Here is a 54803-nt window from a genome sequence, read left to right as displayed (position 1 = left end):
CCGGCCCTCACGCCGCCGATCGGCGGCGGCGCCCAGGACTCCCTCCCCCGCCGGGTGCGGCAGGCCAGCCTGGCGCCGCAGCTCAAGGAGGAGCGGGGCGACCTGTACTCCTCCTTCCGCGCGGGCTGGCAACGCGGTCAGGAGGACTCGTGACCGCGCACGAGGACGGACCGCTGCTGCGCCCCTACACGCTCACCCGTGGCCGCACCCGGCCGAGCGGGCCCGACTTCGACCTGATGACCGTCATCAGGACGGCTCCCGCGGCCTACAGCGGGGTCTCCGGGCTGGCCCCCGAGCACTGGCGGATCCTGCAGCTGTGCCGGGTTCCGCTGTCCGTGGCCGACCTGGCCTCGGAGCTCGGCCTGTCGCTGAACGTCGTACGCATCCTGCTGGGCGACCTGCGGGACCAGGGGCTGATCACCGCGCGGCCGCAGGCGACGGTCGCCCAGTTGCCCGAGGAGCGCATCCTCCGCGAGGTGATCCAGGGACTCCAGGCGCTGTGAGGCGTCAGGAGTCCTCCCCGCAGGACTCGATCAGCCGCTGCACGTGCCAGCGGGCCGGTGTCGTCAGCTCGTCGGCGTAGCGGTCCAGCAGGGCCGCGCACGCCACCGCGTCGGCGGTCTCGACCGGCGGCAGGACGAGGATCTCCTCCTCGCCGTCCAGAACGAGGCCGCCCCGCACGCCGAACGTCCCCTCACCGACCGCGACGGCGGTCTCGAACACGAGGTCGTGCCCCGGGAGCGCCAGCGCGGCGCCGAGCCGTACGGCGGGCCCGGCCAGGTCGGAGACGGGCTCGGCGCGGACGTGGGGGAAGAAGTCGCGGGAGACGGACCGCCCCATCTCGCTGAACCGCGCCGCCGTTCGCATCAACGCGTTCAGAAGTTCGGCGGCGGCCTGACTGTTGGCGTCCACTCCCGCAGGGTAGATCACGGAAAATTGCGGTTTGGCCAAATTATTAGGTTGGACCGGAGATCTGGCCGGAAAGGGCGGCCTCAGCGGAAGGCGTAGCACTCCACCTCGGCCCGGCGGCGGGTCAGCCCTCCGCTCACCGACTCCTCGACGCAGGCGCGCTGCGGGGCGCTGAGTTCGAGCACGCCGCAGACGCTGACCCCGGAGTAGGTGCGGCAGTCGAGGGCCGGGTTGAACTCGCCCACCGTGTATTGCTCACGCGCCTGCGTGCGGCAGCGCTGCCGGTCCTCCTTCGTCTTCGCGTAGCGACACTGGCCGATGAGGATGTCGTACTGCTCCTGGCTCACCTCCTGGCGCTGCACACCCCCTTTGGGCGGTGCGGGCGCCTTCGGTGCACTCCCGGCCCACTGGCCGGTCTCCGGGTGGCCGCCGGTTTCGGTGGCCACCGACGCGACTGCGGCGACCGTGCCGAGCATGGTCATCGCAGCGAGCACGGCGACAGCGACGATCTTTCTCATGGCGATCCTCCCGGTCAGGAACGTACCCACGGGCGAACGGCCGCTCCCCGCGCCGCGCGGTGCCTCACATGCACGGTCGTGACCGGGCGTCTCGCCGTAGCGACGCCAGCACTACGCACGGTAAATAAATCATTGCCAAGTGTGACAGAAGACGATCAAGGGTAGGTGTGGTCACGGAACCGACGGGGACGGCGATCACGCCATTCACACCCGATTCCTGGTTCGAAATCCGGTCATTTCCGATAAGACGGAGCTTTTACGTGCGATTTGTTCACGCAATCACGACAGGTGCGCTGGTTCTCACCGGGCTCACGGTCACCGGCGCGGGCGCGCTGGCCGACGACGGCCCGCAGACCACGTCACCGACGGTCGTCGACGGCTATCAGATCGTGACGTTGCCCAACGCGAACGTGCCGAACTTCACCCGGCGCACCGTCTACTGCCCTCCGGGCAAGCGCGCCGTGGGCGGCGGCGGCGAGGCGCAGGGCGGCGACGCGATTCTCGTGGGCAGCTTCCCCACCCCGGACGGCACCGGATGGACCGCACTCGGCCGGCAGAACCACTACGACACCGTCGGCATCAGCGTCTACGCCATCTGCGCCGACGCCTGATCCATCAAGAAGCACTCAGGCGCGACGGCGCCGGGCTCGCGGCCGGCCCGGTCGAACAGCTCACACCACGCAGGCCGGGCAGAGCCCCCGCCCACGTCGCCGAGCGCCGGGGAAAACGGAGATGACCGTGGAAGCCCGCACCGCCCCCGGCCGGCCCCTCTGATCACGGCCGTCACACCGATGCCGTACGGCTCCTCAGCCGTCTGCGAGGGCGCGCAGGGCCGGGCGGAGCGTCTCGGCGATCCGTTCCGGGGACGCGTCACGCAGGGCCGTGAGGCCGAGCAGCTGGTGAGCGATCGTCACGCCCAGCATCATGCTGACCATCAGCGCCGCCCGCAGCTCGGCGTCGCCGGCGTCGAGCGCGCCCGCCAGTTGCGCCACCTGCGCGTCGAGCCTGCCGCGCACATCCTCGGCGGCGTCGGGATGGGTGAGCATGGAGCGCATCATCGCCACCGTCGCCTGCGGCAGCGGCCCCGTCTTCATGCCGATCCTGCCCAGCAGCTCCTCGACCGGCTCCAGCTCGCCGTCGAGCGGCGGGATCGACGGGATCCGCACGGCCTGCTCGAACAGCTCCTGCTTCGATCCGAAGTACTGCATGACCAGGGCCGGATCGACCTCGGCGGCGGCCGCCACGGCCCGGATCGTCGTGCGCTGGAAGCCGCGCTCGGCGAAGATCGCGCGCGCGGCGGACATGATGCGCTCCTCGGTGCGGCGCCGGCGCTCTGCCCGGCTCGTCGGCGTCCCCTCCACGCGTCGACTCTACCGGTGTTGACCCGATCGGCCCGTTCGCTCTACAGTCGTTGAGTCAACAACTGTTGAGCGAAACGCTCGAATGATCGGAGTGAACCGATGCCACTCACCGCACGCGAGGTCCTGGCCCGCTATCACCGGGCGATGGCCGACAGGTCGGCCGACGACCTCGCCGACCTCTACGCCGCCGACGCCCTGCACACGTTCCCGTTCCGGACGCCGCTGTTCCCCGCCCGCCTGGAGGGGCGGGAGGCGGTCCGCGCCCTCTATCGGGCGGCGTGGGGCGCGACCCCCGTACGGATCGCCGAGATCCACGACGTCGTCGTCCACGAGGCGGCCGACCCCGAGGTCGTCATCGGGGAGTGGGAGGGCACCGGCACGATCGAGCCGGACGGCCGGCCGTTCCGGGCCACGGGCCTGCTGACCCTGCGCGTACGGAACGGCGAGATCGTGGATGCACGCGACTACATGGACGTGTTCGGCACCTATCACGCGATGGGCCGGCTGAAGGACGTCGTGGCCGCCGCGGAGAGCGCCACCGCCACGGCCTGATCGGGGTCACCCGCCCGCGAGCGCGGCCACAATGGTGCCCATGACGATCTCGGGGACCGTGGTCCGCCGGGCGGAAGCGGCGGACGCCGCGGCCCTCGTCCGCCTGCGCGCCGTGATGCTGGAGGACATGGGGGCGGACGTCGGAGACGAGAGCGCGCCCTGGCGGGCGGCGGCCGAGGCGTGGTTCGTCCGGCGGCTGGGCGATCCGGGGGACTTCGCCGCGTTCGTGGTGGACGACCCGGAGCTCGGCGTGGTGAGCTGCGCGGCGGGCACCTGTGACTCCCACGCGCCGGGGCCGACGAACCCGAGCGGCCTGCAGGGCCACGTCTTCAACATCTGCACCGACCGGCGCCGCCGCCGGCTCGGCCTCGCCCGCGCCTGCCTCGACGCGCTGCTCGCCTGGTATCGCACCGAGACCGAGGTCCGGACGATCGACCTCAACGCCACGCCGTACGGGATCGAGCTGTACCAGTCGCTCGGGTTCGACGCGCCCCGCTATCCGGCCCTCCAACTGCGGCTGGGCCCGCCGCTCGGCCGCGGTTTCGCCGCTCGCTAGAGGTCGGGGCGGTAGCGCACGGTGCGGTGCGCCGGCACATAGCCGAACGCGTCCTTGATGGCCCGCATGTGCGCGTCGCCGTCGGCGGTGCCGGCGAGCAGCCCGCCGAGGTCCGGGTGGCGTCCTCGCCCACCTCGGCCGGACCCCCGCCCCTGCTCACGATCACGGGAGCGGCAGGCCCCGGTAGAGGGCCTACGGCAGGAGCAGGGCGCCGCCGCCCGGCGCGCGGCCCCTGTAGATCCGGATGTTCGCCCTCCCCGCCGACGAGTCCTGAGAAGCTCACACGGCTCCTGAGCCCCTGAGCTCACACGGCCCAGCGCGTGAGCTGGGTTATCGTGAAAATGCCACCAATAGACATCAATGTCCGCATTCGTAGTGCCGATCGCGGCGCACGCATCAACGGCCGCTCTCGACAGGGGGAAGGGAACGTCCGATGTCCGAAGTGCTCCTGGCCGTGGACAGGCTGAGGCAGGCCACCAACCGTCATGACCTCGACGCCTTGGCGCAGTGCTTCGACGAGCGGGCCGTTCTGGTGTCCCCCGACGGCATCGCCGAGAGCCGGGAGGAGATCACCTCCTATTACCGCCAGTGGCTGGAGGCGTACCCCAACATGGTGATCACTCCGCAGTCGGTGACCATGTTCGGCGACACCGTGGCGGCGGAGTTCACGATCACCGGCACCCACAAGGGACCGCTTCTCTTCCCCGGCGGGGAGGTTCTCGAACCGACCGGGCGGTCCGTCCTCCTGCGCTCGTGCAGCTTCTCCACTGTGGAGGACGGGCTGATCGTCAGCCACCGGCTCTTCTACGACCAGTTGGAGGTGGCGGCCCAGCTCGGCGGCCATCTCTGTCTCGACGGCAACTCCCCGTAGTGCTCCGTCACGACGCGGCGGCGTGTGCCCGCCCGGCGCCGGCCACCCGCGTACGGACCCGCCGGGCGCGGGCCGGGGGCGCGAGCGCGAGCAGCAGCAGGAGCGCGCAGGCCCAGGCGAACCAGTCGCCGAACCTCGTGTAGAGCGTGCCGGCCGAGCGGGCGGGCAGCGTCGCGATGACGGACACGACCGGCGCGTCGGCGCTGTGCGCCTCGGCCAGGATCCGGCCGTTGGGGTCGCTCACGACCAGGTCGCCGTCGCGCGCCGCGCGGGCCACCGTGAGCCCGTTCTCGACGCCCCGGGTGACCGCCATCCTCCCGTGCAGCCACCGGTCGCGGTCGAAGTCCCAGGCGGGCACGAACATCGTCGTGGCGCCGCTCCTGCGGTAGTCGCGCACCAGGCCGGGCAGGTCCAGATCGAAGCAGATCGCGATCCCCCAGCGGGAGCCCGAACCGGGCACGAAGGCATCTCGGTCCCCGGGCCGGAAGTCGCTTTCCAGCCCCGGGATGAGGTGGCGCTTGAAATACTCCACCGGCCGGCTCCCGTCGGCGGGCACGTCGACGGCCACGTTGCGCAGGCCGCCCGCCCCCGTGAGGACCAGCCCGGCGATGATGTCGACATGGTGGTCGGCGGCGAGCCGCGCCAGCGGCTCCACCAGCTCGGGCAGCGTCGCCTCGTCGGCGGCGAAGACCTTCTCCGGCATGACCACGACCCGTGCGCCGCGTTCGGCGAGTTCCGGGATCCGCGCCGTGTACGTCCCGAGCAGGGCGCGTCCCTCCGCCGAGTCGACCGCGACCCAGCCGCCCCGGTCGGCGGCGAGCAGCGCCACCTTCTCCGCGCCCGGCCCGTCCCCGCCCGGGCCGTCCTCGTACGGCGTGCGCAGCCGCCAGGCGCCGTACCCCGCCGCAAGGGCCAGGACGACCACGGCGGTCGCCCCGATCCGCAGCCGCCCGGCCGCCCCCGGGGCGAGCAACACGGCGACGGCCGCGGGAGCCCCGAGGACCAGGAAGGTGATCCCCCATGGTCCGGTGACCGAGACGGTCTGCAACACCGGCAGGACGTCGGCCTGGGTGTAGGCCAGGCTCCACCACGCCCCGTTCGGCGACAGCACCGAGACCGCCCACTCGACGACGACCCAGGCCGCCGGCACGACGGCGGCGGCCGACAGCGGACGGCCCCGCAGCATCAGCGCCCGTGACAGCAGGACGACCAGCCCGAACAGCAGCGCCGACCCGACGAGCATCGACACGACCATCGGCGGCGGAATCCGCACCGTGCCGAGGAAGTAGCCCCACATCGCCGTCTCACCGCCGAGCCACGCGGCCGACGCCGCGACGAACGCGGTGCGGGCGCCGGCGCGATGAGCGAGGACGAGCACCGGCAGCGGTGCGAGCCAGGTGACCCAGGGCACCGGCGTGAGCCCGGTGCCGAAATGGAACAGCGTCGCGGACAGCGCCGTGGCGGCGAGCGCCACCACCGGACGCCGAATCGGTGGATTCATCGAGCGGCCTCCTTCTCCAGCCGCCCCGACCCTCCGGCATCCGGCCTCGGCGCACATCACCGGCGAGAGCGAACCGGGTGCCGGTCGCGAGGACCGGAACCGCTCGGAGCCTGGTGGCATCGCGTCTCACTCGAAGGAGTGAGACGGTCATCGCCCGGGCGGTGGAGGCGGCCGCGGGCGTGGCCCGAATACCCTTGCCGGGTTCCCTCCGACAACCTCCGGAGCCGGTCAATGCGGGCGAGCATCCTCAGCCATTCGAGGGCCGACGTCGCGATCGCCGTCGTCGTCACCGTGATGACGGTGACGCCCGTGCTCGTCCCCCATCGGCAGCCGTGGTGGGCCGTGGCGCTCGCCGTGCTGATGTCGGTGCCCGTGCTGTGGCGGCGCCGCGCCGTCCTGTCCGCCGGGGCGGTCGTGGGCTGCGCCACGACGGCCTTGTCGATCGCGATGAAGTCGCTGCCGCACTCCGGGGCTCTGATGCTGCTGCTGCCGTACGGCGTGCTGGTGTGCACCTACACGTTCGCGGCGGCGGATCTGTCCCGGGTGCGGCGCGCCGTGGGCATCGCGGGTCTCGCCGCCGGGGTCGCCGTGTCGCTCGTCGTCCCGCACGAGAACCTGGAGACCTACCGGTATCTCCTCACCGCCATCGTCGCCGCGTACGCCCTCGGCGTGGGCGCACGCGCCCGGCGGGCCGGCCGGGACGCCGAACGGGAGCGCGAGGCCCGCATCCGCGAGGAACGCGCCGCCGCCGTCGCACGCGAACGCACCCGGATCGCCCGCGACATGCACGACATCGTGACCCATTCGGTCGGTCTCATGGTGATCCAGGCGGAGACCGGCCCGCTGGTCGTGCGCGATCACCCGGAGAAGGCCGAGGCGGTCTTCGAGGCGATCGCGGCGGCCGGGCGCGACGCGATCGGCCAGCTCCGCCTGATCCTCGGCGCGCTGCGCGCGGGCGAGACACCCGGCGGCCCGGCTCTTGCCCGGGGGCCGCAGCCGGGGCTCGACGCTCTGCCCGGCCTGCTGGACAACGCCCGCCGGGCGGGCCTGGAGGTCTCCGCCGACGTACGCGGCGAGCCGCGCCGCCTGCCCTCCGACGTGGACATCGCCGCATATCGGATCATCCAGGAGGCGCTGACCAACACGATCCGGCACGCCGGAGCGAGCGCCGTCCGGGTGGGGCTCCGCTGGTCCGGTGACACCCTGGACGTCGAGGTCGCCGACAACGGGCGGGGCACGCGGGAGCCGCGGGAGGGACACGGCATGATCGGGATGCGGGAGCGGGTCGCGGCGTGCGGCGGCCGCCTGGCCGTACGGGCCGGAAACCCGGGTCTCACCGTCACCGCGACCCTGCCGATCGGCTGACGGCATGCTGCGCGTGCTCGTCGCCGACGACCAGGACCTGTTCCGCGGCGGCTTCGCGATGATCCTCGACGCCCACGACGACATCACAGTGGTCGGCGAGGCGGCCGACGGCGCGGAGGCCGTCGCGAAGGCGGTCGAGCTGGAGCCCGACGTGGTGCTCATGGACATCCGCATGCCCGGCATGGACGGCGTCGAGGCCACCGGCGAGGTGTGCCGCAGGACCGGCGCGAAGGTGCTGGTCCTGACGATGTACGACGTCGACGAGTACGTCTGCGACGCCCTGCGCGCCGGGGCCAGCGGCTTCCTGCTCAAGGACGTGCGCCGCGACGACCTCGCGCGCGCCGTCCGCCTGGTCGCGGGCGGGGAGTCGCTGCTGGCCCCGGCGATCACCCGGCGCCTGATCGCCGAGTTCGTCGGCCGTGGCCGCGCCCGCCCCCGGCTGCGGCAGCGACTCGGCGAGCTGACCGACCGGGAGATGGACACGCTGCGCCTGCTCGCCCGCGGCCGGTCGAACGCCGAGATCGCCGCGGAGCTGGTGGTCACCGAGCACACGGTCAAAAGTCACGTGAGCAACCTGCTGACGAAACTCGACCTGCGCGACCGCGCCCAGGCCGTCGTCTTCGCGTACGAATCCGGCCTGGTGGTCGCCGGTGATCAGGAAATGCCGTGAACCGCGCGCGTGTGATCACGCCGTGAATATTTCACCGGATCCGGCGACGAGCGGCGGGCCTCGGGCCGAGTTTTCCGAGGTGCCGCGCGATCCCGGCTGATTCGTCCGGAACGGGATATTTCCGCTTCGGCGAATCGTGTACACGAGCCGGGCCATTGCCGAGTCTGGGGAGCGTCGGCCCCCATGCGCGAACCCATGCTCGCGAACCCGGGCGCGAAACCCGTGTTCGCGGACCCGTGCTCACGAGCCCGGGCGCGAAACCCGTGTTCGCGGACCCGGGCTCACGAACCCCGGGCTCACGAACCCGGGCGCGCGCCGGAACGGGCGCCGGCACGCCAGAGCCGGTCACCGCACCCCTGGAGACGACCCCATGCCCTTCGGCCACCAACGGTTCGCCCGCAGGATCCTGACGGCCGCCGCGGCGGCCCTCCCCATCGCGGCGGCGGCCGTGGCGACACCGGTGCTGGGCGCCGCGTCCGCCGACGCCGCCGTCACCTGCCAGGTGACCTACACGAGCACCCAGTGGGGCACGAACTCGGGCGGCTTCACGGCCGGGGTCGAGGTCAGGAACACCGGCGAAGCCCTGACCGGCTGGAAGCTGACGTTCACCTTCCCCGGCTCGCAGAAGCTCACGCAGGGCTGGTCGGCCCGGTGGACCCAGTCCGGCAACCGCGTCGTCGCCGACAACGAGCCGTGGAACGGCGCGGTGACGTCCGGCGGGACGTTGTACCTCGGGTTCAACGGCTCCTGGACAGGGAGCAACCCGCCGCCGACGGACTTCGCCTTCAACGGCGTGCCCTGCGAGGTCGTCGTGCCGGGCACGTCGCCCAGCCCGAGCCCGTCCCCCAGCCCGAGCCCCAGCCCGAGCCCCAGTCCGAGCCCCAGTCCGAGCGGGGACGTGCCGGTGGACAACCCGTTCCTCGGCGTCCAGGGGTACGTCGACCCCGATTGGGCGGCCGATGTGGAATCCTCCGCCACGCGGGTGGACGACGCGACCGCGCGGAAGATGCGCGGCCTGGAGCAGACGCCCACGGCGATCTGGCTGAACCGCATCGCGGACGTCATCGGTGGCTCCGGAGTCACCCGTACGCTGAAGGACCATCTCGACACCGCCGTCGAGCAGGGGGCCGGCTACATCACGCTCGTCCTCCACGACCTGCCCGACCGCGACTGCCGGTCGCTGGTCTCCAACGCCGAGCTGCACACTCAGGAGGACGGCCTCAACCGCTACAAGGCGGAGTTCGTGGACCCCATCGCCGCCCTCCTGGCCAGGCCCGAATATCGCGACCTGCGCGTCGCCGCCGTCATCGAGCCGCGCGCCCTGATCGATCTCATCGTTGGGCAATACAGCATCTATCCATGCGACCAGGCGGCGGCGTCGGGCGTCTACGTGACGGGCATCCGCTACGCCCTCGACAAGCTCGCGCCCCTGCCCAACGTCTACACCTACCTCGACGCGGGCAGCGCGGGATGGGGCGGCTGGGACGAGAACTTCAACGCGCTCACGAACCTGATCACCGACACCGTGCGCGGCACGGCGGCCGGCCTGAACAGCCTGGACGGCATCGCCACGAACGTCGCCGACTACGTCCCCCTCGTGGAGCCCTTCCTGACCGACGCGAACCAGACCGTGGCCGGTCAGCCGATCAAGCTGAGCAGGTTCATCGACTGGAACCCCTACCTGAACGAACGGGACTACGCCGTCGCGATGCGGACCGCCCTGATCGCCAAGGGCTTCTCCGCCGCGCTCGGCGTGGTCGTCGACACCTCCCGCAACGGCTGGGGCGGGCCCGACCGGCCCACCGCGGTGAGCACCTCGCTCGACGTCAACACCTTCGTCGATCAGAGCCGCATCGACAGGCGTCCGTCGCGGGCCGCGATGTGCAACCAGAAGGGCGCGGGACTGGGAACGCGGCCGGTCGCCGCTCCCGCCCCCGGCGTCGACGCCTACCTGTGGATCAAGCGGCCCGGCGAGTCGGACGGCGCGGGCGGGCCGATCCTGCCCGAGGGTTCCGACCGGCTGCTCGACAGCACGTGCGACCCCAACGGCTCCCTCGGGCCCGTGTCGGACTCGATCCGGCCGACCGGCGCCCTCCCCAACGCGCCGCTGCCGGGCGACTGGCACCACGAGCAGTTCGTGATGCTGGTCGACAACGCCTACCCGGCGCTGTGAGCACGCGGCGCGTTCTCACCTGTCCACCCGGCCCAGGAGCACCTGCGCGTCGGCGCTGATCGGCGCCTGGGCCGAGGTGTCCACCTGCGAGGTGATGTCGATGCCGTTCCCGAACTGACTCCACAGGCCGAGAATGGCCGCCGCCCGCGCGACGATGAGCGCGATCCCGCTGCCCGCCGCACCGAGCCGGTAGACGACGGCCGCCGGAGTCAGCCGCGACGCGAGACCGCCCGGGCGGGTCTGGGGGTCCGCGCGTCCATGGGGACGGCCATGACGGTCAGCACCCATGACGGTCAGCACCAGGAACAGCAGCAGCACCCGCACGACCGACCACCCGTACGCGATCGCTCCCGAAGGGTGAGTCGCGCGGAAGGCCGCATAGGTTACGGATCTCCGCCTGCCGGCCTCGTCAGGGACCGGTCAGGCGGCGCTCGCCCTTGGGTGTGATCACGTAGACCTGCCAGGTGTAGTAGGCGTAGTAGTTCCTGATGTCCCGCTTCATCTGGCGCGCGTGCAGCAGGACCGCGTCCACGTATGCGTTGGAGTGGTTGTAGGCGTACAGCGCGCGCCGGTAGTCGCCGGGCGCGCCCGACGCGTGGAGGTAGTTGGCCGCCGCGAGGAGAGCATCGCCGGTGTCGTTGATGTCGCCGCCCATGCCGTACGCCTTCCAGGTGCCCGGCATGAACTGCATCGGGCCCTTCGCGCCCACGTAGCTCGGCGAGCGCACCCGCCCGAACTTGGTCTCCACGAGCATCACCGCCGCCAGCACCTCCCAGTCGACGCCGAACCGCCGTTCGGCGCGCCGGAAGGCGGCGAGCAGAGCGTCGGCGGGCTCCGCCGGTCTGACCTTGATCTTGATGGGCCCGCTGACGGGGTGGGCGAGGGAGAGCAGGTCGCGGATGGCCGTCACGTTGTCGCGCGCCCGCGCGGCCGTGTCCTTCGGCAGCTTCGCGTACGTGCGGGACGCGACCCCGGGATTGCGGGCCAGATAGCGGTAGACGCGCTGCTCGTACAGGGACAGCAGGACCACCGGCTCGGGCGCCTCGCCCTTCGCGGGGTCGCCCGTGCGTCGCCAGTCGTCGATCGCGTCACGCAGCCGCTCCACCGTACGGGTAAGGGCGTCGGCCAGCCGCTTGGGGTCCTTGGGAATCGCCGCGTCCGGCGCGGGCAGGCTCGGTGTCTTCCCGGGGCCGGCTGAGGACCGTTCCGGCGCGGCCGGGGTCGCGCGCTCGCGGGGAGCGACCGAGGCGGCCTCGCCCGCCGCGCCCGCGCATCCCGAGAGCGGGACGACGACGGCGGCGAGCGCGGCGGCCAGCACCGCACGGCGCGGCGGCAGCGGGTTCACGGCAGGCTGATCGTTCATCGTCACCAACGTATTCCCAGCGGTGACGATCCATGCCCTCTTCACCAGGCTGCGAGGGAACGTTTTACGGCCGACCCGATTTTCCCCGCCGCGGAAATCGCTGTTGACTCGCGCACTTATCGCCCACTAATCGTCGTCACGTGCGACTCCCTCGCGTGAAATTCGAACACCGTCCGCACCGTTACGAGGACGGCACCATTCGCATCGGCGGCGAGATTTACGGGATCGCCGCCGAAATCGCGGACCCGGACGGCTGGGTGTGGACGGCCCTCACGCTGATGGACGGCACCCGTTCCCGCGAGGAGATCGCCGAACGGCTGCGCCTGGCCCATCCGGAGCTGCCGGACGCGACGTCGATCGTCGAGGAACTGACGGCCACCCGATATGTGGAGGACGCCGCGGCGGTGCCGCCCGCCGGGCTGAGCGAGCGCGAACTCGACCGTTACAGCAGGAACCACGCGTTCTTCCGCGCCGTCGACGCCGTCCCGCGCGCCCACGGCTGGGAGGCCCAGGTCCGGCTGAAGGCCGCGCGGGTCGTAGTGCTCGGCCTGGGCGGCACCGGCTGCCACGCGGCCTGGGCGCTCGCCGCCGTCGGAGTCGGCACGATCCACTGCGTCGATCCCGACCTGGTGGAGCTGTCCAACCTCAACCGCCAGGTGCTCTACGGCGAGGCCGACGTGGGGCGGCCGAAGGCGGAGGCGGCCGTCGACCGGCTCCGGAGCGTCAACTCCGACATCACGGTCACCGGCGAACGCCGGAGCATCGGCAGCAGGCGCGAGCTGGACGAGCTGATCACGGGCTACGACGCGCTCGCCCTCTGCGCGGACCGGCCCACGGGGCACAGCCTCAGGGTGTGGGCCAACCGTGCCTGCGCCGCCGCGAACATCCCCTGGGCCGGCGGCGGATACAGCGGACCACTGGTCACCGTCGGATGCTTCGCCCCCAGGGAAGGCACCTGCTACGAGTGCCTGAGCAGCGGCGAGGAGGCGCGGCGCCGTCCCGGCACGCCGGTGAACCTCGGCGGCCCCGGCGTGATCGCCACCTCGGCGGGCGTGTCCGGCCAGCTCGTCGCCCACGCGCTGCTCGGGCTGCTGACCGGGGTGCCCGTGCCGCCGGTCGGCACCATCCAGGGCCTCAACCTGATCGCCGCGGACCACCACGTGTGGGTCCGGCACCCGCCGCGCCCCGGCTGCCCCGTGTGCGGCACCCGAGCGCCGGCGCGCAATTCGCCGCGAGGAACGACCGAAAAAGACGCCGGCCGAATAAACAGACAGCGGTCTTGACCGTTCCCGTCAACAAGACGAATCGTGAACGGGTTTTCGCGAGAGCATCCATCTCTCCTGCCCGGATTCTTCCGCCGCATCGGGACCTTCCGCCTCCGACACCGGCCGTACGCCGTGGCACCGGTCAGGACCCCGCGTACGAGCCGGTGGTCAGCTCCTCGATCAGCCCGGGGCCCGCGGGGGACCAGCCGTACAGGCGGCGGGCGCGGGAGGCGTCCAGCGGCGACGAACGGGTGAGCGTGGCGGCGAGCGGCCCCATCGCGGCGGTCCCCTGCTCCAGCGTGAGCGACACGGCCTGGGCGCCGGTCAGGGCGGCGGCTGCCTCGGCGATCCGTCGCATCGGGGTGCGCTCGGCCGAGGCGGCGTTGACGACGGCGCCCGGCCCGCCGTGCTCAAGCACGGCGACGTACAACGCCGCGAGGTCGTCGACGTGCACCGACGACCACTCGTTGGCGCCGTCGCCGATGTAGGGCACCATCCCGTTCTGCCTGCCCGCGCCGATGAGCCCCTGGAGCAGGCCCGACCCGCCGCGCCCGTAGACCAGCGCGGCCCGGATAACCGTACCCGCCACGTGGCCGGCGTCGAGGACCTGCCGCTCGCCGAGGACCTTGTAGGGCTGGGGCGACGTCTCGGGGGCGACGGGGTGGTCCTCGTCCACGGTCGCGCCCTGCCGGTCGGGGTAGACCAGGCCCGTGCTGGTGTAGACGAACCGGCCGCCCTCGTTCAGGCCGTCCAGCAGCGCCGCGAGGGCGGCGCGCTCGATGTCGCCCATCTCGGGATCGGTGTAGTCGACGGCGGTCTGCACGACGGCTTCGGCCGATGCGGCGGCGCCGCGCAGGACGTCGAGGTCTCGCAGGCTTCCGGACACCGCCTTGGCGCCCAGCGCTTCGACCCGCTCGCGGGCCCGGTCGGACCGGGCCAGGGCGACCACCTCGTGCCCGGCCCTGACGAGGTGCTCGGCCACGACGCCGCCGACGTAGCCGCTCGCGCCCGTGATGAGAACTCGCATGATCACATGCCTTCCGTGAGGTCGGTGACCGGCGGCGCGTCACACCGCCACCGGTCGATGCCATCCCCACGGTCGCCCGGGCCGTCGCGCACAACCAGGGACCACGAGTCCGTGGCTGCGGGGTACGCATGGCCGATTTCCGACGTACCGTCGCAGGTATGGACAAGCACGGCCTGGCGAAGTTCCTGCGCGGCAAGCGTGAGCAGGTCAGCCCTGCCGACGTCGGCCTGCCCGAGGGACGCCGCCGCCGTACGCCCGGCCTGCGGCGCGAGGAGGTCGCCCAGCTCGCGTACATCTCGGTGGACCACTACACGCGGCTGGAGCAGGCGCGAGGGCGGCACCCGTCGCGGCGCGTGCTCGACGGGATCGCCCGCGCCCTGCGCCTGTCGGACCAGGAGCGGGCCCACCTGTTCGACCTGGCCGGGGAGCGGGAGGAGAGCCGATCGCCCGAGCCCGCACGCGAGGTGCGGCCGAGCACGCGGCAACTGATCGACCGGCTGACCGACGCCGCCGCGATCGTCGTGGACGACACCTGCCGGGTGCTGGCCTGGAACCCGCTGGCGGCGGCCCTGTTCGAGGACTTCTCCGCGCTGGCGGGCGAGGAGCGCAACGTCATCCGGCGCTACTTCCTGCATCCCGACCCCGAGCGGCGGCACTACGGCATGGGCATCTCGGAGCGGTTCGTCGTCACGGCCGTCAGCTACCTGCGCGTCGCCCTCACCCGCTATCCCGGCAGCCGTGAGCTGAGGAGCCTGGTCGAGGAGCTGCTGGCCGGGAGCGCCGACTTCGCCCGCCTGTGGAACTCCCAGCGGTTCCACATCGAACGGCACCTGCACCACACCGTGCGGCACCCGCGCGCCGGGCGGATCGAGCTGGACTACGACGTGCTGACCGTGCCCGACCAGGAGCAGCAGGTGGTCATCTTCACCGCCGAGCCCGGGTCTCCGGCGTACGAGTCCCTGCAGTTCCTCAAGGTCATCGGCGCCGAACAGGTGGGCGCCGAGCAGGTGGCCGCCGGCGCCTGACGCCTCCCGCGTTGCCGCTGCGCGCGGTGCCGCGCGATGCGATGTAAAAAGTTCTATACATCACGTCAAAAACAGATTACCTTCGAGGTGTCAAAGATTTTGTACACCCGAAGGGAATCGATCATGACTCACGAGGAGAAGCGCGCCTGGATCCGGCTGATCGTCGCCGTGATCGCCTACACCGCGTACGTCGTCGTCATCCTCAGACGTGCGGAGGGAGGCCCGTTACCCGACGTGCCGTACGCCGCCGCCCTGCTGTGGACGATCGGCGGGGCGATCGCCGCGGCGATCCTGGCCGAGATCGGGATGGCGATCGTCAACCCGCGGGCATCGCGCGTCATCGACGTCCGCGACAAGGAGATCGGACGGTTCGGCGAGTACACCGGCCAGGCGTTCGTCGCCATCGGCGCGGTCGCGGCGATGCTCATGGCAGTGGCCGAGTGGGACAGGTTCTGGATCGCCAACGTGATCTACCTCTTCTTCGTCCTGTCGGCGATCCTCGGCGACGTCACCAAGATCATTCTCTATCGCAGGAGCGTTCCGACGTGGTGAAGCCCACGCATGTGACGAACCGCATCCGCGCGCTGCGGTTCGCCCACGACGAGATGACCCAGGCCGAGCTCGCCGAGCGCATCGGCGTGACCAGGCAGACCGTCATCGCCATCGAACAAGGGCGCTACTCGCCCTCCCTGGAGATGGCGTTCCGGATCGCCCGGGTGTTCGGTGTCCCGCTCGACGACGTGTTCCAGTATCCCGACCTCCCGGAAGGACCGCCATGAAAGCCATCGTCCAGGACACGTACGGCCCGGCCGACGTGCTCGAACTGCGTGACGTCGACCACCCCCCGATCGGCGACGAGGACGTGCTCGTCGAGGTCCGCGCCGCCGCCGTCGACCCCGGTGTGTGGGTCCTCATGACCGGCCGGCCCTACCTCATGCGCCTCGCGGGCTTCGGCATGCGCCGGCCCAAGGTCGGGGTCCGGGGCCGCGACCTGGCCGGGGTGGTGACGGCCGTCGGCGCCCGCGTCACCCGCTTCGGGCCAGGCCAGGAGGTGTACGGCACCTGCGAAAGCGGCTCGTACGCCGAATACGCGTGCGCGCGGCAGAGCAGGCTCGCGCCGAAGCCGGCCGGTCTCACCTTCGAACAGGCCGCCGCGGTGCCGGTCTCCGGCATGACGGCGCTGCAGGCCGTCCGTAATGTCGCCCACGTCCGGCCGGGACAGCGGGTGCTGGTGATCGGCGCGTCGGGAGGCGTGGGGTCGTTCGCCGTACAGCTCGCCAAGGCGGCCGGCGCGAGCGTCACCGGCGTGTGCTCGGCGGCGAACGCCGGGCTCGTGCGATCGCTCGGAGCCGACGACGTCATCGACTACGCCCGCGAGGAGATCGACCGCGACGGCGCACGCTATGACGTCGTCATCGACACCGCGGGAAACCGGCCGCTGTCTCTGCTGCGCCGCGTCCTGACCCCGCGCGGGACGCTGGCGATCGTCGGGGGCGGCCACGTGGCGTACCGCTTCACCGGGGGCATGGGACGCACGTTCCGGGCGCCGCTGCTGTCGATGGTCACGGGGTCGATGTTCAGAGGGCAGCGGCTGCGCCCGGTGATGTCCAGGGATCGCGCCGAACACCTGGAGGAACTGACGCGGCTCATCGAGTCGGGCGCCGTCACCCCCGCGATCGACCGCGCCTATCCCCTCAACCAGGCGCCCGACGCGATCCGCCGCCTCATGGACGGCCACCCCGCCGGCAAGGTCGTCGTCACCGTCTGACCCCCCTCAAGGAGTCAGGGGGATCCGGCGAGCGCGGCCTCGCGCAACGCCGCACTGCTGCTCGCCGCCGCACGCGAGCTCGTCGCGGAGCCGGGGCCGGAGGTCGCGCTGGACGAGGTGGCGCGGCGAGCCGGCGTCGGCAACGCGATCCTGTATCGGCACTTCCCCACCCGCGCCGATCTCCTCGTCGCCGTGTACGCGGACGAGGTCGCGGAGTTGTCCCGTCCGTGCGCGGCCGGCGTGTCCCCCGCCGACGCGCTCTTCTCCTGGCTGGACGCGTTCGTCGTGCACGTCGCGACGAAGCGGCCGCTCGCCCTCGCGGCCACGGAAGGTCCCACCGGCCGTCGCAGCGCGTTGTTCGACCAGTGGCACGCCTCGATCCGCGCCACCGCGTCCGACCTGCTGCGGCGGGCGCAGGACGCAGGCGCCGTACGGCCCGGCGTCACCGTGACCGACCTGCTGGCCCTCGCGGGCGGCGCGGCACTCACCGGAACCGATGTGGCCCACGCCCGGCGGCTCACCGCGCTCCTGCGCAGCGGCCTGGAAGCCGGCGACTGAAGGTTCGGCTCCTCGGACCAGAGCGGGTCTGGCAAAAAGTGATATCACTTTGCTAGTGTCGTGCTAGACACCGAGGAGAAGACATGACAGACCTGCAGATCTCCGTCGACATGCCGGCCCCCCAGACCCACGAGCGGACGGCGCGGGCGACGGCCGGGTGGCCGCTGCTGGTCCTGGCCCTGCTCGCCCTGCTGAGCCCGTTCGCGCTGATCCCGATCGGAGCCGTCGTCGCGGCCGGCGGCAACGGCGGCACGGGAGCGGCGCTGATCATCGCCGGGGTGCTGCTCCTCCTGGCGGCCATCGTCGTCTTCAGCGGGCTCACCGCGGTCGCCCCCGGCGAGGCACGCGTGATCCAGCTGCTCGGCCGCTACGTGGGCACGGTCCGCACGCCCGGCCTCCGGTTCGTGGCTCCCTTCACGCAGAAGCGCCGGGTGTCGACCCGGATCCGCAACCACGAGACCGACATCACCAAGGTCAACGACGCCGACGGCAACCCGATCGAGATGGCCGCCGTGGTCGTGTGGCAGGTCGAGGACACGGCGAAGGCCGTCTTCGAGGTCGACGACTTCGTGGAGTTCGTCGCCTTCCAGACCGAGACCGCGGTGCGTCACATCGCCGGCAGCTACCCGTACGACGGGCACGACGACATGCTGTCCCTGCGGCAGAACGCCGAGGAGATCACCGGCCGCCTGTCGGCCGAGATCCAGGCCCGGGTGGCCTCCGCCGGGGTCAAGGTCATCGAGTCGCGCATCACCCGCCTGGCGTACGCCCCCGAGATCGCGCAGGCGATGCTGCGCCGCCAGCAGGCCGGAGCGGTCGTCGCGGCCCGCCAGCGGATCGTGGACGGCGCGGTCGGCATGGTCGAGGCCGCCCTGGCCCGCCTCGACGAGCACGACGTGATCGAGCTCGACGAGGAGCGCAAGGCCACCATGGTCAGCAACCTGCTCGTCGTCCTGTGCGGCGACCGCGACGTGCAGCCCGTGGTGAACACCGGCTCCCTGTACCACTAGACCGTGGCGACCGAAAGAAAGAGCATCCTGCTCAGGCTGGACCCGGCGGTGCACGACGCGCTGGCCCGCTGGGCCGGCGACGAACTACGCAGCACCAACGCCCAGATCGAGTTCCTGCTGCGCCGGGCGCTGTCGGAGGCGGGACGGCTGCCCGGCAACGCCGGTCGCATCCCCCGGCGCGGCAGGCCCGCCAAGAAGGAGGCCCCGCCTCCGGAGGCTCCCGTCACGAAGCCTCCCGTCACCGATCCGCCAGACGCCGATCCGCCCACCGCCGGTCCGCCCACCGCCGGTCCGCCCACCGCCGGTCCGCCCGCCGCCGGTCCGCCCGCCGCCGATCCACACGACGACTGAGAGGAAGGCAGCTCCGTGGACGTCCCCCGCTCCCTGACGGCCCAGCTCTACCTGCTGGCCTACGACCCCCGCAAGGAGCGGGTGGTGACGAACTTCCGCTTCCCCTACCTGCTGCGCGCCGCCGCGCTCACCGACCTGCTGCTGACCGGCCGGATCGCCGACGACGGCGGCAAGGTGCGCGTGGTGTCGGAGGAGCGGCTCGCCGACCCGGTCCTCGACGGCCTGCTGCACCAGATCGCCCAGTCGGGGCCCCGGCCGTGGCGGCACTGGATCGGCAAGGACACCCGCGCGACGGCCCGGGCGGTCCGCGACGAGCTGGAGACGAAACGCTGGATCAGGGTCGAGCTGCGACAGCCGTTCCTCGTCTTCAACCGGAGCCACGTCCGCGTACGCGACACGCGAGTGGTGAAGCGACTCGCGACGCGGGTCTCCGCCGCTCTCACCGGCCCGGTCTCCCGCGTCGGGGACCACGAGGCCGCCCTTGTCGGCCTGGCCGCGGCGGCGGAGCTCGGGACGATCCTCCCGCGCGCCAGGCGACGGGCGTACAAGCAGCGCATCGCCCTGCTGTCCGAACGCGGCGGCCCGGCGACACCGGCCCTCCGCAAGGTCATCCAGCAGGCCCACGCCATGAGCGGCGGCTGAGGGCGGGCCGCATGAGATTTGCCGATCCGGCAACGGGATTCGGGCGAACGGCCAGGCCGGCGGGATGATCGGTGGCGGCTCTCGCGGAGCGGACAAGGCCCGGAGCACCGCCACTTGGAGGAGACGCATGTCGCACCACGTCGCAGAGATCACGCATCGTACGGTGTCCGTGCCGGGCGGCCGGATCCATGTCGCGGAGCGGGGGACCGGGCCGCTGGTGCTGCTCGTCCACGGCTTCCCCGAGTCGTGGTACTCCTGGCGCCATCAGCTTCCGGCGCTCGCGCAGGCCGGATATCGGGCCGTCGCGCTCGACGTCCGCGGTTACGGCCGATCCTCGAAGCCCGCCGCGGTGGACGGCTACCGGATGCTCGCCCTGGTGGAGGACAACGTCGCGCTGGTGCGCGCCCTGGGCGAGGAGTCCGCGGTGATCATCGGTCATGACTGGGGCTCCCCCATCGCGGCCACGTCCGCCCTGCTGCACCCCGAGGTGTTCCGCGCGGTGGGGCTGCTGAGCGTGCCCTACACTCCGCCCGGCGGCCCCCGGCCCACCGACGTCTTCGCCCGGATGAGCGGTGACCAGGAGTTCTACATCTCCTACTTCCAGGAGCCCGGCCGTGCCGAGGCCGAGATCGAACCCGACGTGCGGGGCTGGCTCGCGGGCATCTACGCGGCGCTGTCCGGCGACACCATGCCCGGCCCCGACGCTCCCGCCCCGCACTTCGTCAGCCCGGGGGCGACGCTGCGCGACCGGTTCCCCGGCGGGCCGCTGCCGTCCTGGCTCACGGAGGACGACCTGGAGGTGTACGCCGGGGAGTTCGAACGCACCGGCATGACCGGCGCGCTCAACCGCTATCGCAACATGGACCGCGACTGGGAGGACCTCGCCGGTTTCCGCGGGGCCCCCGTCAAGCAGCCCTCCCTGTTCATCGGCGGCAGTTCGGACGCCTCCGTGACCTGGATGGCCGGCGCGATCGACGCCTTCCCCGCGACCCTTCCCGGGCTGGTCTCCTCCCACCTGCTGGACGGCTGCGGCCACTGGGTGCAGCAGGAACGTCCCGCCGAGGTCAACCGGCTCCTGACCGAATGGCTCGCCGCCCTGCCCACCGCCTGAAGACACGCTCCGCCGTGCCGGTCCGGCCTCCCGGCACGGCTCGACGTGCTCGCCCGCATCCGGAAAGAGCTGGGCCGATCCCGGGCCGCCGATCGCCTCGCGGCGTTCACCTGCCGCACGTACGGAGCATGTTGAGCAGGGCGGTCCTCTCCTTACGGGTCACGAAGAGCCGGTAGTGGTGCTTCACCGTGATCCACGAGGTCGCGTAGCGGCACCAGTAGGCGCGGCGCGGCGGACGCCAGCTCTGCGGTCCCTGGCCTCCCTTGGCGATGTTGACGGAGTGGCTCACCACGACCAGCTCGGGGCGGCTCAGGTCGTTGGCGAACGCGCGCCGCTTCGCCTGGCTCCATCTCTTCGCGCCGGAGCGCCAGGCGTACGCCAGGGGGACGACGTGGTCGACGTCGATCTCCTTCACGCTCTTCAGCACCTTGCCGTCGTACGGGCTGTGCCAGACGCCCTTCACGGCCTGGCACGCCGCGTTCCTCCGTACGCCCCGGCCCTGCCGGGCGAGGACCACCTCCCGTGCGTCGCACTCCCCCTTGTGGTGCGCCCATCGCGGCTGGAACCGCCGGTGGCTGTAACCGCGTATTGACAACGGCTTGGCCACCCTCAGATCCGCCAGCATGCGGCGGGCCGACGCGCCCGCGTCCGCCCGGCCGCGGGCGTCGGCGGCGGCCTGCGGGGCGATCGCGACAGCGGTGATCGGAAGGACGGCAAGGGAGAGCGCGGCGGCCCGGAGGGTGCGAGGTACGGAGATCATGCGTTCAGCCATATCAGTCCCTCCCCGTGGGGCGTGACGATATGCGAAAGGCACCGGGCGATCTTCGGGGAATGCCGGACGATCGCCGATCGTTTCAAGCCGACGGAAGTTGAACATTCAATTAGGAGGCGGCCATGCCCGCTGTCACCGCCGACACCCTGACACTGCCGCACGTCGCCGCGCCGGACCCCGCCGTCGCGGCACCACGCCCCGTTCGCTCGGTGACGACCGCGCCCAGCGGTTTCGAGGGCGAAGGCTTCCCCGTACGGCGTGCGTTCGCCGGAGTGCCGCAGCAGATGCTCGACCCGTTCATCCACATGGACCAGATGGGCGAGGTCGAGTACGCCCCCGGCGAGCCGAAGGGCACGCCGTGGCACCCGCACCGCGGTTTCGAGACGGTCACCTACATCATCGACGGCATCTTCGAGCACCAGGACTCCAACGGCGGCGGCGGCACCATCACCAACGGCGACACTCAGTGGATGACCGCCGGGTCCGGCCTGCTGCACATCGAGAAGCCCCCGGAGCACCTGGTGGTCTCGGGCGGGCTCTTCCACGGCATCCAGCTGTGGGTGAACCTTCCTCGCGCGCACAAGTTCCACCTGCCGCGCTACCAGGACATCCGGGGGAAGGAGGCGGCGCTGCTCGCCTCTGCCGACGGCGGCGCGCTGCTGCGGGTGATCGCCGGTGATCTGGACGGGCACGCGGGCCCGGGCGTCACGTTCACCCCGATCACGATGGTGCACGCCACCGTCAGCCCCGGCGCCCGGCTCGACCTGCCGTGGAACCCGGAGTTCAACGCCCTCGCCTACGTTCTGGCCGGTCAGGGCACCGTGGGCGCCGAGCGGCGGCCGATCCGCAAGGGACAGCTCGCCGTCTTCGGCCCGGGCGGGTCGCTCACCCTCGCGGCGGACACCGCCCAGCCGCAGGCCGAGCCCAATCTTGAGGTGCTGCTGCTCGGCGGGCGGCCGATCCGTGAGCCGGTCGTGCACTACGGGCCGTTCGTGATGAACACCCGCGCCGAGATCATCCAGGCGATGGAGGACTACCAGGCGGGCCGCCTGGGCGTCATCCCCGCCGAGCGGGTTCCGCACGCCGACGGACCCCTGTCCACGACGGACTGACCCCAACCGGCGCCCGCCCACCCGGCGGGCGCCGGTAAGCAGGCCGGCCGAGGAGCGCGCCGGGCGCGCTGAGAGGGTGCCAGAGCACGCCGCGCGCGCTGGGAGGGTGCCAGAGCACGCCGCGCGCGCTGGGAGGGTGCCAGAGCACGCCGGGCGCGCCGGGCGCGTGCCGGAGCGCGTCAAAACGCGCTGGGGCGCGCCCACCCGCCGCTCGGCCGGCCTCACGCGGCGGAGCCGCGATTTCCGCCGTCACTCCGTTCCGAGCCGCCCGCTGATCGTACGCAGCGCTTCGAGGAGATCGCGGGCCGACGGAGCCTGCTCGGGATCCACGAGCCACTGGGACGCCATCCCGCCGAGCAGCGCCTGGTAGAACGCGCCGACGGCCATGGCCTTGCGTTCGTCCGCGGCCGGATCCAGATGTTCGAAGATCGCCGCCAGGCCCAGCTTCGCCTGCCGGTTGGCCGCGGCGAACGCCTCGCGCAGCTCCGGCTGCCGGTCCATCTGGGCGATGAGCTCGAACTGGATGGCCCACAGCGGCCGCATCGCGGCGAACGACTCGATGATCCGCGTCCAGGTCGCCTCGAACCGCTGCGCGGGCGAGCCGCCGAGTGACGCGTCCGCGGCGAGGGTCTGCTCGATCTCCTTTCCCCACTCCTCCATCGCCTCGATGAGGGCCGCGTCGAGCAGGGCCTTCGTCGATCTGAAGTGATAGCCGATGGCGGCGAGGCTCGTGCCGGCGGCCGCCGCGATGTCACGCGCGGTGGTGCCGGAGTATCCCTTCTCCATCAGGCACCGCTTGGCGCCCGCGAGCAGATCTTCCCGGTTTCCCATGCTCAGAGCCTAGCCTACGGTTAACACAAATGTCTTGGACAATCGTGCTAGACGGATGATTAAGACGCTTGTACAGTTCCTGGCATGACGAACATCCTGATCTCCGGTGGAAGCGTCGCCGGGCTGACGCTGGCGTACTGGCTCCGCGAGCACGGCTTCGCGGTGACCGTCGTCGAGCGCGCCCCCTCCCTGCGGGACGGCGGCTACAAGATCGACGTCCGGGGAGCGGCGCTCGACGTCGTCTCCCGCATGGGCCTGCTCGACGAGGTGCGGCGGCACAGCACGGACATGCGGGTCGCGCGTTTCGTCGACGCCCGGGGCCGGCAGATCGGCACGATGAGCGCGCAGTTGTTCGGCGGCCGCGAGGGCGACGACGTCGAGATCATGCGCGGCGACCTCACCCGGCTCCTGCACGCGGCGGCCGGAGACGGCGTCGAGTACGTCTTCGACGACTCCATCACCGCCCTGCGGGAGACCCCCGAAGGAGTGCACGTCACCTTCGCGAACGGCGCTCCTCGCACGTTCGACGTGGTGGTGGGGGCCGACGGCCTGCACTCGAACGTGCGCGCGCTGGCCTTCGGCGAGGAGTCGCGGTTCGTCCACGACCTCGGGCACTACATCTCGATCTTCACGGTGCCGAACCACCTCGGCCTGGACCGCACGGAGATGATGCATCCGGCGCCGGGCAGGAGCACCGGGATGTACAGCACGGCGCGCGCCGACGACGCCAAGGCGATGTTCCTGTTCTCCTCGCCGCCGCTGGAGTACGACCGGCGCGACCCCGCCCAGCAGAAGAAGCTGCTCGCCGGCCTCTTCTCCGGCCAGGGCTGGGAGGTTCCGCGCCTCCTCGACGCCATGGAGGACGCGCCCGACTTCTATCTCGACTCGATCAGCCAGGTGCGCATGGACCACTGGTCGTCGGGCCGGGTGACACTCGTCGGCGACGCGGCCTACTCGGCCTCGCCCGCGTCCGGTCAGGGCACCAGCCTGGCCCTGGTCGGCGCCTACGTTCTCGCGGGCTGCCTCGCCGAGGCCGCGGGAGACCACGCCGCCGCCTTCACCGCGTACGAGCGCGAGCTGCGGCACTTCGTGGAGGAGAACCAGAAGCTCGCCGAGGGCAACCTCAGGGGCATGGTGCTGAAGTCCGCGGCGCAGATCCGGTTCCAGATGCTGATGCTGCGGCTGATGCCGCACCTGCCGGGCAGGAACCGCATGATCGAGCGGGTCACCGAGCCGATCCGCAAGGCCGCGACCGCGATCACGATCAGGGACTACCGGGCCCAGGCCGCGTAGCCACCCGCACGCACCGGCAACATTTCCGGGTTGTCCGGCATCTCACCCCACATGAGACTGCGCACGGTTCTCGCGACACTCGTCCTGGCCGCCGTTGCGCTGGGCGGGCAGCCCGCGACGGCCGCCACTCCGGTCACGATCGCGTACGCCAGGTGGACGCACACCTGGGAACTGGTGCTGACCGACGGACACGTGGTGAAGGTGCCGGAAGCGCTCGCCGTGGCGCCCCCCGACGCGGTCAACCCGGGGGCGCGGGCCGCGTTCCTGGTCAGCGGGGACGGCCGGCGCTTCTTCTACTTCCGCAAGTCGGACGGCCGGTTCGCCGAGCGGACCCTGCACGGCAGGGAACATGTGATCCGCGACCTAACCGTGGCCACGACCGGCGAAGAATGGCCGTCGGTGTCGTACGACGGCGGTTTCGTGGTCACCAAGACCTCGGCACCGGGCCTGGGAGCCCTGCTGGACCTGCGGAAGGGCAGGAGCCTGCCGCTGCCCGGAAAGACGGACACCTGGAACTTCGCGGGATTCAGCCCGGACGGCGCGCGGCTGCTGATGCAAGGGGAAGACGGCCGGATGACGGTGTTCGACCGGGGGCTGCGCACCCGCCTGCGGTCGAAGACGCGGCTGTGGGCGACGGCCCTGGCGAACGACCACGTCACGGCGGCGGAGCCGGTCGGCTCGTGGCCGAAGTCGCGCACGCTGCGCCTGGTCGACCTGCGCACCGGCAAGGCGAGCCGCACCGTGACCGTACGGCTCCCGCGCGGGCGGCGGATCGACGACCTCGACTTCGACAAGGCGGGACACCTGGTCGTCCGGTCGAAGACCGAAACCGGAGTGACGGTCTACCGGGTCTCGAAGACGACCGGCGTGGTGACGCGGGTGCGGAGCCTGGTCAGGCCCGACGCGAAGATCTGGGTGCTCCCCGGTGACGACGCGTACGAGCCGTGGACGGAGAAGAAGTGACTCCGGCCCTTCCGCGACGTGTGAACGACTCCCCTCGGTCAAACGTCGTACTGGTGAGCGGAAGGGGAAGCATCGTGCGCACCGTACTCGTCTCGGGCATATCGGCGATCGGGCTGGCGTTCCTGCCGGCCGCGGCGGCCTCGGGAGCGGCCCACCAGGGCGGCCAGGCCGGGGAGACCGCGCCCACGTGGCGGCTGGCCAAGGTGAACACCCTGCCCGGGGACGACGTGCTCGACGACGTGACGGTCCTCGGCAACGGGTCGGTGTGGGCGGCCGGCCACCGGGTCGTGAACGGCACGCGGCGGGGCCTGGTCGAGCGGTTCGACGGCCGATCGTGGAAGGTGCTCCCCGGCAGCCCGTCGTACGAGCTGACGGCCGTGACCGCCGGCTCGGACAAGAACGTGTGGGTCTTCGGCCCGGGGAAGGCGAGCCGGTGGAACGGCCGGACATGGACCACCTTCTCGCTCGGCAGCGGCTTCTCCACGACGGACGCCGACGGCACGGGCGCGAAGGACGTCTGGGCGGTCGCCGACTCCTCGGCCTCGGCCAGGCACTGGAACGGGTCGTCGTGGCGGAGCGTCCCGCTGCCGGCCCACGCCGCCGCCGTCGACGCGTACAAGGCCGGTGACGTCTGGGCGGCGGGGGCCAAGGGCACCCGTCCCGCGATCATGCGGTGGAACGGGAAGTCCTGGGCGCTGGTGCCCACCCCCGCGATCAAACTGCCCGCTCGCGACGCCGCCGCGGTGCTCACCGACATCGCCGTCCTCGGCCCCCGCAACGTGTGGGCCGTCGGCGGCGTGAGCTGGGAGGGCGCCGACGACCAGGGCGACGACAAGATCTACGACCGCCCCCTGGTCATGCACTGGAACGGCCGCTCGTGGACCGCCTCGGTCGGCGCCGTCAACGCCCAGCCGTACACGGAGGTGGAGCCCGACGGCGCGGGCGGCGTGTGGATCGTGCAGAGCGACTGGAACTCCACCCTGTGGCATGTCACGGGTTCGACGTGGCGGAGCACCCCGATCCCCCGGAAGGCCGGCACCGACGCCGCCCTGTTCTCGATCGCGCGCAGGCCCGGGACGACGACGCTGTGGGGCGCCGGGTTCACCGCGCCGCAGGGCGACCCCGACGACCCCTCCGCCAACGGCGCCTTCTGGCGTACGAACTAGCCATCCGGCAGGTCACGCCCGCTCGTGCAGGGCGGCAGCCGGGCGGCGCAAGCGACGATCAACGCCCCCCGGACCACAGGCGGGCAGCCGAGGGGCCGAAGGCCTCCAGGGTCAGGATGTACGCCGCCGCCAGGGCTTACTCGCCTTCCTCCGCAGGTCAGGCCCGCCATGGGACGAGTGTGACCAGCGCCACATCTCTTCCGCAGATGCACTCTGACCTGCAACTTCGCGCAGTTGATCCCTTTTATGCGCTTCTTATCCTTTTGATGCTCTTTGCGGAGATATGGGGCTCTTGGTAGTTTCCTTGCCCATCGGCGGGATCCACGTGACCTCGTCGTTACGAACCCGGCCCCGCCGGGTTCGACCATCCACAGTCGCCGTCGCCCCGCCTCTCCGCCCCCCTGGGCGCCGGTGATGCCGAATCCGAGCCGCTAGGAGGCTCGGAGCCGGGGAACCAATCGACCTTCGACGAAGGTCTGGGGTGAATCGGCGCGCCGGCGCCGTAGGGCGATCTTCCCTGCCCGAATCCGTCAGCTAACCCGGTAGGCGCAAGCGGAAGACCAAAGGGAGAGATCCTCCTGTCCACCAACTCCACCACTCTGCTCCGCATCGCCTGCGTCACGATCGGTAGCGCGGCGCTCACCGCGTCGGCCGGAGCATTGAGCGCACTCCCCGCAGCCGCCGCGTCCGCGACGGTGACATCCCCACCCCCGGCCCCCGCCCCCGCCCCCGCCCTCACCTCGGCGGTCATCCCGCCCGTGCCCCCCACAACGACCACCCCCCTGCATCCCGCGCCCGTGGCCGAGAACTCCGCCACGAGGAAGCTCACCAAGGCGGCTCTCCAGCAGGAGAAGGCCGAGCGCGCCATCAAGGTGGCGAAGAAGCAGCTCGGCGACCCGTACGTGTGGGGCGCCACGGGCCCAGGAGCGTTCGACTGCTCCGGGCTGGTCCAGTTCGCCTGGCGCAAGGCCGGCGTCAAGCTCCCGCGTACGACGTGGGCGATGCTCAGGCACGCCAAGAAGAGGGTCTCGCTGTCGCACCTCAAGCCCGGCGACCTCATCTTCACCAGTGGCGGCGGCCACGTGGGCATGTATCTCGGGCACAGGAAGGTGATCAGCGCCCCCCACAGCGGCGCGGTGGTCAGTGTCGACAGGCTCAACGCCTATTGGAGGGGCAGCTTCCTCACCGCCGTACGCCCCGGCGTCTGACCCGGGACGCCCTCGGTGGAGACGCGCCGCCGCGCAGCGCATCTCCGCCGAGGGCGTGGCCGGAGGCTACGCGTCCTCCACGACGAGGCGCCGGAGCAGGGCCAGCAGGGTCGCGCGGTCCGCGTCCGGCAGGGCGGTGTAGCACCTGGCGAGCACCTCGTCGGCGACCTTGCGCCCGGCTTCCAGGACCCGCTCGCCGGAAGGGGTGAGATGGTGCTCGATGCGCCTGCCGTGCCCGGGCCTGCGTTCGATCCATCCCTGGGCCACGAGCCGCCCGGCGAGGGTGCCGAAGGCCTGCTCGGTCTGGAACGTCGCCGCGGCCAGCTCCCGGGCCGACGCCCCGGGGGTACGGCTGATCGCCCGGAGGGCGTCCCACTGGGCGAGCGTCGCGCCGATCGCCGACAGCCCGCTCTCCAGGGCCCGGTGCTGCCGATATTGGACCTGTTTGACCGCCCGCCCGAGTTGTTGCAGATCGCGACCTGTCCCTCACCATGTCGGAGGCCGGCACCGGCAGACCGGCCCTGATCCTGCACGGCGGCGGCGGCCCCGCCACGATCGCCGGGCTCGCCGGGCACCTCTCCCGGACGGCACACACCCTGACGCCCGTGCATCCCGGCTGGGACGGCACCGACCGTCCCCCGTGGCTCACCGGCATCGACGACCTCGCCCTCGCCTACCTGCACTGCCTGCATCGCCTGGGGTTGCGCGACGTTCTCGTCGCCGGCTCCTCCCTCGGCGGCTGGACCGCCGCCGAGATGGCCGTACGCGACACGGCGGGGATCATCACCGGGCTGGTGCTGGTCGACGCCGTGGGCGTGGACGTCCCCGGCGAGCCGATCCGCGACTTCTTCGCCCTGGACGCGCGCGGCGTGGCCGAATACGCCTGGCACGACTCGCAGCGCTTCTACGTCGACCCGGCCGGCGTCCCCGCCGACCAGCTCGCAGCCCGGGCGGCCGACATGGCCACCATGCGCACGCTGGCGGGCGACCCCTACATGCACGATCCCAAACTGCTCCGCCGGTTGCGGCACGTCGACGTGCCCGCGCTCCTGGTGTGGGGGGAGAGCGACCGGATCGTCACCCCCGCCTACGGAGCCGCCTACGCCGGCGCCTTCGCCAACGGCCGGCTGGAGGTGATCCCGGAGGCCGGTCACCTGCCGCACATCGAACAGCCGGCGGCCACCTTCGCCGCGATCGACCGCCATCTGCACGCGGCCGGTTCGCCGGCGACCAGCGCTTAGCCCGCAGTCACCCGCCCGCCGTCACCCGCCCGCAGTCACTCTGCGGTCCTGCGGGCGGAAGCCGCGAGCCGGTCCGCGAGCGCCGCGACACGGTCGCGCAGCTCGTCCGGCCGCTCGATGACGAACGGCCGGTCGAGTGAGGCGAGCACCGGAGGCAGCCAGTCGAGCCGCTCCGCGCGCACCTCGACGCGGAGCCAGCCCTCGTCCCCGGAATCCGCCAGGGTCGCGACGGCGGCGGGAAGCCGGGCGCGGATCTGCTCGACCGTCCCCTGGATCCGCAGCACCACGTCGTACCGATATCGAGCCGTGGCGAATCCGGCCAGGACGTGCTGCGCCGGATCGAACCCGGCGGGCGGCTCGAACGAGCCGGGCAGCGTCCTCGCGTCCGCGATGCGGTCCAGCCGGAAGGTCCGGTCCTCGCCGATCTCCGGATCCGCGCCCGTGACGTACCACCGGCCCGAATGGGCGACGAGCCCGTACGGATGCAGCGTGCGCTCGCTGCGCCGACCATCGGCGGCGGTATACCTGATCGAGATCGGCCGGTGATGGCGCACCGCGTCGGCGACGCAGAGCAACACGGCGGTCTCGGGAACGGCGGACTCGCCGGGCGGGGCCGTGAAGGCGAGGGATTCGAGCACGGTGTCGAGCCTGCAGGCGAGCCGCTCGGGCAGAACGCGCCGGATCTTGGCCGCCGCCGTCTCGCTCGCCGTGCCCGCCGCCGTCGTCAGCCCCGCGCGGCGACCGGCGACCAGGCCGAGCAGCACGGCGAGCGCCTCGTCGTCGCTCAGCATGAGCGGGGGCATGCGATATCCGGGGGCGAGGCGATAGCCGCCGTATCGGCCGCGCACCGACTCGACGGGCACATCGAGGTCGATCAGGTGGTCCACATATCGCCGCACGGTGCGCTCGTCGACGCCGAGCCGGTCGGCGAGCTCGGCCATCGTCCGCGTGCCGCCCGACTGCAGGAGCTCCAGCAGCGTGAGAACGCGATGAGTCGGTCGGGCCACGTCACACAATCTAGTGACAATACTGGGCGGTTTCTGTCCGGTATCCGCCCTAGTGTTCCCGGGACGAACAACCCGGGAACCAGGGAGATCACCATGGACTTCGTGTCGATCCGCATCATCACCGACGACGTCGCGCGCCTCGCGGGCTTCTACGAGCGGGCCACGGGCGTGCGGGCACGCTGGGCGAGCGCGGAATTCGCCGAGATCAAGACCGCCTCCGCGACCCTCGCGATCGGCAGCACCCGCACCGTCCCGCTCTTCGCACCCGGCGCCGCCCGGCCGTCCGCCGACCACAGCGTGATCGTCGAGTTCCTCGTCGACGACGTGGACGGCGTGCACCGGAGCCTGACCGGCCACGTCGAGGAGTTCGTCCAGGAGCCCACCACGATGCCGTGGGGCAACCGGTCGCTCCTGCTCCGCGACCCCGACGGCAACCTGGTCAACTTCTTCACCCCCGTCCCCCCGGAGGCAATCGCGAGGTTCCCCCGCTGACGGCTCCCGCCGACGCGGGAACGACCACGGAGGTGGCGTCCTCGCGCAGGGTGAGTTCGAGCACCGGCGCGATCGTCCCGCCGAAGGCGGCCCGCGCCGCGCCGGGCCCGGCCGTCCACGGATCCGGCCCTCCGATGGAGCGGTAGTTGAGAAAGCTCACGACCTTCAGGTCGGGCAGGACCAGCCAGGCGTACGCCTGGTCGGGCTCTTCCGCCGGATTGGCCAGCACGAGCCCCGAGCCGTTCAGCGGCGTGTACGGCCCGGCGAGGGTGGGCGCGACGAAGCCGTAGAGCCCGGTGGGGGCGCTTCCCCTCGGGTGGAACGACTGCCGCTGCGTGCAGAAGAACAGGTAGTACGACGACCCGTGCACCACGATGTGGGGCCGTTCGATCTCGTGGTTGACTCCGTCGGCCACGAGGAGGGGCGGCCGCAGCGACCAGCCGCCCGGCGTCGCCGCGGCGAGGGCCACCGCGCCCATGAAGGCGTGGCCCGCGCCGGGTGACGCCGCGACGGACGCGGCGACGAGCAGATATTCGCGTCCGTCGGCGGGGTCGCGGAACCAGCCGGGATCGCGGAACGCCTTGATGCGCCCGGGTCCGCCCTCGATGTCGTCGGCCGGCAGGTAGGTCACGCCGTCCGAACGGAGGACCTCCCGGTGCTCGGCGGCCGGGTCGAGCAGGATCCGGCCGCCGTCGGTCACCAGCCGGGCGCGGGCCTCCACGACGGTCTGGGTGAACGTCGGGCGGGCCTCACCTCGGCGGCCGGCGGCCGTGTAGAACACCGACACCGTGCCGTCCGGTCTGCGGACCGTCGATCCCGACCATTCGCGGCTGCCCGGCGAGGCGCCGTCGGCGAAGACGTGGCCGAGGTCGGTCCAGCCGCCGGCGTCCCTGCCGAGCAGCCGGAGACGGGCGTGGTCGTGACGCTCCTCGGGGTGGCCGAGGGCGGGCGCGGCGAGCGCGATCCACAACTCGCGGCCCCCGACCACGGTCGTCGAGCCGTCCTCCTCCTGGATCGGCCACAGATCCCAGACGTCGTCGTGGGGCAGCACGCGCGGCGGCGCGGGAAGGCCGATGACCGGCGCCGTCGTCGCCGGGCCGCCGACCGGCGCGGCGAGGTGCCGCCGCGTCCAGCGCGCGGGCTCGCCCCGCACCGGTTCCGCGACGCCGTTCACGCGATTCCCCCGTCACGTCGCCGTCCCCGGTCACGTCGCCGTCCCCCGGCGAGCACCTCGTGCGCGCAGGACCGGGCCTCCGGTCCGGGCGTGCCGTCTCGCCGCCCCCGTGGAGCCATCAGAAGAACCTCCGAATCCATCGCGCGGGGCGTCTCCCCGCACGTCTCAGAAAGCGTCACCACGACGCGGGCGCCTCGGACCGCGCCGCGCGTGCGAGCTCCACGGCTCCGGCCACCCCCGAACGATCGCCGAGGGCGGGGCCGGTGACGTACTCGTCCATCGCCGCAGGACCGGCGGGCACCGGCGGCCCCGGATAACCGGCGGTGAGGGTGAGCAGCCGCGCCCGCACGGCGGGCAGCAGCGCGGGGTGCTTGGCGACGCCCCCGCCGACGACGATCCGCTCGGGCGACAGCGCGTAGGTCAGGTTCACGAGCGCGAGGGCGATGTATCCGGCCTCGAGCTCCCAGGCCGACGGGTCGTCCAGGTGCTCGGCACGACGCCCCCACCGGCGGCGCATCGCCTCGCCCGACGCAAGCCCTTCGAGGCAGTCGCCGTGGAAGGGGCAGCTCCCCGCGAACGGGTCCCTGCCCGTGTCGTGCGGGATGCGGATGTGCCCGAACTCCGGATGCAGGAGCCCGTGCACGAGCCCGCCGTTCACCACCGCCCCCACACCGATGCCGGTGCCCACGGTCATGTACGCGATCGTGCCGAGCCCCGCGCCCGCTCCACGGCGCCATTCCCCCAGCGCGGCGGCGTTGACGTCCGTGTCCAGACGGACGGGTACGCCCAGCTCGGCGCGGAAGGGGGAGACGACGTCGACGTCCGCCCAGCCCGGCTTGGGCGTGGCCAGGATGCGGCCGTACGTCGGCGAGCCCGGCCGCACGTCCACCGGGCCGAAGGTGCCGATGCCGAGCGCGGCGATGGGCGGATGGCCGCCGAAGAACCGCAGCGCGGCGCCGATGGTCGTCTCCGGCGTGGTCGTGGGGATCACCTCGGTCGCGAAGACCTCTCCCCCGGCGTCGGCGACCGCGCACACCCACTTCGTCCCGCCCGCCTCGATTCCCCCGAAGAACGGGGCAGTTCCGTCCACTCGCGTCATCCCTTCAGAGAGCCTTGCAGCAGAGCCGTGACGAACCGGCGCTGGAAGATCAGGAAGATCACGAGTGTAGGAGCCAGGATCAGCAGCGAACCCGCGCAGAGCAGCGGCATGTTGGTGCCCCACTGCCCCTGGAAGGCGCCCAGGGCCCCGGACATCGTCCGCTTCAACGGGTCGTCCACGAGGACGATCGCCAGGAGGAACTGGTTCCAGGTCCACAGGAACAACAGGATGGCCAGGGACGACAGCGCCGGCATGGCCAGCGGCACGTGGATGCGCCAGAAGAGCTGCCACACGTTCGCGCCGTCCATGCGCGCGCTCTCCGACAGCTCGTCGGGCATGTTGACGAAGTGCGCCCGCATCCAGAAGACCGCGAACGGCATGAACAGCCCGATGAGCGGCAGGATGATCGCCCATCTGGTGTTCAGCAGCCCCATGTCGCGCACCTGGTAGTACAGCGGCGTGATGATGCCCTCGAACGGCAGCGTCAGCCCGAGCACGAACAGCAGGAACACCAGGTTGCGTCCCGCCATCCGCAGGTGACCGATGGCGAACCCCGCCAGCGTCCCGAGCAGCAGCGAGAGGGGCACCACGCCGAGCACGATGAGCGTGCTCGACTTCACCAGCTCGATCATCCGGGCGGCCTTGAACGCCTCGACGAAGTTGCCCCACTGCGGATGGCTCGGCCACTCCAGGCCCGAGGGGTAGCTGCCGGACGGGTGCAGCGCGGTGACGAACAGGCTCACGAACGGCATGAGCGTGACCGCCATCAGCACGACGAGCAGCAGCCTTCCGGTCCACGTCTCCCGACGCCCGACGATCATGAGGACCTGTCCTTGGTGAGCCACTGGATGGGAAGGGCGACGAGGATGACGAGCACCATGAGCACGACGGCCAGCGCGGACGCCATGCCCACCTGCCGCTCGGTGAAGGCCAGATAGTAGATCTCCAGCCCCGGGACCATGGTCGCGTTCCCCGGGCCGCCCTGGGTGGAGACGTACACGATGTCGAAGCTCGCCAGCGCGGCGATCACGGTCACCGTGACGCAGACGCCGATCTCCTGCCGCAGGCTGGGCACGGTGATCGAGAAGAACTCCCGCAGCGGCCCCGCCCCGTCCATCCGGGCCGCCTCGTAGAGCGCCGGGTCGATCTTGCTCATCCCGGACAGCAGGAGGATCGTGCACAGGCCGAGCAGCACCCACGCCCCGATCACGCCGACCGCGGGCAGGGCGGTGGAGAAGTCGCCCAGCCGCGCGCGTGCCCCCCCGCCGAGCCCGACCAGCCTGAGCAGCTGGTTGACCAGTCCGGTCGACGACATCAGCCAGCTCCAGGCGATGCCGGCGGCGACGAGCGGGATGACCTGCGGCAGGAACAGGACCGTCCGCGCCACCAGCGCGAGCCGGCTCGTGGCGATCCGGCGGATCGTCGAGGCGATCGCGAGGCTCAGCACCACCGGGATCACGCTGAAGAAGACGATCAGCTTGATCGCGTTGAGGATGGAGGCGAACAGGTCTGGGTCGGTGAAGACCTTGGCGTAGTTGCCCAGCCCGGCCCAGGTGGACGGGCCGATGCCGTCCCAGCGATACATCGAATACTGGACGGTGAGGGCGATCGGCCGTAGCACGAAGACCGCGTAGACGATGAGCGCCGGAGCCACGAACAGCCAGGCCACCCACCCCGGCGTGCGGAGCCCCGCCGCGCGGGCGGAGCTCCGCTTCCTCCGCTCGCCCGCGCCCTCGGCGGACTCGTTCGAGCGGAGAGTCGGCCGTGTCATCGGTGCTCAGCTCCCCCCGACCTGGCTCGTGTAGTCGCTCTGCACCGACTTCAGCAGCTCTTCGGGGGTCTGCTGCCCTGCGACCAGCTTCTGCAGCTGGGGCGTCCAGCTCTTGGCGTAGATCGCGCCGGTGGCGTTGGCGATGAAGTCCATCGCGCCGTTGTCCTCGGCGATCTTCGCGCCCGCCGCCAGCGTGCTCGCCGTGACCGTGTCGTCGGCCACCTCGGGCATGGGGGCGTCTGCCGGGCCCATGGGGTGCGACCCGCCGACCTTCACGCCGATCTCACGGGCCTTCGGGTCGGTCGCCACCCAGTTGAGGAAGAACGCCGCGCAGTCGGCGTTCTTCGCCCTGGAGCTGATCCCGTAGGTGAGGGGCGCCGACATCGCGGCCTGCTTGCCGCCCTGCTGCGCCGGCGGCATCAGGAAGAAGCCCACGTCGCCCGGCATCTGCTTGTCGAGGTTGCCCGACTCCCAGTCGCCGTTGAACATGAACAGGCCGTCGCCCTTGATGAAGCGGCTCATCATCGTCGCGTAGTCGACGGCGTTGACGTCCTTCCAGAAGTAGCCACCCTTGATCCACTTCTCCAGGTGCCGCGTCGCGTCCAGGTTCGACGGGGTGTCGATCGTGGCGCCCTGCTTCTGGTAGATCCAGTCGTTGATCGGCCCCGGGGGACCGTACGCGGCCATGAGGTCCTGAAGGGGGAAGGCGAGACCGCCGGTGGCCCCTCCGTTGAACTGGGCGATCGGGGTGATGCCCGCGCTCTTGGCCTTCGCCAGCGCGTCGTCCAGCTCGTCCAGGGTGGCCGGCGGGGACGACATGCCGATCTTGGCGGCGAGCTTCTTGTTGTAGAACACGCCGGTCATGCTGAAGTTCAGCCCCATGGCGTACAGCGACCCCTCGCCGCGCGTCTTCCCGCCGGGAGCCAGGCGCATCTGCTCCAGCTGGGAGGCGGGCCAGGAGTCCCAGCCGAACGCCTTGGCGTAGCCGTCGAGGTTCTTCAGCAGGTTGTTCTTGACCAGCTCCGACACCTGGGGAAGCCGCATCAGGTCCGGCGGGTCGTCGGCGAGGACGCGCGGCGCGTTCTGCGTGATCACCGCGAACTGGTCTTCGCGGATGTTCCACTTCACGTTCGGATACTGCTTGGAGAACTCGGTGCTGAGCTCCTTCGGCAGGGGGAAGCCGGTCTCGATATAGGCGTTGAGCGTTACCGGTGCCGTGCCACAGGTCGGCGCGGCCGACAGGGACGCGCTGGTGGCCTCCGGCTGAGGGGCGTCGCCGCCGGGCGCCCCGCAGCCCGCCGCCAGCGTCCCTCCCATCACGACCGCGAGCGCGGCCCCGTTCCAGCGAATTCGACGCGACATCTGCGTCTCCTTGATTGCTCGGGGACTCGCCGGCACACGCCGGACGCCCCAGGACTCAGGTTTGCTAAATCGGATTAGCAGTGCGATAGTCTCATCACACGTGTCGCGGGGTGTCAACCCCCACATTGCAGGAGGTCACCCGGTGAGCCCACGACGGGTCACGCTGGCGGACGTCGCAAAGACCGCCGGCGTCTCGCCGACCACCGCGTCGCTCGTGCTGTCCGGACGGGGCCGGGAGCTGCGCATCTCCCAGGACGTCGAGCAGCGTGTCCTCAAGGCCGCCGCCGAGTTGCAGTATCGGCCGAACATCGTATCCGTAGGCCTGCGAACTGGGACAACTCGGACTATTGGCTTCATTTCCGACACGGTTGCCACGACGCGGCTCGCCGGCGACATGATCAAGGGAGCCTTGGAAGCCGCCCGGGAGCGCGGCTTCATGCTGTTCATCGGCGAAACGGAGGGCGACGCCGAGCTCGAACGGCTCCTGCTGCAGGCCATGCACGACCGTCAGGTGGACGGGATCATCCTGGCCTCGATGTACACGAGGACCATCAAGGTGCCGAAGGCCATGGCGGCCGCCCCCGCCGTCCTGCTCAACGCGCTCCCCAAGCAGCCGTCGCCGTTGCCCTCGGTCATCCCCGACGAGATCGAGGCCGGACGCGTCGCCGCGCGGGCCCTGCTCGACGCCGGTCATCGCGAGGGCATCCACCTGATCGGCGCCGGTCCCGCACGGCGCAACGTCCCGGCGGGTGGCAGCGTCGCGGCGGTCGAACGGCTCATCGGCATCCGCGAGGTGCTCGCCGAGGCGGGGGTCAAGCCGGCGGGCGGCCACGTCTGCCCCGACTGGCAGCCGGAATACGGCCTCGCCCTGACCCGGGCACTGTTGGAGAAGGAGCGCCCGCAGGCGTTGATCTGCTTCAACGACCGGCTCGCCCTCGGCGCCTACCAGGCACTCGACGACTTCGGGCTCAAGGTGCCCGGCGACGTGTCCGTCGTGTCCTTCGACGACCACCCGATCGCCTCGTGGATGCGCCCCCAGCTGACGACGGTGGCCCTCCCCCACTACGAGCTCGGCCGCAAGGCCGTCGACGTGCTGTTCACGGAGATCGGCCGCGACCGTGAGGACGACGGCGGGCAGGGCGAGGTGCATCGCGTGCCGATGCCCATCCGCGTCCGGGAGTCGATCGCGTCGCGGGGCGCCTGAACGGCACTCGGGCGTCCGAGCGCTCCGGCCACATGAGCGGCGCTCAGGCCCCGAGCTGCCCGGCGACCGGCGGGGCCGGTTCGGCGGCCGACGTCGCGGTCGTCCCGGCCGAGAGCGGCCGGCCCGGCGACCGGCGGCGAAAAAGGGCGGGCTCTCCGCCGCAAACACAATGCCGCGGACGATGAAATTTTCATCGCGGCGTCACCGGCGGCCTTCGCTTTCTCCCTGGTGAAAACTCACGACACGGACGCCCGCCCGCGAGAGATTCCCGGCGGCCCGACAAGTGCCTTGACATGCCGTGCGACTTCATATTTGCTCCGCTTCACCACCACTTACAGTCGCCCGGCAGGAAGGAGTACTCGCCCATCCGTCTCTGTTATCGCTAACACGAATTGTCCTGACGCCAGCCTATCGGATCGTCGAATCCCGGCATGATCCGCCTTTATCTGGCACCCGCCAGGCCATAAGCCGCATTCCTCCAGAAGGCGGCAGCAGGATATTCGCGATAACGGAAACCAGAGTTCGCCATGCCTTTCCGCAACGGAGAAGGGCGAACGCGCGCGCTGCCGACGACCGGTCGCCGCGCTCCTCCGGGGTCGACTGACGGTGGGCTCACGCAGCGTTCGAATCCGTTCCGCAAGACCGCTCGCCGGGGCTCACCGGCAAACCCAATTGCTTCCCCATCGACGTACGTCGGCTTTCGAACGATAAAGGGAGTTGCGTGAAGTTGAGACAGAGATCCATCTTCACCGCTGTCGCGGCCGCCGCGCTTCTCGTCCTGGCCTCGGGACGCATGGCGCTGAGCGACAGCCTCGGTGCGGCCACGCCGTCCTCGGCGAGCGCCGCCGTCGCTGCGGCGACCTCCGGCTGCGGGAAGACCCCGACGCTGAGAAGCGGTTCGCAGACGATCACGACCAGCGGCAAGAGCCGCAGTTGGATCCTGCGGATTCCCGACAACTACGACAACAACCACCCCTACCGGCTGATCTTCGCGTACCACTGGCTGAACGGCACGGCGCAGATCGTCGACTCGGGCGGATCGGACGGATCCGTCTGGGCCTACTACGGGCTCAAGCAGCTCTCGAACAACAGCACGATCTTCATCGCACCCCAGGGCATCAACAACGGCTGGGCCAACAGCAACAACGAAGACCTGACGTTCACCGACGACGTGCTGCGGCTCGTCGAGAACGACCTCTGCGTCGACACGACGCAGCGCTTCGCCATGGGGTGGAGCTACGGCGGCTCGATGAGCTTCGCGGTCGCGTGCGCCCGGCCGACGGTCTTCCGCGCGGTCGCGGTCTACTCCGGCGCGCAGCTCAGCGGGTGCAACGGCGGCACCCAGCCGGTCGCGTACATGGGCATCCACGGCACCCACGACTCGGTCCTCAACATCTCCCTGGGCCGGCAGCTGCGCGACAGGTTCGTCTCGAACAACGGCTGCACCCCCACGAACCCCCGGGAGCCCTCGCAGGGCAGCCTGACGCACATCATCACCAACTACTCGGGATGCCGGGCCGGCTATCCGGTCGTATGGGCGGCGTTCGACGGCGACCACACGCCCTCCCCCAACGACGGGTCCACCTCCACGAGCGGCGCCAGGACCTGGACGTCGGCTGAGGTGTGGAAGTTCTTCACCCAGTTCCAGTCCGGGACGACGTCTCCGTCGCCGTCCCCCTCGGCTTCGCCCTCCTCGTCCCCGTCCGCGTCTCCGTCGGCGTCTCCGTCGGCGTCCCCGTCGGCTTCTCCGTCCGCGTCGCCCAGCGGCGGTTCGGGCGCCTGCCGGGTCAACGCGACCGTCAACGCCTGGAACGAGGGCCTGACCGAGCAGATCGCCATCACCAACACCGGCTCCTCCACCGTCAACGGCTGGTCGCTGACCTTCACCCTGCCCAGCGGGCAGACCATCACCAACGGATGGAACGCCACCTACTCGCCCAGCAGCGGACAGGTCACGGCGCGGAACATGAGCTACAACGGCACGATCGCGCCCGGCTCCACCACTGAGATCGGCTTCCAGGCCACCCACACCGGCAACGCCGGCAAGCCCACGGCGTTCGCCCTCAACGGAAACCCCTGCACCATCGTCTGATCGCGAGGATCACCGGGGGTGGCGCCCGATCGGGCCCACCCCCGGGCCTGCGGGGTCGCCTACCCCGCACGCCAGACGGCGGCGTGGGAGACGGCGAAGGGGCTCTCCTTCTTCGAGGTCACCGAGCCCGCCGCGTAGACCTGGCCCGTGCCGGGGCGCAGGGCCAGAGCGCTGACCCGGGCCACATAGCCCGCCGGCGCGGGGATGCGGTGGCGGGTCCAGCGCCCCTCGGACAGATGCCACAGCAGGTCGCCGCGGCCGACCACCCACAGGCCGCCCCTGCCGTCGGGCTCCGCCTGGCCGAACGTCGTTATCCTCCCGGCGGAACGCTCCCGGCTCGACCCCGGCGGGCCCCAGTGGCAGGTCCACGACCTCCCGTTCCAGTGCAGGGCCACCGGGCGTCCCCGTTCCAGCGGCTCGTTCTCGTCGTCGTACTCGTGCTCCATCAGCCACGTGACCCCGCCCACGGCCCACACGTCGTCGGGACCGATCACGCCGACGTCCCGGAGCGCGCTGCCCGCCACGTCGTGGTCCGGCGTCTCCAGGACGGGCACCCCGATCAGGCGCCAGCCTCCCTGCTCCCAGCGCATCGCCGCCGGCCGCCTGCCGTACGCGCCGGTCACGGCCCAGACCTGGTCGTCGTACGCGCTGAGCGCCCCTGCCTCGACGGGCAGGGGATAGCGCTGCCATTCCCGCCCCGTCCACAGCAGCCCCACCCGCCCGTTCACGGTCCACATGCGGTCCGCTCCGACCGGCTGGGTGGCGGTGTAACCCCACCCGATCGCGTCGGCCGCGGGCTTGGCCAGTGTCTCCGAGCGCCACCGGCCCCCCTCGTAGGTGCCGACGAACCCCGTCGTGTCCCCTCCCTTCCGGTCATTGGAGTTGCCGAACACCCAGGCCTGGCCGGCCGAGGTGGCGGCGAGCGCGACGACCGGCTGCGGGCCGCGATCGGGAAGGGGAGGGATCTCGAACGTCCGCCATGCCTCGCCGTCCCAGCGGCGCACCCTGTCGTCCCTGATTTCCAGGGCGCTTCCGCGCTGCTTCTCCGTACGGAAGGTGGCCCAGAGCGTGCCGTCGGCGGCGACGGCGAGCAGGTCGACGGCCCCGCGCGCACGGTCGATCCAGAGCGTGCGCCATGCCGTCGGGACGTCGGACGCCCGCAGATCGTCGCGGTCCTCCGGCGGCAGCGCGCACCTCGCCGGCCGGGCCGGCAACGGCCGAAGCCCCGCATCACCGGCCGGGCGCGGCGAGATCATCGCCATCGGCTTCGCACCGGCGGCGCCGCCCGGTGAGGACGTACGCCCGCCGGGGGCGGATGCGTGGTCGGCGGGGGTCGAACCCGGATTCGTCGCGCAACCGGCGACGACCACCATCAGCACGGCCAATGCCCGGCTCGCCGTTCTCACCCCGGGAGTCTCGCACGCCGGAGCATCACCCCGGCACATCCGGTTCAGCCGGGTGGGATACGCGCCGCGATCTGCTCGCGGGCGTGCGCGCACTCCGCGAACCTGTGCGGGCAGTCGAGGGCGTGCTCGATCAGGTCCTTGGCCGCCCGTGCCTGCTCGATGCGCTGCTCCAGCGCGGCGGCGTGGCGGCGCAACAGGTCGCGGTGGTCCATCGGGTCGGGGGCGGACAGCACGGCGCTCAGGTCGCGCAACCCGAGCCCGGCCTCCTTGCCCATCAGGATCAGCGCCACGCGCACCAGCGCGTCCTGTCCGTAGCGGCGCCGACCACCCGCCCGCCGCGCGGGTTCGATCAGCCCCATGCTCTCCCAGTGGCGCAGCACGTGCGTGGCCAGACCGAACCGGTCCGCCAGCTCGCCGATGGTCAGCTCGTCGCTTGACTTCATGTGCACATTAACCGGCACCGTTGGCCGCATGCTCAAGCATGCAATCACCGGCCCCGCCCAGGCCGTGGCCGGGGCCTCCACACTCGGCGCGAAGGTGCTGGTGCCGGTGCACGACGCCCACGGGCACGATCCGCTCTCGGCGCTGTTCCGCACCACGGGCACCGCCTCGGACGCGATCGCCCTGGCCGGGCCCGCGCCGGCCGTAGTCGACCTGCCCACGGGCGAGCGCTGGGAGGCGGCGCCATGAGCGTGTTCCTGCACGGAACGGTCGCCGAGATCGAGCAGATCACCGCGCGCATGCGCCGCATCCGGATCACCGGCCCCGGCCTGCGCGACCTGCCCTGGACGCCGGGGACGCACATCCGTCTGCGGGTCGGCGACCTCCGCTCGCCCCGCTCGTGGCTGCGCGGGTTGCTCCGCACCTACTCGATCTGGGACTACTCCGCCGCCGGCCGCCTCGACCTGTGCATACTCGACCACCCGTCCGCCGGGCCCGGAGCGCAGTGGTCGCGGCGGGTACGCGTCGGCGACCCGGTGGCCCTCACCTCGCCGGACGGCCGGCTCGTCCTCCGCGAGGACGCGGGCTATCACCTGTTCGCCGGCGACGAGACCGCGACCGTGGCCTTCGGAGCCATGCTGCGGGCGCTGCCGCCGTCCGCGATCGTGCACGGCGCGATCTCGGTCGAGGGCCCCGGCGACCATCTCCCGCTGAACCATGCGGATCGCCTGACATGGAGCTGCCGCCCGGCCGATCGCGTCGACCCCGCTCATCTGGTCGACCCTACCCATCTGGTCGACCCTGCCCATCTGGTCGACATGGTCCGCTCCCTGGAGCTTCCCGACGCGCCGGGCGTCGCGTACCTCGCCGGAGAGGCCCGCAGTTGCCAGGCCGTACGGCTCCATCTCATCCGCGAACGCGGCTGGCCGCGCAGGGCCGTCGTCGTGAAACCGTTCTGGACCCCCGGACGGCGCGGCATGGACTGACCGCTGCTGCGCGTACGAGCCGGGGGCCGGAGGTCACCGCGGCCGGTGGCCCCTCCTCTTACGCCCGGCCGGCGCGCCCCGGCGGCCGGAGGAGCCGTTCTGCGCGGGCTTCTGGGCCTGCCGCCGTGCCGGTTTCTCCGCGGGAGCGGCGGCGGGGGCGCGGCCCCGCGAGCTGTTCACTGTACGGCCGCGGACGATGCCGATGAAGTCCTCCACCAGGTCGGTGGTCGCGTCCGCGGGCCAGGTCAGCGCGACCTGCGACTGCGGCGCGTCGAGCACGGGCCGATAGGTGAGATCCCTGCGGTGATGGAGGCGGGCCAGCGACTGCGGGACCACGAGCAGACCGGTGCCGGACGCGACCAGCTTGACCGCGTCGGCCGTCGTGTCCGGACGGGTGAACGCGGGCTGCCCGGGCCGGACCGCCCACTCGATGGTGTCGTCCAGCGGATGGAACACCTCGTCGTCGGCGAGGTCGGCGATGGTCACCTCGTCGGCGGCGGCCACCGCGTGGTCCTTGGGCACCACGACCACCGTGGTCTCCACATAGAGAGGAATGACACTGAGCCCGTCGCGGTCGATCGGCAGCCGGGCGAACGCGGCGTCGGCGCCGCCGTCACGCAGGAGCCCCACCACCTCGGCGGCGGGAACCGCGACCAGGGTGACCGGCACGTCGGGGATCCTCTCGGCCCAGATCTTGACCCATTTCGCGGGCGTCACCCCGGGCACGTACGCCAGCCGGAACACCCTGCCGGTCTCTCCATCAGTCACTTCCTCAGGCTACCGATGGCATGGGAACCCGCTCCGACTGACTACGCTTGACGTTTATGAGCTCGTCCAAGCCGAAGACCATCCAGACGATGAAGCCCGCCACGGCGGCCAAGAAGCTGGGTGTGCTCCTCTCGGCCACTCCCGCCGAGTTCCAGGAGGGTGTCGTCTCCCGCGACGAGCTGAACGAGCTGCAGGCCAAGCCGCCCGCCTGGCTCGTCGACCTGCGCCGCAACGGCCCGCACCCCAAGCAGGTCATCGCCTCGAAGCTGAGGATCTCCATCTCCGGCCTGATCCGCGGGGGCATCACCGGCCCGCTCACCACGGCCGAGATCGAGGCGCTGAAAGAGGAGAACCCGCCGTGGCTGGAGCGCGAGCGGGCCATCCAGGCCGAGGTCCGCAAGGAAGCGCTCCGCCTCAAGCAGCGCTAGACATTCACGCGTCCGCCGTCGTGACGGTGCCGGTGGTGCCGTCAACGGTGATCACGGTGTCGTCGCGGAGCCTGCTCGTCGCGTCCGGAACGCCGAGGACGGCGGGGATGCCGTGCTCGCGAGCGACGATCGCGGCGTGGGAGAGCACGCCTCCGGTCTCGGTGACCACGCCCCCGGCGATGCGGAGCAGCGGCGTCCACGCGGGGTCGGTGAAGGGGCAGACGAGGATGTCGCCCGGACGCACGCGCGCGAAGTCGCCGTAACCACGCACGATCCTCGCGGCGCCGGTCACGGTCCCGTGGCTGCCCGGCACTCCGGTGAGCGTGGCCTCGCCCGGGGCGCCGTACGGAAGGATCGGAGGAGGGGGCGCGGCGGTGATCGGCCGGGCCTGCAGGATCCACGTGCGGCCATCCTCGATCGCCCACTCGACGTCCTGCGGTCCGCCGAGTGCGTCGGAAACCCGTTTCCCCAGCTCGGCGAGCCGCCTGGCGGTCGTGTCGTCGATGACCGGACGGGTCCGGGCGGCGGCGGGCACGTCGCGGACGACGAGCCGCGTGCCGCGCCGATCGAGGCGCCGGTCGAGGCGCCGGTCGAGGCGCCGGTCGAGGCGCTGCCGCTTGTCCGCGACGGTGCGGGTGACCGACCCGTCCCCGGCGACGTGGTAGGCGTCAGGGGTGACCCTGCCCTCGACGATGCTGGGGCCGAGCCCCCACGACGCCTCGATCCGGGTCGCCTCGCCCGGGTGCGCCGGTGTGAACATGACCCCGGATATCTCGGCGTCCACGTGGCGTTGGACGATGACGGCCATCAGGAGATCACCGGAAGGCTCATGGCCCGGGGCGGCCCGATAGGCGATGGCCCGCGGGGAGAACAGCGAGGCCCAGCAGGCGCGTACGGCCCTGGCGACCTCGTCGGCACCGTGCACGGCCAGGAAGCTGTCGTGCTGACCCGCCGCCGACGCCTGAGCGGTGTCCTCCTTCGCCGCCGACGATCTCACCGCCACGGGCGGATCGCCGAGCCGGCCGAGCGCGCGTGCCAGTGCGTCGATCAAGGGTGCCGGCCCTGCCTCGATCACCCGCTGTGCCGCGTCGTCCGGTTCGCCGGTCAACCGTCCAAGGTCCAGATCGCGGACCGCGTCGAGATAGGCGGCGAACGGAACGACGAAGCCGTCGGGCACCGGCAGACCCGCGCGGAGCAACGCGCCGAGCGCGCCGGCCTTGCTCCCGCAGGTGCCGGTGACACTCCTCCGGAGAGGTACGAGCACGGCGCCACCCTTCAACGGATTGTTGACAACAATCTGTTGATTGTGCAGGATGTGCCGCATGCATCGCAAGGACGACATCGGCGCGCATGCCGACAACGTCCAGGCTCAGCGTGAGCGGGACGCGCGGGAACGCCTGCTAAGCCTGGGCGCGGACGAGCTCGACGCCCGCCCGTGGCGCCCCGCACCCGTCCCGCCGTCGGCGGTCGACCTGGTGCAGTTCGCCGTCTGGCGCAACGCCGACCTGGCACCGGACGACATCCTGAGCGCGCTCGCCCTCCTGCCGGCCGCACGCGCCGAGGTCGAAGCACTCGAGTCCGCCCTGCTGTTCATCGCCCGTGGTGCCGGTCTGACCTGGGCGCAGATGGCGCAGGTGATGGGGTTCAACTCCCCTCAGGCGTGCCAGCAGCACTACACCCGCCTCACCGCACGACAGGACTCCGGCTCGTGAGGCGCGACTCCCCGCCCGAACTCCTGGTCCTGCACGCCGTACGCGTCACCGGGTTCGCGGACACCCCGGTGATCGCCCGCCGGTACGGACTCGACGCGGCCACGACGACGGAGGTGCTGCACGACGCCGAGGCACGTGGCTGGGTCGAGCACACCGCCTTCGCGGGCACCGGAGGCTGGTCGCTGACCGAAGCGGGCCGGGCCGAAAACGAGCGGCAACTCGCGGCCGAGCTCACCCGGGTCGGCGGCACCGAGGAGGTCCGAGACGTCTACCGCACGTTCCTGCCGCTCAACGCTCTGCTGCTGCAGGCCTGCACCGACTGGCAACTGCGGCCCACCGCCGGCGATCGGCTCGCCGTCAACGACCACTCCGATCCGGCCTGGGACGCCGGAGTGCTTCACGAGCTCGCCTGCGTCGACCGGGCGCTGACACCGCTCGTCGACCGGCTCGGACGCGTCCTCACACGGTTCCGCGGATATGACACCCGGTTCACCGCGGCTCTGACGCTCGCCCGAGCCGGGGACGGGGCCTGGGTCGACCAGACCGACGTGGACTCCTGCCATCGTGTCTGGTTCGAGCTCCACGAAGACCTCATCGCCACGCTCGGCCTCAAGCGGCACGAACACCCCTGACCCCGTCTCGTCCTGGATCACAGGTGCCGGCCGAGCAGGTTCCAGTGCCCGCGGAACCAGACGAGGGCGAGCAGTCCCGACAGCACGACGCCCTGTGCCCCCCGGACCAGCAGGCCCGCGTGCCGCCAGCCCTGCACGGTGATCGCGGTCGCGACGACGGTGAGCGAGAGAGCCCCGGGGGGCGTGTCTGTGCGCGTTGGTCCCTCCTGGACGAGGCGATAGGCGCCCCTGGCCGTTTCCGGTGGTCACGCGTCAAGGTGCTCGCCGAGGTCGGACTCGGCCACTCCAACACCGAGATCGCCACCCGCCTGCACATGAGCGAGGTCAAAGCCAGATCTCTCACCTGTTCGACAAGCTCGCCGTCACCAACCGCGTACAGGTGGCCATCGCCGCCTACCGCGCCGGCCTGGTCGACTGACGAAACGGGGAGCGCGGACTACATCGTGATGACGTGCTCGGGCTCGGCGACGGGAAATCTCACCCCGGTGAGGTCTTCGGAGACGGCCCACAGCCGCCGCTGCACGGCCATCTCGTACGACTCCGGGCTGGAGGTGACCAGCCGGGGGTGGCCCATGATCTCCATGCGCCCGCCGGGACCGTAATACTGGCCGCCGAGCACCGCCGGGTCGGTGGCGGCACGCAGGGTCGGCAGCGCGCCCATGGCCGGCGTCTGGGTGATCAGCGGCGCGAGCCAGGTGATCGGAAGCCGGAAGGCCGCGGGGGTGTTGCGGGCGAGCTCGGTGCTGGACACGCCGGGGTGCGCGGCCACCGCGATGGTGGTGCCGTGCGCGGCGAGCCGGCGCTGCAGCTCGTACGTGAACATCAGGTTGGCCAGCTTCGACTGGCCATAGGCGGCGACCCGGCCGTACGACCGCTCCCACTGCAGGTCGTCGAAGTGGATCGCGGCCCGCACGCGGTGGCCGATGCTGCTGACCGTGACCACGCGCGAACCGGGCACCGGCAGCATCAGGTCCAGCAGCAGCCCGGTGAGCGCGAAGTGGCCGAGGTGGTTGGTGCCGAACTGCATCTCGAAGCCGTCCCGGGTGGTCTGCTTCGGGGTGTACATCACGCCGGCGTTGTTGATCAGCAGGTCGAGCCGGTCGAACCGCGACCGCAGCGCCGCCGCCGCGGCGCGGACGGAGTCGAGCGAGGTCAGGTCGAGCGCCTGCACGCTCACGTCGCCGGTCATGCGGGCCGCGGCCCGCTCACCCTTCCCGACGTCGCGTACGGCGAGCACCACGGCCGCCCCGCGCTCGGCGAGCGCCTTGGCCGTCTCGAACCCCAGCCCGGTGTTGGCCCCGGTCACCACGGCCACCCGTCCGCGCTGGTCGGGGATGTTGGCTGTCGTCCACTTCTCGCCCATGCGAGGCTCCCTAGGTAACGTACCGAAGGTATCTTGTGCATGACGCTAAGGTACCCTCGGTACGTTGTCAACGTACCAGGGGTACTTAAATTAGACTGGCGGGCGTGGGATTCCAGCGGGCGCGAACCGAAGAGCAGCGGGAGATCCGCCGACGGGCGATCCTCGACACCGCGTCGGCGATGCTCGACGAGATGCCCGTGGCCGCGGTCACCCTGAACGAGCTCAGCCGTCGGGTCGGCCTGGCCAAGCCGAACGTGCTGCGCTACTTCGAGTCGCGCGAGGCGGTGCTGCTGGAACTGCTCGACCGCTTTCTGCAGGAGTGGCTGGCCGACCTGGCGACCGAGCTGGCCGCCGACGTCGACGCGAACCAGCCCATGGTCGAGCGGGCGGAAGCTGTGGCCGAGATCCTCAGCCGCTCACTCTCCGGCCGGGCGGTGCTGTGCGACCTCTTCGGCGCGCAGGGCAGTGTGCTGGAACACAACGTCTCCGTCGAGGTCGTGGCCCGCTACAAGCGCGCCTCCCTGGAACGCCTGACGACCATGGCCGCCCTGCTCCGCAAGCACCTGCCGGAGCTGGGCGAGAACGCGACCCTGCTCAGCCTGCAGACCATGGTCTTGGCCGGCGCGCTGTCGGCGTACAGCACACCCCCGCCCAGCCTGCAGGCGGCCTATCAGGCCGAACCCGACCTGGCCCGCTTCCACTTCGATTTGAAGGACTCCTTGAAGCTCGCCCTGACCGCCACCCTCCTGGGCGTGCTCCCCCGCCCCTGACCCGCTGTGCCCCTGCCCAGCACTCGCCCGGGCGCTCGTCGTCGGCATAGACCGTGCGCCGCACCCCAGCCTCGTCGCGGTTAGCGCGGGTTGGATCGGAACTCGGCCCAAAGGTCGACCGCCTGCTGCGAGTCGAGAGCGGCGACGTCCTCGCGGGACATACCGACGGTGTAGATGAGGCGGTCCGCGAGCCAATCCGGCACGGGCTTCCTGGGAGGCGGTTGCTCGACGCGAATATGCTCGGCCGGCGCCCCCAGGCGATCGATGATCTGGCCTGGGAGCACTACCTCCGGACGCCCTGTGCCGGCGGCACGGACCCTGGCTGTGGCCTCGGCGTAGACCTCACCATCGGCTCTCTCGCCCACAGCCCATATTGCGCAGATCTCGATCGACTTGTCGTCCGTGATGCGATAGACGACCCGCCATGTGTTACGCCCGACCACGAGCTTGCGAAAGCCGGTCGACTCCCCGCCCAGCGGGTAGCCTGCCTCCGGATTCTCCAGCAGCAGAAGAATCTGTTTCAGCACCTTCGTCGCGGCATCAGGGCCGATCCGCCGCAGGTCATCGACCGCCGGTGCCGTGAAGACGACGTCGGACACGGGCTACTCGTCGTCCGGCAACGCGGCCAGCGACTCTCGCGTGTGCCCGAAAGCGGAGAGCACGTCATCGAGCGGAACGCGCTCTCCGGTGTCGGTCACCGAGCGTGCGAGCACGAGCGCCAGATCCCTGAGATCGGCGGCGGCCTCCTCCAGCTCTTGCAGGCGACGAATACCGACGACGGCCGCCACCGGCTGACGCCGACGGGTCACCACCAGATCCGTCCCACGCTCAGCATCGGCGACCAGACGGGCCACCCCACGCTGGGCCGCTTCTGTGACGCTCAACTCGGCAGCTTCGTGCAGCACGGTCATGCAACTACTGTGCAGAAATCTATAGAGAACAAGCAGTGCCGCCCTTCCGGGAAAGCCCTCGCCCGGCGACCAGCGTCGACCTGTCTCTTCTCACGCCGCACCCCACTGCGAAGCACTCGACGCACGCCATAGGTACCCAACCTGGCCTTCGAGACCGCCATCACTCAGACTGGTGTTGATCACCTTCCAGCTCAAGCGCTCGCTTCTCCCAGTCCGAGAGCACTTTCATCTGCCCGGGGGAGATGGCGTCTTTCTCTTCCCTATCGGCCGAGCGGATGGTTTCGACGGCCAGGAGAACACCCCGGTGGAGTTCGATGGCCTCATCTTCCAGATCCGTCAGCATCTTGGGGACCCATATGTTCCGCCAACGTCCCTTCTCCAAATAGGCACAGAACAGCTTTCCGAGCTCTTCTTCGCGAGTGCCCCGGGGCTCGCCCTTCGTTTCCGTCGCGGCACCGTTCAGGTAGTTCAGGATGGCGGCGTGGGTTTCCGCGGCTGCTTCCGCCGCCCTCTCCGATGCCTCCCTGGCGGCCGCGGCGGCAGAGCGCGCCTCCTCGACGGCCCGCAGCGTTTCCTCAGTGAGTTTCGCCTGCCTGGCGAACCGCGACCGAAGCCGCGCCCACACTGTGGCGGCGGACCCTCCCCCACTCTCCGTGTACGTCGCCATACGATCCCTCGCCTTGATCGATGTGGCACATCACCCCAAAACGTACGAAAAGGGAGGATGGACAGCCAGGCACGATTACCTGGCGATCTGGAGACCGAGCCATGACGAAGAAGGAAATTTCGGCAACTCTGCCGCCTTCAGGAGTACGCTTCCGGCTTCGCCGACAGTCCGGCCGTGGTGGTATCACTTCGCTTCGAGCGACAATTTTTACCCCTGGGAATGGAGAGCCGTCCGTCCCGCCAGCTCTGCGCCCACACTTGGGACATGGACTTCCACAACGAAGCGGAGGACGACGTCGAGAAGCCCCTCAACGAGCTCGCGCTTCCCCGGCACCTCGCCGCCCTCATCGGTGCGCTACAAGGGCCGGCAGACCTCGGCGTCCATCACGACCGGCATCTCACCTAGACAGCAGCGAAGCGGACGCGAGAACACGCCGGCTGTCCAGATGCGCGGCACGCACGTCCATCGCTCTGCCGGTCGCCGCCGGTGAAAGACCTTCGTTGCCGAGAACGAGGTGCCGTGCTCGCGCAGGCGTAGCCGCTTCCGCTGCTTCACATGCCCGGCCACTCTGCTCGCGCCGGCGCCAACTCCTCCTCGGTCACCGGACCATGGATCTCTCGAAGACCCGCCACCAGATCCCCCAGGCGGTCATGATCCGGATTCCTCGACAGGTCCGAGAAGGTGACGGCGTCGGCCTTTGTGCTACCCACGTCGGCAATCTAGTTCGGAACACCAGCCCAGCGTGCCAGTTATCGCAGGTCAGGCCGGCCCTGCAGAACACGTCGAGGTCGCGGCAGCCGTCCGGCACGTCCTGGCGATGCTCGGCACCCTGCCGGGGCCTGACCGCGGTTCGTGCGATCCTGCAGATCATGGATCACAGCGACCTGGTCGGCGTATGGGACAGCGTGCCCTATGACTACGGGGCGCTGGAGACCTGCTGGCTGGCCTTCCTCCAAGACGGCCGTGGTTGGGCCGCCTGGGCCAACCTGGCCGGCGGGATCGAGGTGAGCCGGTTTCGCTGGTGCTGCCCGGCAGCGAACGTCCTGGAACTACGTTACGAGTGGCACGCCTCGGGCGACTGGCGGCAGACCGGGAGCAGCCTCGCCTTCACCACGATCACCGGCGAGCAGTGGGACAGCGAAGTAGTGCGAACCGGCTTCGCCATCGAACCGGACGAAGCCGTCATGGCCCAGACCCCGTTCACGGCCCTGCATCTCGAACCGGACTCTCTGCTCTGCCAGGACTACGCGTGTGTACGCCGTGAGGTCTCGATCGACGACGATCCGGCCCAGAGCATCTCCCCCTGGCCATCGTCTGAACTGTGACAGACAGACGGCTTGCGTGCCGGATGTGCGCTGCTCAGGGCGATTGTCCCGCCGAGCTAAAACGCGGGGCCCATGCCGAAAACGACTCTGGCCCTCGATCGGCACCGGGCTTGCCGGGCGATCGAGGACCAGGATCAGTCAGTTAGCGCAGGTCAGGCCTCGCCAGCGGTGAGGCCGACGGGGCAGCTCACACCGGTGCCGCCGAGGCCGCAGTGACCGTTGCTGGATGCACTATCGGAGTGGTTTTCGCTTCTGATCAGCAGACGCGTCACGACCTACGATGCCTCGACTTGAGGTAGTCGTTCACCCACTTCTTGCTGCTACGCCACATGCCGTCGTCCCCCTTGACCGCACGGAGTCGCCCCCGTGCGGCGGCCACGCGAAGTGCGTTCTCGGTGACGTCCCGCGTGGCCAGAGCGGGTAGTGGGACAAGCTTGACCGGACCGGCCACCGCCGGCATGACGAAGCGGTACAAATTTGTCGTCACACTGCGTGCGATGAGTTCACCCAACGGGCCGAACTCGTCATTGTCAGCTCGGCGCATCGCCTGAAGGTACTTGTCGCGATCGCGCTTGTAGATAATCGCGGGCGGATATCCGATTCTGCAAAGTACCAAGTTGAGCACCAGACGGCCCGTCCGTCCGTTGCCGTCGAGGAACGGGTGTATCTGCTCGAATCGGTTATGTATTCGCGCCAAGCGTTCGGGGAGGGCTTCGTCGGACTCGTCTTCAAGGCCATCGACCGTCTTCACCCAGTCCCGCATCTGAGAGTCGACTTCCGGCCATGACGGCGGCTTCATGCCCCCGGGGAACTTGGCGGTCTCGTGCTGTCGGAAGTTCCCCGGCCCCTCGGCGGGGGTGGCATGCGGGTGGGGATCTACGGCCCACACGAGCGACATGGCGGTGTGGTGTATCTGACGAACCTCCTGGAGCGTGATGAGGTCTCCGTTCTGCCAGTCTCCCGGCTCCAGTGCCTGCCCATACACCCACTTCGCAGCATCGCCGTACCCCCTCACCTCCATGTAGTCCCTGAGCGGCTTCGCGCCTACCGCCCGACCTTCCTCGAGGAGCTTCTCCACCTCCTGCAAGACAAGCGTGTTGCCCTCGATCGCAGTACTGTTGTGGGCCTCCTGGTGCCAGATGTCAGACCAGATGTCCTCCGCCTCGGCGGGCGAGGGCAACCCGCCCAAGCGGTCCCGAAGCTCTCGAAGGGCCTCGTCAAGGCGCTGATACACGGTCGCTCTGGACGGCCTCCCCGGTCCCGACACCAGCGCCTCCCGTGGTTTTGTTCGGCTCAGCCGATGTAACTGTACCGAACAAATTCGCTCCAGTTGTTCGCCTCGGCTTAATCAATCGAACCGAACAACTCGCCGCGCCACGCCCAAGCAGAGCCAGACGTCGGAGCGGCCAGGCACCTGGGTGACATCGCCCTCCCGACAGGGATCCTCGGCCCACAATGAGACCTCGGAGCAGGCCTGACCACCGTCCGGAGGTCTCCCCGGCTTACTCCTCCGAAGAGGTTGTCAGCCCAGTCGGGCACCAGGCTGAAGGGTCACCCGCGTTGACACCGGTGCCGCCGATGCCGCAGTAGCCGTTGGGCACCTTAAAGAGATATTGCTGGTGGTAGCAGTTCACTTCAAGCAATAAGTCATTCCCAAGCGCCAACTCCGAGACCCCCCGGACATCGGCGCCTACACTCGCACCGATATCAGCCTCCTGGTAGCCGCTGAAGCACCGCCTCCGCATGGTGATCCCATAGAGCACAAGCCGATCCATGCGAGGACGTCACAGGAAGTCACTCGCACTGCATGGGGCGCCATCCCAGGTGGCGCGGATCCGGTAGGGGCCCTGAACGCTCAGCGTCAAGAGTCAAGGGCTCATCTCATCCCTGGGAAAGGTTATCCCCCAGATGCCCATGACTCCTGTAAGACTACCTGGCGGTGTGCGATTATCGCACTATGAGCACGCTCGACTGGAACGAGATCGGGGAGCGAGTCCGCGAAGCGCGACTGGCCATGCGGCTGTCGCAAGAGCAGCTTGCCCAGCGAACCGATCTTGACAGGACCATGATCAGCAAGATCGAGGCCGGTTCGAGGCGGCTCGATGCGCTGGAGCTCTCTCGACTGGCCCGTGCACTCGACATGCCTATCGGCCATTTCCTCAATGCGCCACCCGCAGTCATGTCGCACCGCACGCCTCTGGCCGAGGACACGGCAACAGGTGCGACGCAGGCCTCTTACCGCATCGATAGCGCACTCGCCGCATGGATCCGCGAGATCCGGATGCTCATGTCGCTAGGCACCCTTCATCCGAAGCCGCTTAGACGGTACCCCGCTGAGATCGACGGCCCCGCCGCCGCAGTCGAGGCCGCTAACTGGCTGAGAGATGACCTAGGTCTGGGGATCGCTGCCATTCAATCCCTGGCCGACCTGTGCGAGCGCTGCGGTCAATACGTTCTGGTGACCGACCTCCCAGGAGACGGAGCTTCTGCTGTTGATGGCGATATAGCAGCAGCCGTGGTGAGCCTTAATGGCGATCCTGGCCGGCGGCGCAGCACCGCGGCTCATGAACTCGGACACTTAATAATCGGCGACGAATACTCAACAGATATAGGAGTGAACGCTTCTCGGACGGAACGCGAAGCGTTGATAGATGCCTTTGCAGCAGAGCTCCTCCTACCAGCAGAAGCCGTCCGTAGAGCCAGCGAGGCAGAGCAATCGAGTCGAGCGGTCCTTGTGAAGCTCGCGGCCGAGTATCGAACATCGTGGAGTCTCGCTCTACGACAAGCTCGGGCGGCTGATCTCATAACTGCAATCGAAGAGAAAAAATTTCGTGCGTACCCCCCCACCTTCGCGGAGTTTCGGGACTCCGTGGGATGGACGCCTCAGCCAGACCTAGATGCGATTCGCGTACCACCGAGTTTCGCGCATGCCGTGATGACGGCGTACCGAGAAGGACAGATCACTAGTAAGCGCGCACTGGAGTTGATGCACGGACAGCTCGACAGCGCGGCAGATCTGCCGCTCAGGCCTGATGAGGATGATGCTCCATGACTCTGGCTAGTCCGGGTGAACCCTTGCCCCCGCTCGTAGCCGATGCCATGGTGATCCATCACTTCGCTAAAGCTGATCGCCTGGACGTACTCGGCGCCAGTCTGTCCAGGCTATCCACTACACACATCGTGGCGAGAGAGGTCGACAAGTACTGCAACGACTATCCGTCGCTTAGATCGATTATGGATCTCGAGTGGTTATTCATCTTGCCACAGGACACCGATGAAGAACTCGTAGTATTCGAACGATGGGTCAACCTTCTAGGTGCCGGAGAACACGATCTAGGCGAAGCCAGTGTCTTCACGGCCGCCGAAATCTATGAGCTGGTAGCCATCACTGACGACCGGGACGCCACCAAGGTGGGCCGTAAAAATGGTCTCAATATTCATGGGACAGTGTGGCTCCTTACCCGATTGCATCGGCTCGATAAGATGACCCTAGCGGAGATTTGCACTCATGTAGATGCGCTCAGGGCGACCGGAATGCGTCTTCCTTGCACCGGCAGCGAGCTACCTCGGTGGGCGAGACAGCGCGGGCTCCTTTAAAGGTTCCCGCCAGACTCACGAAGACGACATAGAGGCCATAGCTCCTAGGAAGGCTATGGCCTCTGCCGTGCTACGACTCGTCGACGGTCAGGCCGACGGGGCAGGTCACACCGGTGCCGCCGATGCCGCAGTAGCCGTTCGGCACCTTGAACAAATACTGCTGGTGGTAGCGATTCACTTCAGGCAATAGATCCACAAGCAACGGATCACGCTTCCGTGTCTTTCGGATGGCGAGGCGAAGCGTAGATCAACCACACGGTGCGCGCCTCGTCATCGATGACGTACCGGACACGGCCTCCACTTGTGACCTCGAACTCCCACTGTTCGAGATCCTTGCCGTTGTGGCGGTGAACTGCGAGGTCGCCGCGGAGACGATGCTGACGCTCGTGATCTGCTCGCGAGCGTGGATCCGTG

61 protein-coding genes, 3 pseudogenes and 1 riboswitch (1 of these 65 running past the window's edge) are annotated in these 54803 nt (G+C 70.4%); of the genes and pseudogenes, 37 read left to right on the top strand and 27 right to left on the bottom strand.

Annotated features, from left to right (window positions below):
• Window positions 1-153, top strand: the 3' portion of a protein-coding gene (locus FLV34_RS07095; RefSeq protein WP_187280562.1) for a nitrate- and nitrite sensing domain-containing protein. The gene continues 1890 nt to the left of window position 1, outside the view; the window shows 153 of its 2043 coding nt (coding positions 1891-2043); the start codon falls outside the window, past its left edge; its stop codon occupies window positions 151-153.
• The gene (locus FLV34_RS07090) at window positions 150-503 is read left to right on the top strand and encodes a DUF742 domain-containing protein (protein WP_147942652.1); all 354 of its coding nucleotides are present in this window, start codon (window positions 150-152) and stop codon (window positions 501-503) included. Before FLV34_RS07095 ends, FLV34_RS07090 begins: the two co-directional genes overlap by 4 nt.
• Window positions 504-507: 4 nt before the next feature.
• Here the strand turns inward: FLV34_RS07090 and FLV34_RS07085 are convergent, their stop codons facing one another.
• Complete coding sequence (locus tag FLV34_RS07085) at window positions 508-912, bottom strand: hypothetical protein (protein ID WP_142648032.1); 405 nt, start codon at window positions 910-912, stop codon at window positions 508-510.
• Between the two features lie 80 nt (window positions 913-992).
• Window positions 993-1427 carry a hypothetical protein gene (locus FLV34_RS42230; RefSeq protein ID WP_205830256.1) on the bottom strand — a complete coding sequence of 145 codons (435 nt, stop codon included), beginning with the start codon at window positions 1425-1427 and terminating at the stop codon, window positions 993-995.
• Window positions 1428-1687: 260 nt separating this feature from the next.
• On the opposite strand from FLV34_RS42230, the gene FLV34_RS07075 reads away from it, so the two are divergent.
• On the top strand, window positions 1688-2038 hold the full coding sequence (locus tag FLV34_RS07075) for a hypothetical protein (protein ID WP_260617275.1): 351 nt from the start codon (window positions 1688-1690) through the stop codon (window positions 2036-2038).
• Window positions 2039-2233: 195 nt separating this feature from the next.
• Here FLV34_RS07075 and FLV34_RS07070 read toward each other — a convergent pair whose 3' ends face one another.
• Window positions 2234-2731 (bottom strand): TetR/AcrR family transcriptional regulator, encoded by a 498-nt coding sequence (locus tag FLV34_RS07070; RefSeq protein WP_142648031.1) that lies wholly within the window; start codon window positions 2729-2731, stop codon window positions 2234-2236.
• A 156-nt stretch (window positions 2732-2887) separates the two neighbouring features.
• Between FLV34_RS07070 and FLV34_RS07065 the strand changes: the two genes are divergently transcribed.
• The 3 genes from FLV34_RS07065 to FLV34_RS07055 all read left to right on the top strand — a co-directional run bounded on the left by FLV34_RS07065 (window position 2888) and on the right by FLV34_RS07055 (window position 4767).
• Window positions 2888-3340: a nuclear transport factor 2 family protein gene (locus tag FLV34_RS07065; protein WP_142648030.1), complete on the top strand. Its 453-nt coding sequence runs from the start codon at window positions 2888-2890 to the stop codon at window positions 3338-3340.
• A gap of 40 nt (window positions 3341-3380) precedes the next feature.
• Window positions 3381-3896, top strand: a complete 516-nt coding sequence (locus FLV34_RS07060; protein ID WP_205830255.1) for a GNAT family N-acetyltransferase — start codon at window positions 3381-3383, stop codon at window positions 3894-3896.
• 433 nt (window positions 3897-4329) lie between these two features.
• A complete protein-coding gene (locus FLV34_RS07055; RefSeq protein ID WP_142648029.1) occupies window positions 4330-4767 on the top strand; it encodes a nuclear transport factor 2 family protein in 438 nt (145 codons plus the stop codon).
• A gap of 7 nt (window positions 4768-4774) precedes the next feature.
• On the opposite strand, the gene FLV34_RS07050 is transcribed toward FLV34_RS07055, so the two are convergent.
• Window positions 4775-6268 (bottom strand): nitrilase-related carbon-nitrogen hydrolase, encoded by a 1494-nt coding sequence (locus FLV34_RS07050; protein WP_187280561.1) that lies wholly within the window; start codon window positions 6266-6268, stop codon window positions 4775-4777.
• A 231-nt stretch (window positions 6269-6499) separates the two neighbouring features.
• Between FLV34_RS07050 and FLV34_RS07045 the strand changes: the two genes are divergently transcribed.
• From FLV34_RS07045 to FLV34_RS07035, 3 genes are all read left to right on the top strand, one after another.
• Entirely contained in the window at window positions 6500-7633 is a 1134-nt protein-coding gene (locus FLV34_RS07045) for a sensor histidine kinase (protein ID WP_168065956.1), read from the top strand.
• 4 nt (window positions 7634-7637) lie between these two features.
• Window positions 7638-8303, top strand: a complete 666-nt coding sequence (locus tag FLV34_RS07040) for a response regulator transcription factor (RefSeq protein WP_147942650.1) — start codon at window positions 7638-7640, stop codon at window positions 8301-8303.
• 370 nt (window positions 8304-8673) lie between these two features.
• Window positions 8674-10476, top strand: a complete 1803-nt coding sequence (locus FLV34_RS07035; protein ID WP_147942649.1) for a glycoside hydrolase family 6 protein — start codon at window positions 8674-8676, stop codon at window positions 10474-10476.
• A 15-nt stretch (window positions 10477-10491) separates the two neighbouring features.
• Here FLV34_RS07035 and FLV34_RS07030 read toward each other — a convergent pair whose 3' ends face one another.
• Window positions 10492-10800, bottom strand: a complete 309-nt coding sequence (locus tag FLV34_RS07030) for a DUF6185 family protein (protein WP_147942648.1) — start codon at window positions 10798-10800, stop codon at window positions 10492-10494.
• Window positions 10801-10885: 85 nt separating this feature from the next.
• Entirely contained in the window at window positions 10886-11839 is a 954-nt protein-coding gene (locus FLV34_RS07025) for a lytic murein transglycosylase (protein ID WP_147942647.1), read from the bottom strand.
• A gap of 155 nt (window positions 11840-11994) precedes the next feature.
• Here FLV34_RS07025 and FLV34_RS07020 point away from each other — a divergent pair, with 155 nt between their 5' ends.
• On the top strand, window positions 11995-13122 hold the full coding sequence (locus FLV34_RS07020; RefSeq protein ID WP_142648022.1) for a ThiF family adenylyltransferase: 1128 nt from the start codon (window positions 11995-11997) through the stop codon (window positions 13120-13122).
• A gap of 124 nt (window positions 13123-13246) precedes the next feature.
• Here FLV34_RS07020 and FLV34_RS07015 read toward each other — a convergent pair whose 3' ends face one another.
• Window positions 13247-14131, bottom strand: a complete 885-nt coding sequence (locus FLV34_RS07015) for an NAD-dependent epimerase/dehydratase family protein (protein ID WP_147942646.1) — start codon at window positions 14129-14131, stop codon at window positions 13247-13249.
• A 158-nt stretch (window positions 14132-14289) separates the two neighbouring features.
• Between FLV34_RS07015 and FLV34_RS07010 the strand changes: the two genes are divergently transcribed.
• From FLV34_RS07010 to FLV34_RS06970, 9 genes and pseudogenes are all read left to right on the top strand, one after another.
• A complete protein-coding gene (locus FLV34_RS07010; RefSeq protein ID WP_142648020.1) occupies window positions 14290-15156 on the top strand; it encodes a helix-turn-helix transcriptional regulator in 867 nt (288 codons plus the stop codon).
• 123 nt (window positions 15157-15279) lie between these two features.
• Window positions 15280-15708, top strand: coding sequence for a hypothetical protein (locus FLV34_RS07005; protein ID WP_147942645.1), 429 nt, complete (start codon window positions 15280-15282; stop codon window positions 15706-15708).
• Window positions 15702-15935 (top strand): helix-turn-helix transcriptional regulator, encoded by a 234-nt coding sequence (locus FLV34_RS07000; protein WP_142648018.1) that lies wholly within the window; start codon window positions 15702-15704, stop codon window positions 15933-15935. The genes FLV34_RS07005 and FLV34_RS07000 overlap by 7 nt, the downstream gene beginning before the upstream one ends.
• Complete coding sequence (locus FLV34_RS06995; RefSeq protein ID WP_142648017.1) at window positions 15932-16924, top strand: NAD(P)-dependent alcohol dehydrogenase; 993 nt, start codon at window positions 15932-15934, stop codon at window positions 16922-16924. Before FLV34_RS07000 ends, FLV34_RS06995 begins: the two co-directional genes overlap by 4 nt.
• Window positions 16925-16978: 54 nt before the next feature.
• The gene (locus FLV34_RS06990) at window positions 16979-17482 is read left to right on the top strand and encodes a TetR/AcrR family transcriptional regulator (protein ID WP_142648016.1); all 504 of its coding nucleotides are present in this window, start codon (window positions 16979-16981) and stop codon (window positions 17480-17482) included.
• 83 nt (window positions 17483-17565) lie between these two features.
• Entirely contained in the window at window positions 17566-18492 is a 927-nt protein-coding gene (locus tag FLV34_RS06985; protein WP_147942644.1) for an SPFH domain-containing protein, read from the top strand.
• Window positions 18493-18495: 3 nt separating this feature from the next.
• A pseudogene (locus FLV34_RS41335) lies at window positions 18496-18690 on the top strand (hypothetical protein); the annotation flags it as partial.
• A gap of 168 nt (window positions 18691-18858) precedes the next feature.
• Entirely contained in the window at window positions 18859-19485 is a 627-nt protein-coding gene (locus FLV34_RS06975; RefSeq protein WP_142648014.1) for a GPP34 family phosphoprotein, read from the top strand.
• Window positions 19486-19612: 127 nt separating this feature from the next.
• Entirely contained in the window at window positions 19613-20596 is a 984-nt protein-coding gene (locus FLV34_RS06970; RefSeq protein WP_142648013.1) for an alpha/beta fold hydrolase, read from the top strand.
• A 106-nt stretch (window positions 20597-20702) separates the two neighbouring features.
• Here FLV34_RS06970 and FLV34_RS06965 read toward each other — a convergent pair whose 3' ends face one another.
• Window positions 20703-21368 (bottom strand): HNH endonuclease family protein, encoded by a 666-nt coding sequence (locus FLV34_RS06965; RefSeq protein ID WP_261985684.1) that lies wholly within the window; start codon window positions 21366-21368, stop codon window positions 20703-20705.
• 122 nt (window positions 21369-21490) lie between these two features.
• On the opposite strand from FLV34_RS06965, the gene FLV34_RS06960 reads away from it, so the two are divergent.
• Window positions 21491-22480, top strand: a complete 990-nt coding sequence (locus FLV34_RS06960; protein WP_142648012.1) for a pirin family protein — start codon at window positions 21491-21493, stop codon at window positions 22478-22480.
• Window positions 22481-22729: 249 nt separating this feature from the next.
• Here FLV34_RS06960 and FLV34_RS06955 read toward each other — a convergent pair whose 3' ends face one another.
• On the bottom strand, window positions 22730-23311 hold the full coding sequence (locus tag FLV34_RS06955; RefSeq protein ID WP_147942642.1) for a TetR/AcrR family transcriptional regulator: 582 nt from the start codon (window positions 23309-23311) through the stop codon (window positions 22730-22732).
• Window positions 23312-23395: 84 nt separating this feature from the next.
• On the opposite strand from FLV34_RS06955, the gene FLV34_RS06950 reads away from it, so the two are divergent.
• From FLV34_RS06950 to FLV34_RS06935, 4 genes are all read left to right on the top strand, one after another.
• Window positions 23396-24604 (top strand): FAD-dependent monooxygenase, encoded by a 1209-nt coding sequence (locus FLV34_RS06950; protein ID WP_147942641.1) that lies wholly within the window; start codon window positions 23396-23398, stop codon window positions 24602-24604.
• Between the two features lie 51 nt (window positions 24605-24655).
• Complete coding sequence (locus FLV34_RS06945) at window positions 24656-25567, top strand: hypothetical protein (RefSeq protein ID WP_147942640.1); 912 nt, start codon at window positions 24656-24658, stop codon at window positions 25565-25567.
• Between the two features lie 74 nt (window positions 25568-25641).
• The gene (locus FLV34_RS06940) at window positions 25642-26733 is read left to right on the top strand and encodes a hypothetical protein (protein ID WP_142648008.1); all 1092 of its coding nucleotides are present in this window, start codon (window positions 25642-25644) and stop codon (window positions 26731-26733) included.
• 405 nt (window positions 26734-27138) lie between these two features.
• Window positions 27139-27297: riboswitch (cyclic di-AMP (ydaO/yuaA leader) on the top strand.
• Window positions 27298-27491: 194 nt separating this feature from the next.
• Window positions 27492-27941, top strand: coding sequence for a C40 family peptidase (locus FLV34_RS06935; protein WP_261985683.1), 450 nt, complete (start codon window positions 27492-27494; stop codon window positions 27939-27941).
• Between the two features lie 66 nt (window positions 27942-28007).
• Here the strand turns inward: FLV34_RS06935 and FLV34_RS06930 are convergent, their stop codons facing one another.
• Window positions 28008-28337: a MarR family winged helix-turn-helix transcriptional regulator gene (locus FLV34_RS06930; protein WP_261985696.1), complete on the bottom strand. Its 330-nt coding sequence runs from the start codon at window positions 28335-28337 to the stop codon at window positions 28008-28010.
• Window positions 28338-28432: 95 nt separating this feature from the next.
• On the opposite strand from FLV34_RS06930, the gene FLV34_RS06925 reads away from it, so the two are divergent.
• Window positions 28433-29182 carry an alpha/beta fold hydrolase gene (locus tag FLV34_RS06925; protein WP_147942638.1) on the top strand — a complete coding sequence of 250 codons (750 nt, stop codon included), beginning with the start codon at window positions 28433-28435 and terminating at the stop codon, window positions 29180-29182.
• Window positions 29183-29217: 35 nt separating this feature from the next.
• On the opposite strand, the gene FLV34_RS06920 is transcribed toward FLV34_RS06925, so the two are convergent.
• Window positions 29218-30189, bottom strand: a complete 972-nt coding sequence (locus tag FLV34_RS06920) for a YafY family protein (RefSeq protein ID WP_147942637.1) — start codon at window positions 30187-30189, stop codon at window positions 29218-29220.
• Between the two features lie 93 nt (window positions 30190-30282).
• Here FLV34_RS06920 and FLV34_RS06915 point away from each other — a divergent pair, with 93 nt between their 5' ends.
• Entirely contained in the window at window positions 30283-30681 is a 399-nt protein-coding gene (locus FLV34_RS06915) for a VOC family protein (RefSeq protein ID WP_147942636.1), read from the top strand.
• On the opposite strand, the gene FLV34_RS06910 is transcribed toward FLV34_RS06915, so the two are convergent.
• From FLV34_RS06910 to FLV34_RS06890, 5 genes are all read right to left on the bottom strand, one after another.
• On the bottom strand, window positions 30638-31855 hold the full coding sequence (locus FLV34_RS06910; protein WP_147942635.1) for a glycoside hydrolase family 68 protein: 1218 nt from the start codon (window positions 31853-31855) through the stop codon (window positions 30638-30640). The genes FLV34_RS06915 and FLV34_RS06910 overlap by 44 nt on opposite strands.
• 175 nt (window positions 31856-32030) lie before the next feature.
• Window positions 32031-32945, bottom strand: coding sequence for an ROK family protein (locus FLV34_RS06905; protein ID WP_222709429.1), 915 nt, complete (start codon window positions 32943-32945; stop codon window positions 32031-32033).
• A gap of 5 nt (window positions 32946-32950) precedes the next feature.
• Window positions 32951-33775, bottom strand: a complete 825-nt coding sequence (locus FLV34_RS06900) for a carbohydrate ABC transporter permease (protein ID WP_147942633.1) — start codon at window positions 33773-33775, stop codon at window positions 32951-32953.
• Window positions 33772-34725: a carbohydrate ABC transporter permease gene (locus FLV34_RS06895; protein ID WP_147942632.1), complete on the bottom strand. Its 954-nt coding sequence runs from the start codon at window positions 34723-34725 to the stop codon at window positions 33772-33774. Before FLV34_RS06895 ends, FLV34_RS06900 begins: the two co-directional genes overlap by 4 nt.
• Before the next feature lie 6 nt (window positions 34726-34731).
• Window positions 34732-36087 (bottom strand): ABC transporter substrate-binding protein, encoded by a 1356-nt coding sequence (locus tag FLV34_RS06890; protein ID WP_147942631.1) that lies wholly within the window; start codon window positions 36085-36087, stop codon window positions 34732-34734.
• 142 nt (window positions 36088-36229) lie between these two features.
• Between FLV34_RS06890 and FLV34_RS06885 the strand changes: the two genes are divergently transcribed.
• The gene (locus tag FLV34_RS06885; RefSeq protein WP_147942630.1) at window positions 36230-37291 is read left to right on the top strand and encodes a LacI family DNA-binding transcriptional regulator; all 1062 of its coding nucleotides are present in this window, start codon (window positions 36230-36232) and stop codon (window positions 37289-37291) included.
• Between the two features lie 721 nt (window positions 37292-38012).
• Window positions 38013-39383 carry a cellulose binding domain-containing protein gene (locus FLV34_RS42225; RefSeq protein WP_261985682.1) on the top strand — a complete coding sequence of 457 codons (1371 nt, stop codon included), beginning with the start codon at window positions 38013-38015 and terminating at the stop codon, window positions 39381-39383.
• A 59-nt stretch (window positions 39384-39442) separates the two neighbouring features.
• Here the strand turns inward: FLV34_RS42225 and FLV34_RS06875 are convergent, their stop codons facing one another.
• Together FLV34_RS06875 and FLV34_RS06870 are read right to left on the bottom strand one after the other, a co-directional pair.
• Window positions 39443-40789, bottom strand: coding sequence for a hypothetical protein (locus FLV34_RS06875; RefSeq protein WP_147942629.1), 1347 nt, complete (start codon window positions 40787-40789; stop codon window positions 39443-39445).
• A 44-nt stretch (window positions 40790-40833) separates the two neighbouring features.
• The gene (locus FLV34_RS06870) at window positions 40834-41232 is read right to left on the bottom strand and encodes a MerR family transcriptional regulator (protein ID WP_142647996.1); all 399 of its coding nucleotides are present in this window, start codon (window positions 41230-41232) and stop codon (window positions 40834-40836) included.
• Between the two features lie 28 nt (window positions 41233-41260).
• Here FLV34_RS06870 and FLV34_RS06865 point away from each other — a divergent pair, with 28 nt between their 5' ends.
• Window positions 41261-41479, top strand: coding sequence for a hypothetical protein (locus FLV34_RS06865; protein WP_142647995.1), 219 nt, complete (start codon window positions 41261-41263; stop codon window positions 41477-41479).
• Window positions 41476-42216: a siderophore-interacting protein gene (locus FLV34_RS06860; RefSeq protein WP_147942628.1), complete on the top strand. Its 741-nt coding sequence runs from the start codon at window positions 41476-41478 to the stop codon at window positions 42214-42216. The genes FLV34_RS06865 and FLV34_RS06860 overlap by 4 nt, the downstream gene beginning before the upstream one ends.
• Window positions 42217-42249: 33 nt before the next feature.
• Here FLV34_RS06860 and FLV34_RS06855 read toward each other — a convergent pair whose 3' ends face one another.
• A complete protein-coding gene (locus FLV34_RS06855; RefSeq protein ID WP_261985681.1) occupies window positions 42250-42984 on the bottom strand; it encodes a LysR family substrate-binding domain-containing protein in 735 nt (244 codons plus the stop codon).
• A 56-nt stretch (window positions 42985-43040) separates the two neighbouring features.
• Between FLV34_RS06855 and FLV34_RS06850 the strand changes: the two genes are divergently transcribed.
• A complete protein-coding gene (locus tag FLV34_RS06850) occupies window positions 43041-43412 on the top strand; it encodes a DUF5997 family protein (RefSeq protein WP_142647993.1) in 372 nt (123 codons plus the stop codon).
• Between the two features lie 4 nt (window positions 43413-43416).
• On the opposite strand, the gene FLV34_RS06845 is transcribed toward FLV34_RS06850, so the two are convergent.
• Window positions 43417-44676: a PEP/pyruvate-binding domain-containing protein gene (locus FLV34_RS06845; protein ID WP_147942627.1), complete on the bottom strand. Its 1260-nt coding sequence runs from the start codon at window positions 44674-44676 to the stop codon at window positions 43417-43419.
• 58 nt (window positions 44677-44734) lie between these two features.
• On the opposite strand from FLV34_RS06845, the gene FLV34_RS06840 reads away from it, so the two are divergent.
• Window positions 44735-45124, top strand: coding sequence for a DNA-binding protein (locus tag FLV34_RS06840; RefSeq protein WP_142647991.1), 390 nt, complete (start codon window positions 44735-44737; stop codon window positions 45122-45124).
• On the top strand, window positions 45121-45756 hold the full coding sequence (locus FLV34_RS06835; protein WP_147942626.1) for a transcriptional regulator: 636 nt from the start codon (window positions 45121-45123) through the stop codon (window positions 45754-45756). The genes FLV34_RS06840 and FLV34_RS06835 overlap by 4 nt, the downstream gene beginning before the upstream one ends.
• Window positions 45757-46192: 436 nt before the next feature.
• Here FLV34_RS06835 and FLV34_RS06830 read toward each other — a convergent pair whose 3' ends face one another.
• Window positions 46193-47119: an SDR family NAD(P)-dependent oxidoreductase gene (locus FLV34_RS06830; protein WP_142647989.1), complete on the bottom strand. Its 927-nt coding sequence runs from the start codon at window positions 47117-47119 to the stop codon at window positions 46193-46195.
• Window positions 47120-47223: 104 nt separating this feature from the next.
• Between FLV34_RS06830 and FLV34_RS06825 the strand changes: the two genes are divergently transcribed.
• On the top strand, window positions 47224-47889 hold the full coding sequence (locus FLV34_RS06825; RefSeq protein ID WP_147942625.1) for a TetR/AcrR family transcriptional regulator: 666 nt from the start codon (window positions 47224-47226) through the stop codon (window positions 47887-47889).
• 80 nt (window positions 47890-47969) lie between these two features.
• On the opposite strand, the gene FLV34_RS06820 is transcribed toward FLV34_RS06825, so the two are convergent.
• The 3 genes from FLV34_RS06820 to FLV34_RS06810 form a co-directional block, all read right to left on the bottom strand.
• The gene (locus tag FLV34_RS06820; RefSeq protein ID WP_142647987.1) at window positions 47970-48488 is read right to left on the bottom strand and encodes a type II toxin-antitoxin system RelE/ParE family toxin; all 519 of its coding nucleotides are present in this window, start codon (window positions 48486-48488) and stop codon (window positions 47970-47972) included.
• Window positions 48489-48491: 3 nt separating this feature from the next.
• The gene (locus FLV34_RS06815) at window positions 48492-48800 is read right to left on the bottom strand and encodes a type II toxin-antitoxin system prevent-host-death family antitoxin (RefSeq protein WP_142647986.1); all 309 of its coding nucleotides are present in this window, start codon (window positions 48798-48800) and stop codon (window positions 48492-48494) included.
• A 160-nt stretch (window positions 48801-48960) separates the two neighbouring features.
• Window positions 48961-49467 carry a hypothetical protein gene (locus tag FLV34_RS06810; RefSeq protein ID WP_142647985.1) on the bottom strand — a complete coding sequence of 169 codons (507 nt, stop codon included), beginning with the start codon at window positions 49465-49467 and terminating at the stop codon, window positions 48961-48963.
• Window positions 49468-49731: 264 nt separating this feature from the next.
• Here FLV34_RS06810 and FLV34_RS40255 point away from each other — a divergent pair, with 264 nt between their 5' ends.
• Window positions 49732-49872 carry a hypothetical protein gene (locus FLV34_RS40255; protein WP_168065954.1) on the top strand — a complete coding sequence of 47 codons (141 nt, stop codon included), beginning with the start codon at window positions 49732-49734 and terminating at the stop codon, window positions 49870-49872.
• A gap of 464 nt (window positions 49873-50336) precedes the next feature.
• The gene (locus FLV34_RS06805; protein WP_142647984.1) at window positions 50337-50792 is read left to right on the top strand and encodes a hypothetical protein; all 456 of its coding nucleotides are present in this window, start codon (window positions 50337-50339) and stop codon (window positions 50790-50792) included.
• Window positions 50793-51060: 268 nt separating this feature from the next.
• On the opposite strand, the gene FLV34_RS06800 is transcribed toward FLV34_RS06805, so the two are convergent.
• Complete coding sequence (locus FLV34_RS06800; protein WP_261985680.1) at window positions 51061-52059, bottom strand: Fic family protein; 999 nt, start codon at window positions 52057-52059, stop codon at window positions 51061-51063.
• Between the two features lie 690 nt (window positions 52060-52749).
• Here FLV34_RS06800 and FLV34_RS06790 point away from each other — a divergent pair.
• Complete coding sequence (locus FLV34_RS06790; RefSeq protein ID WP_205830248.1) at window positions 52750-53844, top strand: ImmA/IrrE family metallo-endopeptidase; 1095 nt, start codon at window positions 52750-52752, stop codon at window positions 53842-53844.
• 615 nt (window positions 53845-54459) lie between these two features.
• On the opposite strand, the pseudogene FLV34_RS06785 reads toward FLV34_RS06790, so the two are convergent.
• A pseudogene (locus FLV34_RS06785) lies at window positions 54460-54558 on the bottom strand (peptide-methionine (S)-S-oxide reductase); the annotation flags it as partial.
• 37 nt (window positions 54559-54595) lie between these two features.
• A pseudogene (locus FLV34_RS41330) lies at window positions 54596-54803 on the bottom strand (hypothetical protein); the annotation flags it as partial.

The organism is Microbispora sp. CSR-4 (assembly GCF_008033685.1).
In the GTDB taxonomy this organism is placed as follows: domain Bacteria; phylum Actinomycetota; class Actinomycetes; order Streptosporangiales; family Streptosporangiaceae; genus Microbispora.
Note: the sequence above shows the minus strand (reverse complement) of the source record. Positions and strands in the feature narration are given on the sequence as shown.

Coding starts and splice junctions, on each gene's coding strand:
- FLV34_RS42230 (WP_205830256.1), bottom strand. CDS start 1,427: ATGAGAAAGATCGTCGCTGTCGCCGTGCTCGCTGCGATGACCATGCTC.
- FLV34_RS07070 (WP_142648031.1), bottom strand. CDS start 2,731: ATGTCCGCCGCGCGCGCGATCTTCGCCGAGCGCGGCTTCCAGCGCACG.
- FLV34_RS07065 (WP_142648030.1), top strand. CDS start 2,888: ATGCCACTCACCGCACGCGAGGTCCTGGCCCGCTATCACCGGGCGATG.
- FLV34_RS07060 (WP_205830255.1), top strand. CDS start 3,381: ATGACGATCTCGGGGACCGTGGTCCGCCGGGCGGAAGCGGCGGACGCC.
- FLV34_RS07055 (WP_142648029.1), top strand. CDS start 4,330: ATGTCCGAAGTGCTCCTGGCCGTGGACAGGCTGAGGCAGGCCACCAAC.
- FLV34_RS07050 (WP_187280561.1), bottom strand. CDS start 6,268: ATGAATCCACCGATTCGGCGTCCGGTGGTGGCGCTCGCCGCCACGGCG.
- FLV34_RS07045 (WP_168065956.1), top strand. CDS start 6,500: ATGCGGGCGAGCATCCTCAGCCATTCGAGGGCCGACGTCGCGATCGCC.
- FLV34_RS07040 (WP_147942650.1), top strand. CDS start 7,638: ATGCTGCGCGTGCTCGTCGCCGACGACCAGGACCTGTTCCGCGGCGGC.
- FLV34_RS07035 (WP_147942649.1), top strand. CDS start 8,674: ATGCCCTTCGGCCACCAACGGTTCGCCCGCAGGATCCTGACGGCCGCC.
- FLV34_RS07025 (WP_147942647.1), bottom strand. CDS start 11,839: ATGAACGATCAGCCTGCCGTGAACCCGCTGCCGCCGCGCCGTGCGGTG.
- FLV34_RS07015 (WP_147942646.1), bottom strand. CDS start 14,131: ATGCGAGTTCTCATCACGGGCGCGAGCGGCTACGTCGGCGGCGTCGTG.
- FLV34_RS07010 (WP_142648020.1), top strand. CDS start 14,290: ATGGACAAGCACGGCCTGGCGAAGTTCCTGCGCGGCAAGCGTGAGCAG.
- FLV34_RS07005 (WP_147942645.1), top strand. CDS start 15,280: ATGACTCACGAGGAGAAGCGCGCCTGGATCCGGCTGATCGTCGCCGTG.
- FLV34_RS06995 (WP_142648017.1), top strand. CDS start 15,932: ATGAAAGCCATCGTCCAGGACACGTACGGCCCGGCCGACGTGCTCGAA.
- FLV34_RS06985 (WP_147942644.1), top strand. CDS start 17,566: ATGACAGACCTGCAGATCTCCGTCGACATGCCGGCCCCCCAGACCCAC.
- FLV34_RS06970 (WP_142648013.1), top strand. CDS start 19,613: ATGTCGCACCACGTCGCAGAGATCACGCATCGTACGGTGTCCGTGCCG.
- FLV34_RS06965 (WP_261985684.1), bottom strand. CDS start 21,368: ATGGCTGAACGCATGATCTCCGTACCTCGCACCCTCCGGGCCGCCGCG.
- FLV34_RS06960 (WP_142648012.1), top strand. CDS start 21,491: ATGCCCGCTGTCACCGCCGACACCCTGACACTGCCGCACGTCGCCGCG.
- FLV34_RS06955 (WP_147942642.1), bottom strand. CDS start 23,311: ATGGGAAACCGGGAAGATCTGCTCGCGGGCGCCAAGCGGTGCCTGATG.
- FLV34_RS06950 (WP_147942641.1), top strand. CDS start 23,396: ATGACGAACATCCTGATCTCCGGTGGAAGCGTCGCCGGGCTGACGCTG.
- FLV34_RS06945 (WP_147942640.1), top strand. CDS start 24,656: ATGAGACTGCGCACGGTTCTCGCGACACTCGTCCTGGCCGCCGTTGCG.
- FLV34_RS06925 (WP_147942638.1), top strand. CDS start 28,433: ATGTCGGAGGCCGGCACCGGCAGACCGGCCCTGATCCTGCACGGCGGC.
- FLV34_RS06915 (WP_147942636.1), top strand. CDS start 30,283: ATGGACTTCGTGTCGATCCGCATCATCACCGACGACGTCGCGCGCCTC.
- FLV34_RS06900 (WP_147942633.1), bottom strand. CDS start 33,775: ATGATCGTCGGGCGTCGGGAGACGTGGACCGGAAGGCTGCTGCTCGTC.
- FLV34_RS06895 (WP_147942632.1), bottom strand. CDS start 34,725: ATGACACGGCCGACTCTCCGCTCGAACGAGTCCGCCGAGGGCGCGGGC.
- FLV34_RS06890 (WP_147942631.1), bottom strand. CDS start 36,087: ATGTCGCGTCGAATTCGCTGGAACGGGGCCGCGCTCGCGGTCGTGATG.
- FLV34_RS06870 (WP_142647996.1), bottom strand. CDS start 41,232: ATGAAGTCAAGCGACGAGCTGACCATCGGCGAGCTGGCGGACCGGTTC.
- FLV34_RS06865 (WP_142647995.1), top strand. CDS start 41,261: ATGCTCAAGCATGCAATCACCGGCCCCGCCCAGGCCGTGGCCGGGGCC.
- FLV34_RS06860 (WP_147942628.1), top strand. CDS start 41,476: ATGAGCGTGTTCCTGCACGGAACGGTCGCCGAGATCGAGCAGATCACC.
- FLV34_RS06850 (WP_142647993.1), top strand. CDS start 43,041: ATGAGCTCGTCCAAGCCGAAGACCATCCAGACGATGAAGCCCGCCACG.
- FLV34_RS06840 (WP_142647991.1), top strand. CDS start 44,735: ATGCATCGCAAGGACGACATCGGCGCGCATGCCGACAACGTCCAGGCT.
- FLV34_RS06830 (WP_142647989.1), bottom strand. CDS start 47,119: ATGGGCGAGAAGTGGACGACAGCCAACATCCCCGACCAGCGCGGACGG.
- FLV34_RS06815 (WP_142647986.1), bottom strand. CDS start 48,800: ATGACCGTGCTGCACGAAGCTGCCGAGTTGAGCGTCACAGAAGCGGCC.
- FLV34_RS06810 (WP_142647985.1), bottom strand. CDS start 49,467: ATGGCGACGTACACGGAGAGTGGGGGAGGGTCCGCCGCCACAGTGTGG.
- FLV34_RS40255 (WP_168065954.1), top strand. CDS start 49,732: ATGGACTTCCACAACGAAGCGGAGGACGACGTCGAGAAGCCCCTCAAC.
- FLV34_RS06805 (WP_142647984.1), top strand. CDS start 50,337: ATGGATCACAGCGACCTGGTCGGCGTATGGGACAGCGTGCCCTATGAC.
- FLV34_RS06790 (WP_205830248.1), top strand. CDS start 52,750: ATGAGCACGCTCGACTGGAACGAGATCGGGGAGCGAGTCCGCGAAGCG.